At 56.8% G+C, this 57671-nt stretch carries 46 protein-coding genes, 1 tRNA gene and 1 riboswitch (2 of these 48 running past the window's edge); of the genes, 34 read left to right on the top strand and 13 right to left on the bottom strand.

Translation table 11 applies throughout. The features are described 5' to 3' along the window. Positions 1-466 carry the 5' end (the start) of a GNAT family N-acetyltransferase/peptidase C39 family protein gene (locus tag ABIE60_RS08760; RefSeq protein WP_354469055.1) on the bottom strand. 653 nt of this gene lie to the left of the window's left edge, so 466 of the gene's 1119 nt are visible here — the first part of the coding sequence; its start codon is at positions 464-466; the stop codon falls past the left edge of the window. Positions 467-612: 146 nt separating this feature from the next. Between ABIE60_RS08760 and ABIE60_RS08755 the strand changes: the two genes are divergently transcribed. The 4 genes from ABIE60_RS08755 to ABIE60_RS08740 are packed head-to-tail and all read left to right on the top strand — an operon-like array spanning position 613 to position 3848. Beyond that, positions 613-2112 carry a RimK family ATP-grasp domain-containing protein gene (locus tag ABIE60_RS08755; protein ID WP_354469054.1) on the top strand — a complete coding sequence of 500 codons (1500 nt, stop codon included), beginning with the start codon at positions 613-615 and terminating at the stop codon, positions 2110-2112. A 19-nt stretch (positions 2113-2131) separates the two neighbouring features. Then, positions 2132-2545 carry a hemerythrin domain-containing protein gene (locus ABIE60_RS08750; RefSeq protein WP_354469053.1) on the top strand — a complete coding sequence of 138 codons (414 nt, stop codon included), beginning with the start codon at positions 2132-2134 and terminating at the stop codon, positions 2543-2545. A 60-nt stretch (positions 2546-2605) separates the two neighbouring features. Then, on the top strand, positions 2606-3244 hold the full coding sequence (locus tag ABIE60_RS08745; protein ID WP_354469052.1) for a DUF2238 domain-containing protein: 639 nt from the start codon (positions 2606-2608) through the stop codon (positions 3242-3244). A 58-nt stretch (positions 3245-3302) separates the two neighbouring features. Next, entirely contained in the window at positions 3303-3848 is a 546-nt protein-coding gene (locus tag ABIE60_RS08740; protein WP_354469051.1) for a hypothetical protein, read from the top strand. Between the two features lie 49 nt (positions 3849-3897). Here the strand turns inward: ABIE60_RS08740 and ABIE60_RS08735 are convergent, their stop codons facing one another. Further along, positions 3898-5388, bottom strand: coding sequence for an aldehyde dehydrogenase family protein (locus ABIE60_RS08735; RefSeq protein WP_354469050.1), 1491 nt, complete (start codon positions 5386-5388; stop codon positions 3898-3900). 423 nt (positions 5389-5811) lie between these two features. On the opposite strand from ABIE60_RS08735, the gene peaA reads away from it, so the two are divergent. The 5 genes from peaA to ABIE60_RS08710 all read left to right on the top strand — a co-directional run bounded on the left by peaA (position 5812) and on the right by ABIE60_RS08710 (position 11818). Next, positions 5812-7401 carry a quinohemoprotein amine dehydrogenase subunit alpha gene (gene peaA, locus ABIE60_RS08730; RefSeq protein WP_354469049.1) on the top strand — a complete coding sequence of 530 codons (1590 nt, stop codon included), beginning with the start codon at positions 5812-5814 and terminating at the stop codon, positions 7399-7401. 72 nt (positions 7402-7473) lie between these two features. Beyond that, complete coding sequence (gene peaB, locus ABIE60_RS08725) at positions 7474-8904, top strand: quinohemoprotein amine dehydrogenase maturation protein (protein WP_354469047.1); 1431 nt, start codon at positions 7474-7476, stop codon at positions 8902-8904. A 1-nt stretch (position 8905) separates the two neighbouring features. Then, positions 8906-9232 (top strand): quinohemoprotein amine dehydrogenase subunit gamma, encoded by a 327-nt coding sequence (qhpC, locus tag ABIE60_RS08720; protein WP_010323735.1) that lies wholly within the window; start codon positions 8906-8908, stop codon positions 9230-9232. Between the two features lie 18 nt (positions 9233-9250). Further along, positions 9251-10375 (top strand): quinohemoprotein amine dehydrogenase subunit beta, encoded by a 1125-nt coding sequence (gene peaD, locus ABIE60_RS08715; protein WP_354469046.1) that lies wholly within the window; start codon positions 9251-9253, stop codon positions 10373-10375. A 108-nt stretch (positions 10376-10483) separates the two neighbouring features. Next, the gene (locus tag ABIE60_RS08710; protein ID WP_354469045.1) at positions 10484-11818 is read left to right on the top strand and encodes an alginate export family protein; all 1335 of its coding nucleotides are present in this window, start codon (positions 10484-10486) and stop codon (positions 11816-11818) included. A gap of 55 nt (positions 11819-11873) precedes the next feature. Here the strand turns inward: ABIE60_RS08710 and ABIE60_RS08705 are convergent, their stop codons facing one another. Next, positions 11874-12386: a Slp family lipoprotein gene (locus ABIE60_RS08705; RefSeq protein ID WP_354469044.1), complete on the bottom strand. Its 513-nt coding sequence runs from the start codon at positions 12384-12386 to the stop codon at positions 11874-11876. A 149-nt stretch (positions 12387-12535) separates the two neighbouring features. Here ABIE60_RS08705 and ABIE60_RS08700 point away from each other — a divergent pair, with 149 nt between their 5' ends. From ABIE60_RS08700 to ABIE60_RS08690, 3 genes are all read left to right on the top strand, one after another. Then, complete coding sequence (locus ABIE60_RS08700; protein WP_354469043.1) at positions 12536-14455, top strand: sigma-54-dependent Fis family transcriptional regulator; 1920 nt, start codon at positions 12536-12538, stop codon at positions 14453-14455. 157 nt (positions 14456-14612) lie between these two features. After that, positions 14613-15926, top strand: coding sequence for an alginate export family protein (locus ABIE60_RS08695; RefSeq protein WP_354469042.1), 1314 nt, complete (start codon positions 14613-14615; stop codon positions 15924-15926). A gap of 74 nt (positions 15927-16000) precedes the next feature. Further along, positions 16001-17416: an aldehyde dehydrogenase family protein gene (locus tag ABIE60_RS08690; protein ID WP_354469040.1), complete on the top strand. Its 1416-nt coding sequence runs from the start codon at positions 16001-16003 to the stop codon at positions 17414-17416. Between the two features lie 94 nt (positions 17417-17510). Here the strand turns inward: ABIE60_RS08690 and ABIE60_RS08685 are convergent, their stop codons facing one another. From ABIE60_RS08685 to ABIE60_RS08670, 4 genes are all read right to left on the bottom strand, one after another. Continuing rightward, positions 17511-18902 carry an MFS transporter gene (locus ABIE60_RS08685; protein ID WP_354469039.1) on the bottom strand — a complete coding sequence of 464 codons (1392 nt, stop codon included), beginning with the start codon at positions 18900-18902 and terminating at the stop codon, positions 17511-17513. A 139-nt stretch (positions 18903-19041) separates the two neighbouring features. Next, the gene (locus ABIE60_RS08680; RefSeq protein ID WP_354469038.1) at positions 19042-20427 is read right to left on the bottom strand and encodes a sodium-dependent transporter; all 1386 of its coding nucleotides are present in this window, start codon (positions 20425-20427) and stop codon (positions 19042-19044) included. 96 nt (positions 20428-20523) lie between these two features. Then, positions 20524-21732 carry an amino acid aminotransferase gene (locus ABIE60_RS08675; RefSeq protein WP_354469037.1) on the bottom strand — a complete coding sequence of 403 codons (1209 nt, stop codon included), beginning with the start codon at positions 21730-21732 and terminating at the stop codon, positions 20524-20526. Beyond that, positions 21725-25243, bottom strand: a complete 3519-nt coding sequence (locus ABIE60_RS08670) for an indolepyruvate ferredoxin oxidoreductase family protein (protein WP_354469036.1) — start codon at positions 25241-25243, stop codon at positions 21725-21727. Before ABIE60_RS08670 ends, ABIE60_RS08675 begins: the two co-directional genes overlap by 8 nt. Positions 25244-25454: 211 nt before the next feature. On the opposite strand from ABIE60_RS08670, the gene ABIE60_RS08665 reads away from it, so the two are divergent. Both ABIE60_RS08665 and ABIE60_RS08660 read left to right on the top strand, forming a co-directional pair. Next, positions 25455-25922: an Lrp/AsnC family transcriptional regulator gene (locus tag ABIE60_RS08665; protein WP_354409908.1), complete on the top strand. Its 468-nt coding sequence runs from the start codon at positions 25455-25457 to the stop codon at positions 25920-25922. 129 nt (positions 25923-26051) lie between these two features. Next, positions 26052-28907 (top strand): bifunctional diguanylate cyclase/phosphodiesterase, encoded by a 2856-nt coding sequence (locus tag ABIE60_RS08660; protein ID WP_354469034.1) that lies wholly within the window; start codon positions 26052-26054, stop codon positions 28905-28907. Positions 28908-28932: 25 nt separating this feature from the next. Here the strand turns inward: ABIE60_RS08660 and corA are convergent, their stop codons facing one another. Continuing rightward, positions 28933-29877, bottom strand: coding sequence for a magnesium/cobalt transporter CorA (gene corA / locus ABIE60_RS08655; RefSeq protein WP_354469033.1), 945 nt, complete (start codon positions 29875-29877; stop codon positions 28933-28935). Between the two features lie 13 nt (positions 29878-29890). Further along, complete coding sequence (locus ABIE60_RS08650) at positions 29891-30871, bottom strand: calcium/sodium antiporter (RefSeq protein WP_354469032.1); 981 nt, start codon at positions 30869-30871, stop codon at positions 29891-29893. 207 nt (positions 30872-31078) lie between these two features. Here ABIE60_RS08650 and ABIE60_RS08645 point away from each other — a divergent pair. Further along, positions 31079-31166: transfer RNA gene (locus ABIE60_RS08645), tRNA-Ser, on the top strand. 206 nt (positions 31167-31372) lie between these two features. Here ABIE60_RS08645 and bfr (ABIE60_RS08640) read toward each other — a convergent pair. Further along, the gene (bfr, locus tag ABIE60_RS08640; RefSeq protein ID WP_091826643.1) at positions 31373-31840 is read right to left on the bottom strand and encodes a bacterioferritin; all 468 of its coding nucleotides are present in this window, start codon (positions 31838-31840) and stop codon (positions 31373-31375) included. Positions 31841-31842: 2 nt separating this feature from the next. After that, positions 31843-32316, bottom strand: coding sequence for a bacterioferritin (gene bfr, locus ABIE60_RS08635; RefSeq protein ID WP_206834902.1), 474 nt, complete (start codon positions 32314-32316; stop codon positions 31843-31845). A gap of 214 nt (positions 32317-32530) precedes the next feature. Here bfr (ABIE60_RS08635) and ABIE60_RS08630 point away from each other — a divergent pair, with 214 nt between their 5' ends. Next, positions 32531-32704, top strand: a complete 174-nt coding sequence (locus ABIE60_RS08630) for a hypothetical protein (protein ID WP_175527641.1) — start codon at positions 32531-32533, stop codon at positions 32702-32704. Positions 32705-32994: 290 nt separating this feature from the next. On the opposite strand, the gene ABIE60_RS08625 is transcribed toward ABIE60_RS08630, so the two are convergent. Beyond that, on the bottom strand, positions 32995-33609 hold the full coding sequence (locus tag ABIE60_RS08625; protein WP_354409919.1) for a response regulator transcription factor: 615 nt from the start codon (positions 33607-33609) through the stop codon (positions 32995-32997). Between the two features lie 11 nt (positions 33610-33620). After that, positions 33621-36542, bottom strand: a complete 2922-nt coding sequence (locus tag ABIE60_RS08620) for an ATP-binding protein (RefSeq protein WP_354469031.1) — start codon at positions 36540-36542, stop codon at positions 33621-33623. Positions 36543-36800: 258 nt separating this feature from the next. Between ABIE60_RS08620 and ABIE60_RS08615 the strand changes: the two genes are divergently transcribed. The 18 genes from ABIE60_RS08615 to ABIE60_RS08530 all read left to right on the top strand — a co-directional run. Further along, positions 36801-38177: an OmpP1/FadL family transporter gene (locus tag ABIE60_RS08615; RefSeq protein ID WP_354469030.1), complete on the top strand. Its 1377-nt coding sequence runs from the start codon at positions 36801-36803 to the stop codon at positions 38175-38177. A 26-nt stretch (positions 38178-38203) separates the two neighbouring features. Continuing rightward, positions 38204-39706, top strand: a complete 1503-nt coding sequence (gene tmoA, locus ABIE60_RS08610; RefSeq protein WP_354409926.1) for a toluene-4-monooxygenase system hydroxylase subunit alpha TmoA — start codon at positions 38204-38206, stop codon at positions 39704-39706. A 20-nt stretch (positions 39707-39726) separates the two neighbouring features. Then, positions 39727-39981 (top strand): toluene-4-monooxygenase system hydroxylase subunit gamma TmoB, encoded by a 255-nt coding sequence (gene tmoB / locus ABIE60_RS08605; protein WP_354409927.1) that lies wholly within the window; start codon positions 39727-39729, stop codon positions 39979-39981. Between the two features lie 5 nt (positions 39982-39986). After that, positions 39987-40325 (top strand): toluene-4-monooxygenase system ferredoxin TmoC, encoded by a 339-nt coding sequence (tmoC, locus tag ABIE60_RS08600; protein WP_354409929.1) that lies wholly within the window; start codon positions 39987-39989, stop codon positions 40323-40325. 61 nt (positions 40326-40386) lie between these two features. Continuing rightward, a complete protein-coding gene (gene tmoD / locus ABIE60_RS08595; RefSeq protein ID WP_354410008.1) occupies positions 40387-40698 on the top strand; it encodes a toluene-4-monooxygenase system effector TmoD in 312 nt (103 codons plus the stop codon). A 10-nt stretch (positions 40699-40708) separates the two neighbouring features. Further along, the gene (gene tmoE / locus ABIE60_RS08590) at positions 40709-41692 is read left to right on the top strand and encodes a toluene-4-monooxygenase system hydroxylase subunit beta TmoE (protein WP_354409931.1); all 984 of its coding nucleotides are present in this window, start codon (positions 40709-40711) and stop codon (positions 41690-41692) included. Between the two features lie 75 nt (positions 41693-41767). Beyond that, positions 41768-42748, top strand: a complete 981-nt coding sequence (locus ABIE60_RS08585; protein ID WP_354409933.1) for a 2Fe-2S iron-sulfur cluster-binding protein — start codon at positions 41768-41770, stop codon at positions 42746-42748. A 304-nt stretch (positions 42749-43052) separates the two neighbouring features. Then, positions 43053-43478 (top strand): YccF domain-containing protein, encoded by a 426-nt coding sequence (locus ABIE60_RS08580; protein WP_242529982.1) that lies wholly within the window; start codon positions 43053-43055, stop codon positions 43476-43478. 96 nt (positions 43479-43574) lie between these two features. Beyond that, positions 43575-44618 carry an efflux RND transporter periplasmic adaptor subunit gene (locus ABIE60_RS08575; RefSeq protein ID WP_354469028.1) on the top strand — a complete coding sequence of 348 codons (1044 nt, stop codon included), beginning with the start codon at positions 43575-43577 and terminating at the stop codon, positions 44616-44618. Beyond that, positions 44615-47650 carry an efflux RND transporter permease subunit gene (locus tag ABIE60_RS08570; protein WP_354469027.1) on the top strand — a complete coding sequence of 1012 codons (3036 nt, stop codon included), beginning with the start codon at positions 44615-44617 and terminating at the stop codon, positions 47648-47650. Before ABIE60_RS08575 ends, ABIE60_RS08570 begins: the two co-directional genes overlap by 4 nt. A gap of 170 nt (positions 47651-47820) precedes the next feature. After that, positions 47821-47923: riboswitch (guanidine-I (ykkC/yxkD leader) on the top strand. Positions 47924-47985: 62 nt separating this feature from the next. Next, entirely contained in the window at positions 47986-49026 is a 1041-nt protein-coding gene (locus tag ABIE60_RS08565; RefSeq protein WP_354469026.1) for a putative urea ABC transporter substrate-binding protein, read from the top strand. A 46-nt stretch (positions 49027-49072) separates the two neighbouring features. Next, a complete protein-coding gene (locus tag ABIE60_RS08560; RefSeq protein WP_354469025.1) occupies positions 49073-49891 on the top strand; it encodes an ABC transporter permease in 819 nt (272 codons plus the stop codon). Continuing rightward, complete coding sequence (locus tag ABIE60_RS08555; protein WP_354469024.1) at positions 49891-50676, top strand: ABC transporter ATP-binding protein; 786 nt, start codon at positions 49891-49893, stop codon at positions 50674-50676. The genes ABIE60_RS08560 and ABIE60_RS08555 overlap by 1 nt, the downstream gene beginning before the upstream one ends. After that, on the top strand, positions 50673-51389 hold the full coding sequence (locus tag ABIE60_RS08550; protein ID WP_354469023.1) for an urea amidolyase associated protein UAAP1: 717 nt from the start codon (positions 50673-50675) through the stop codon (positions 51387-51389). Before ABIE60_RS08555 ends, ABIE60_RS08550 begins: the two co-directional genes overlap by 4 nt. A 10-nt stretch (positions 51390-51399) precedes the next feature. Beyond that, positions 51400-52041, top strand: a complete 642-nt coding sequence (locus ABIE60_RS08545; RefSeq protein ID WP_354469022.1) for an urea amidolyase associated protein UAAP2 — start codon at positions 51400-51402, stop codon at positions 52039-52041. 67 nt (positions 52042-52108) lie between these two features. Beyond that, positions 52109-55735 (top strand): urea carboxylase, encoded by a 3627-nt coding sequence (gene uca / locus ABIE60_RS08540; RefSeq protein WP_354469021.1) that lies wholly within the window; start codon positions 52109-52111, stop codon positions 55733-55735. Further along, positions 55732-57537 (top strand): allophanate hydrolase, encoded by a 1806-nt coding sequence (atzF, locus tag ABIE60_RS08535; protein ID WP_354469020.1) that lies wholly within the window; start codon positions 55732-55734, stop codon positions 57535-57537. Before uca ends, atzF begins: the two co-directional genes overlap by 4 nt. 60 nt (positions 57538-57597) lie before the next feature. Further along, on the top strand, positions 57598-57671 hold the start of the coding sequence (locus tag ABIE60_RS08530; RefSeq protein WP_354469019.1) for a LysR family transcriptional regulator. 850 nt of this gene lie beyond the right edge of the window; only the first 74 of its 924 coding nucleotides appear in the window; it begins with the start codon at positions 57598-57600; the stop codon falls past the right edge of the window.

Raw genomic sequence — 57671 nt, 5'->3', positions numbered from 1 at the left:
TAGTCAGGGCCAGAAGGCGCTTCTGGAAGCGCAACGCCGGAGCGTGATCCTCGTAGTAGTCTTCATACAATCCAAACTGGCGGTAGCCCAGCTTTTCATACAACTGGATGGCACTGGCATTGTCGGTGCGCACCTCCAACCGCAAGGCAAGGCAGTCATGCTCCAATGCGGCCTGCTCCGCCGCCTGCATCAGCTGACGGGCGATACCCTGTCCACGCATGCGATCGTCAACAGCCAGTGAATAGATGCGCCCGAGCGAGGTGCCGCGATGGAACAGCACCAGTACATATCCCACAAGGCCAACGGTTTCACTGCTGGCGGTGAGCAGGGCGCAGTGGCCGCGCTTGAGCATCCAGCGAAACTGGCGCCGGCTGATACGGTCTTCACTGAAGGTCTGGTTTTCCAGCGCAACCAGAGCCGGTAGATCCTGCAGGCTGGCCGGACGTAACTGAACACTGTCGGTCATGACGATCACCACTGAAAAGAATAGCTCTAGCCTACTGCCGGAACGGCCTGCAGAGCCAGTGGAGGGCAGAAATATTGTTTGCCCCCGATTGCGCAACCGGGCAATGCATTCCATAGTGACACTCAGGCATCACAACAGGTTGAACCATGACAAAACTGAAAATCGTCGTTGATAAAAAAGAGGACTGGCAGGCGTTTTATCCGGCTGACCAGCTGATGAGCGCTCACGAATATCTGGCGCAGGGCAGTCACAAGGATCGTACCCCGGTACAGATCATCAACCTGTGTCGCAACTACCGCTATCTGAGTTACGGCTACTACACCTCGCTGCTGGCTGAAGCGCGCGGCCACAAAGTGATTCCATCGATTCAGACCATTAATGACTTGGGGCGCAAGTCTGTCTACGGCCTGAACATGAAAAATCTGAACGAGCTGCTGGGCAAGCTGGTCAGCAAGGATGCCCGGCTGCGTGAACAACTTGAGGCGGATCGGCAGCTGGAAGTGACCCTCTGTTTCGGGCAAACCCTGTTTGCCCCGTTACAGGATCTGGCACGGCAGATTTTCGAGCATTTTCCCTGCCCTATCCTGCACCTCACCTTCCGCAAGGGTGAAAGCTGGCAGATCGAAACACTTAAAGCGGGTAGCCTGAAACAGCTGGACAGCGCTGAAGAGGATCTGTTTGCCACTGCCATTGATGCCTTCAGCCGCAAGCTGTGGCGCAAGCCCACGGCGCGTCGCAAGTACCGATATGACCTGGCGATTCTGGTGGATCGTGAAGAGGTGCTGCCGCCCTCTGATGCGCTGGCGATCAAACGCTTCATCCGCGCAGGGCGCCAGTTGGGCATCGATGTCAGCCTGATTGGCAAAAAGGATTTCAGCCATTTGGCTGAATATGATGGCCTGTTCATCCGTGAAACCACCTCAATCAGCAACCACACCTATCGCTTTGCCAAAAAGGCGGAGCATGAAGGGCTGGTGGTGTTTGACGACGCCACTTCGATTCTGCGCTGCTGTAACAAGGTGTATCTGTCAGACCTGCTGGCCACTAATGGCGTTGCGATGCCGGAGACCCATTTCCTGTTCAAGGACAACAAAAAGGAGCTGCAGCTGCTGGCCGAGTCTCTGAGCTACCCGCGGGTGCTGAAGATCCCCGATGGGGCTTTTTCAAAGGGGGTGGTCAAGGTCAGCTCGCCCGAGGAACTGCTGCGTCAGGCCGATGAATATTTCAAGCAGTCGGCCATCGTGCTGGTGCAGGAGTACATGTACACCGAATATGATTGGCGCATCGGCATTCTCAACAACAAGCCACTCTATGCCTGCAAATATTTGATGACCCGTGGCCATTGGCAGATCTACAACCACAGCAGCGGTCAGGCGGAGTCGGGTGGCTTTGAGACCCTGCCGGTGCATGAGGCGCCAGCGAAGGTGGTCAAGGCCGCGCTCAAGGCAACCAGACTGATAGGCGATGGCCTGTACGGGGTGGACCTGAAACAGTCCGGTGATAAGGTGGTGGTGATCGAAGTGAACGATAACCCCAGTATCGATTCCGGGGTAGAGGACCTCTATCTCAAGGACAGCCTCTATCGCATGATCATGGAAGAGTTTTTGCGCCGAATGGAACGGCGCCGACTTGGAATCGGACACTGATACAGACAGCAGGTGTGCTATGAAACGAGTCCAGGCGTTGAAAGCCCTTTCCAATGATCATCACCAGGGGCTGGTGCTCGCCAAGCGTGCCATGCAGGCTGCGGACGAGTACAAGCCGGCGAAAATGGTATGGGCTGAAATGACCATGCATTTCAGTGATGTGCTGGAGCCGCACTTTCAAATAGAGGAGGCGACGCTGGCTGAACCTCTCAGAGCCGCAGGAGAAACGGAGCTGGTGGAACGTCTGGAGCGCGAACACGCACAGTTGAGGGCCTTCTTTCAGCCGGGGCAGGCGCGAGGCTATGAAGAGCTGAAGGCTTTTGGCGAGCTGCTGAAGGCGCATATTCGCTTTGAAGAGCGCGAGCTGTTTGAGGCTGCACAGGAAAAGCTCAGTGAGCATCAACTGCAACAGGTGGAGGCTGCCTGCCGCTGATTTCGGCGCAGGCAATGAAAAGCAAGGCCGAAAGCGTGCTGTCGTACAAAGGATTGCAACATGTCACAAGATTGCCCCGCATTGAGTTCAGCAGCCCCTGTCGCCTGGGGTGTTGTATTTGTACCGGTATTACTGTGGTCAGCCTGGCAACCGGAAGACCGAATGACCTGGCTGCTTGAGGCTGCACCAGCCGTGATTGGAGCAGTTGTACTGCTGGCGACACGCCGTTTTTTTCCATTGACGCCGTTACTGTACGTGGTGATTCTGATTCATTGCATCATCCTGATGGTGGGAGCGCACTACACCTATGCCAAGGTGCCGCTTTTTGACCTGTTCAAAGACTGGTTCGAATGGCAGCGCAACAACTATGACAAGCTTGGTCATTTGGCGCAGGGCTTTGTGCCTGCGATGATCGCGCGCGAGCTGTTGATCCGGCTGCAGGTGATTCCGTCTGCAGCCTGGCGCAACTTTTTCATTATCTGCTTTTGCCTTGCATTCAGTGCATTTTACGAACTGATTGAGTGGTGGGTAGCCCTGATATCAGAAGAAGACGCCGAGGCGTTTCTGGGTACTCAGGGCTATGTCTGGGACACTCAGTCCGATATGGCATGGGCGCTTGGAGGCGCGATTCTGGCATTGTTTACGCTGAACAGACTGCATGACCGACAGTTGAATGACATGGACACCGCCCGGCCGTAATGTGAGATTTTGATCCGTTACCGGTAGACTGAAACCTGGTTTATTGATGGAGCGGATGATGAAACGGAAACAACCGGGGCGGATATTGTGTCTGGGTGTATTGTTGGCCTGTTTCCAGGGGCAGGCACTGGCTGAATATCAGGTAGAAAGAAACAGTGAATTACTGCTGCAAACCTCCCTCTGGACCAAGCACTACAGCAGTGACCCTGAGCATACGGAAGATCAGAAACTGATCAATGCCGAGTGGACCTTCTCAGGCTCCGGTATTACTGCAGAGCGTACCGGCCAATGGTATGACGATGTGCGTGTCGTGGCGGGCGGTGCCAGATTCAAGAACTCGTTCGACCAGCCTACCGTCTATCTTTACGCCGGTGGTCGCTATGACTATTACGAAACACCGTCCGTACGTGCCTATGCCAAGGTGACAGCAGGGTTGCTGCACGGCTACAGGGGGGAATACAGGGACAAGATTCCGCTGAACCACTTCGGTGTTGCGCCGGCGATACTGCCCGCTTTCGGGGTAGAGGTGAAGCGTATCAATCTGGAGATGATTCCGTTTGGAACAGCGGGGGTAATGTTTAATATCGGTTACGTATTTCGCTGATACCCGGTGTTAACCCCAGACACCGGTTGGCTGGTGTCTGGGGGGGCACTTACACCTTCATCAGCACCGACTTGAGCTCAGTGTAGTGCTCGATACAGGCCGCGCCCATTTCCCGTCCGAGACCGGATTGCTTGAAACCGCCAAACGGCAGGGATGGGTCCAGTGCAGTGTGACAGTTGACCCACACGCTGCCGGACTTAATACGGGGAATCATGCGATGGACCGCCGACAGATTATTCGACCAGATACTGGCACCGAGGCCATACTGGCTGTCATTGGCAATTCTGACCGCCTCGTCGATGTCATCAAACGGCATGGCCACCAGTACCGGGCCGAAGATCTCCTCCTGTACCAGTGTTGAACGCTGATCCACATCCACCACCACCGTGGGCTGGATGAAGAAGCCGGGCCCCTGACGGTCACCACCGGTGGTGATTCTGGCACCCTCGGCCAGCCCTTTCTCGATAAAGCCGTGTACTCGCTGCTGCTGCACGGCGGAGACCAGCGGCCCCATCTCGGTGTTCGGGTCCAGTCCGTTACCCAGACGAATCCGGCCCGCGATATTGGTGATATCCGCTACCAGATTGTCAAACAGCTTGCGCTGCACATACAGGCGCGAACCGGCACAGCACACCTGCCCCTGATTAAAGAAGATTGCATTGGCGGCCCCTGCGGCGGCCTCCTGCGGATCGGCGTCTTCCAGCACGATGGTGGGTGACTTGCCGCCCAGCTCAAGTGTCACCCGCGTCATGTGGTCCATGGCGGCCTTGCCGATCAGCTTGCCGACACCGGTTGAGCCGGTGAAAGTGAGCTTGTCGACGTCAGGGTGTGAAGACAGGGCTGCACCGGCATCCTGCCCCAGTCCCGGGACAACGTTCAACACTCCGGGCGGATAGCCTGCTTCCAGCGCCAGTTCACCCAGGCGCAAGGCGGTCAGGGGGGTATCTTCAGCCGGCTTCAGTACGACCGTACACCCAGTCGCCAGTGCCGGGCCGAGCTTCCAGCAGGCCAGCAGCAACGGGAAGTTCCAGGCCACAATGGCACCCACCACACCGACCGGCTCACGCCGCGTGTAACCGTGGAACTGCGCGCCCGGCATGAAGGGCACCGAAGGCTGTACACAACTGCCCTCGATTTTGGTCGCCCAGCCGGCCATGTAGCGCAGAAAGTTGACGGCCAGCTGAATGTCCACCCCCTTGGCGATGGCGACGCTCTTGCCGTTATCCAGACACTCGATCTCGGCCAGTGAGTCGGCGTTGGCGTCGATCAGGTCGGCAAAACGCCATAACAGACGCTCGCGCTCGACCGGTATCATGCGGCTCCAGCTGGAGTCCTCGAACGTTTGGCGTGCTGTTGCGACGGCCTGATCAATATCAGCGGCGGTGCCGCAGGCGACTTTGGTGAAGCACTCGCCGGTGGCGGGGTTGATCACATCAATCTCCCTGACTTCGGAACCTGCAGGGCGTTGATCGCCAATCAGCAAAGCGTGGCGGCGATTGATGAAAGCCTGAGTATCAGAGTGAAGGGCAAACTCCGTCATGGTGAACCTCTTATCGTTGTCGTTGAGTCTGTCTCCCCTGTATCGCAATGGCTGTGCCAGTTTTGATTAAATCCTAACTCAATGAAATTGAATGGGTTTGTCTTTATATGCCCTGGTTTTGGCTGTTATGGCCTGTCGCAGAATGAGACAGCTGTCTGAATCTGATTCAGCCCGCTACTCCGGCTTCAGGCCCCGAAAATGGGCGTCTGTCTCAGGATGAAACAGGTGTCGCGATATTAAACAGATTCCGCGGCCTGGCTGACGGGGTCGAAAGTCGTAATATTTCACTCAAGTGACTGTTTTGTTTTGGAAAGATGAACTTGGCACAGGCTGTGCTACCTCCTTTGTGACTCAACATTGACCTGGATCTCGACGGGCGTCTCGAAAGATGCTCTTGCAATGACCACAGAAGGAGGTCGGACCTTGAATACAACAACTCTGAAACCGCTGGGCGGGGGGCTGCTGGCATTGGCGCTGGCGGTGAGTGCTCAGGCGGCCATGGCCAACGACAGTGCCGAACAGATCATCAGCAGCAAGTGTCTGGCGTGCCACACCCAGGAGGCTGATCAACAGTGGAGCCGTATCAGCCATCAGCGCAAATCGCCGGAAGGCTGGCTGATGACGATTGCCCGCATGCAGATCATGCATGGCCTGCAGATCAGCGATGAAGACCGGCGTACGCTGGTGAAATATCTGGCGGACCGGCAGGGGCTGGCACCGGAAGAAACCGAAGGGGCACGCTATGCACTGGAGCGTCGTCTGAATACGTCCGAAGCGTTCGATTCGCAGGAATTTACCGAGATGTGTGCCCGCTGTCATTCGGGGGCACGTGTGCTGCTGCAGCGTCGGCCCGCCGAAGAGTGGGAGCACCTGGTTCACTTCCATCTGGGCCAGTGGCCCACCACCGAATTTCAGGCGCTGGCGCGCGATCGGGACTGGTTCGAGCTGGCGCTGAATCAGATGGTGCCGCAACTGACAGACACCCTGCCCATGAAGTCCGCAGCCTGGGATCAGTGGCAGCAGCAGCCGGCAGCGCCGGTCAGCGGTGGCTGGACAATGGTCGGCCATATGCCGGGTCGCGGCGCCTTCCATGCCGAGATGCAGGTCACGCCTGCAGAGGGTCAGGATCAGTATCAGGTCAGCCTCAGTGGTCAGTATGACGACGGCACCCCCATCAAAGGGCAGGGTATGGCTGTGGTGTATACCGGCTATGAATGGCGAGCGGATCTTGAGATCGATGGACGCGCCATGCGACAGGTGTTTGCGCTGCGCAATGGGCAGCTGGAAGGTCGCATGTTCCTGCGTGACCACGATGAAGTGGGGGCTGATGTGGTAGCGGCGCGTGCCGATGGCAACAGCCGGGTCCTGGCACTGCAACCGGCTTACATCAAGGCGGGTAACGAAGCCGAAGTCAGCATTATCGGTACAGCTCTTAAGGGTATGCCGGTATTGGGCCAGGGCATTGACGTTATCGAGGTGATCAGTGAAAGCGACAGCCTGATCAAGGTGCGTGCCAGAGCATCCGAAGCCGCCTCGGGCATTCATGAGGTCAGTGTGGGGGCCGCTCAGGGCGGGCGCTTTGCCGTCTATGATCGCATCGCTCAGGTGAAAGTGGTGCCGGAGTTTGCCGTAGCCCGCGTGGGTGGCAATGGCAGTTCAACACCGAAAGTCGAAGCGCGCTTTGAGGCTGAAGCCTGGGCCGTTGGGCCGGACGGCAAGCCCGGTACCGACGACGACTACCGCATCGGCATGATGCCGGCCCAGTGGGCAGTGGCACCCTTTGATGAAGTGGCCGAGGCCGATGGGGATGTTCGCTTTACCGGCCAGATGAACCCGGATACCGGTGTATTCACGCCGGCCGCTGCGGGCCCCAACCCTGAACGACGCATGATGACCAACAACGCCGGTAACCTGAAAGTACAGGCAAGGGTGATGGATGGCGATGACACGCACGATGCCGAAGGGCAGATGATCGTGACGGTGCAGCGCTGGAACAACCCTCCGATCCCCTGACCGATGCCCGATGGCAGAGAAGGGGGGATGCCTGCAGGCATCCGGATGGCAACCTAACAGGGGAGAACAGACATGGGCGCTGTACTCAATCTGGTGGAGCACAACCTGCATGAAGTGCAGGTCGGGGATACCCGCATGTTGTTTCACATACCGTCCAGCTCGCTGTTTGCGCTGGACAGCCTGACATCAGGCATCCTGGACCGGCTGCGCAGTGGCGCCGAGTCGGCCGAGGCGCTGGTCAGCGGCTTGAGCAATCGCTTCTCGGAGCAGGAGATTACCGAAACGGTGCGCGAGCTGCTGGCACTGGAGCTGGTCAATGATGGCCGGCCATTGACCGACGAGATCGGGACCCGCCGGGTAGACCAGTTTCCGCTGACCACCGTGGTGCTGAACGTCAACACCGGCTGCAACCTCAGCTGTACCTACTGCTACAAGGAAGACCTGGATATCCCGTCCGCCGGTCGCAAGATGGAGCTGCAAACCGCGATCGACTCGGTGGAGATGCTGTTGCGCGAATCACCCGACGAGGATCGTTACACGGTGGTGTTCTTTGGTGGTGAGCCGCTAAGCAACCGACCCTTGATTAAAGCGATGGTGGACTATTGTGAGCGCCGCTTTGCCGAACTGGGCAAACAGCTCGATTTCGTCATGACCACCAATGCCACACTGCTGACCGATGAGATCATCGACTGGCTCAATGCCCATCGTTTCGGTCTGTCGGTCAGCATGGACGGCCCCAAGGCGATACATGACAAGAACCGTATCACCGTGGGAGGCCAGGGTACTTACGATGTTGTGCGTCGCAAGGCCTTGAGGCTGCTGGAGCGGTACGATTCACGTCCCATCGGCGCGCGTGTCACGCTGACCCGCGGCACCACGGAGGTGGAACAGATCTGGGACCACCTCTTCAACGACATGGGCTTTTCGGAGGTGGGCTTTGCACCGGTTACCTCCGGCGATATCAGCAGCTACAACCTCAGTTCAGAAGAGCTGATCGAAGTCTTTGCCGGCATGAAACGCCTCGGTCAGCGCTATCTCGATGCGGCACTGGAGCACCGCAATATCGGCTTCTCCAACATGCATCAGCTGATCACCGATCTGCACGAAGGCCATAAAAAGGCACTGCCCTGCGGCGCCGGTCTGAAAATGCTGGCGGTCGATCATGAAGGCGAACTCAACCTGTGCCACCGGTTTACCGGGTCCGACATGCCGACGTTCGGCAATGTGAAAACCGGTGTCCAGCAGGTGGAGCTGGGGGACTTTCTCTCCAAACGGCTGGATAGAACCGATACCGGCTGTGCCAGCTGCCGTATCCGCAATCTGTGCTCAGGCGGCTGTTACCACGAAAGCTATGCCCGCTACGGCGACCCCACTCATCCAACCTACCACTACTGCGACCTGATGCGAGACTGGGTCGACTTCGGCATCGAAGTCTACAGCCGCATCATGGCGGCCAACCCCGCCTTCATAGACCAGTTCATCTCGCCGCGGAGGGCGCACTGATATGAAACATCTCAAAGCGATCAACAACAAGGCGCAGCTGCTCAGTCAGGCCGTGGCCGACGACAGTGTGGAAGAAGTCGTGGCCATGAGCTCGCTGGCAGGTTGTACCGCCACCACCGACCCGGGCTGGGAGATCGATGCCTTTGGCGGCGTGACCTCCCTGTGTCAGCCGATGGAAGCCGATTTGTATGGCTGTGCCGACCCTTGCTGGTGGCCTGCACAGGTGCCGGACATGATGAATACCTACCCGGACTGGAACAAGGACGCCATGAACTCGAAAGATGACTGGCGCAACCTGGGTACCGTATTCCCGAAAGACAAGAACTAAGCCGAGGGTGATCTGACAATGGACAACAAGCGACTTATATCTATGATCCCGGCGGCGGCACTGGTGTTGGGCACCACGCTGTCCGGTGCTGTGCTGGCCAAGGGGCCGGCACTCAAGGAAGGCAACGAGTACATGATCGTGGCCAACTATCCCAACAACATGCATGTGATCGACCTGCAGGCCGATAGCCTCTACAAAAGCTGTGACCTGCCGGATGCATTTGGCCCTGGCGTGACTCAGATGGCCCCGGATGGCAAGACAGCCTATATCCTCAATAACCGCTATGAGGATATCTATGGCGTTAATCTGGACAACTGTGACATTACCTTCCATGCCAAAATGTCACTGCAGAAGAACGAACGCACCAAGTCGATCTTCTCGTTTGCATTGAGCCCGGATGGTTCGGAGCTGTATGCAGTACAGAACCCCACCATGTTGAACCGGGACCACTATCGAGTACAGCCGGCTCGCCTGGCGGTGTACGACACAGGTTCGGGGCTTGATGCCAAACCGATTCGTACCTTCCCGTCACCACGTCAGGTGACCGTGATGCAGACCGGTGCCGATGGCACGCTCTACATGGCCGGTGCCGACATCTACAAGGTGGACGTGAATACCGGTGAGGTCGGAGTTGCCATTCCCAGCCGCAACTGGGAACGCCCCCTGTATGCACCACCGGATGTCTTGAACGCCTGGCCAATACAGGCCCCATCAAAGGATTTCACCATTCTCTACACCACGGCGAAGTTTCAGGATGAAAGCTACAACCTTGACACCGCTGACTGGATCTACGGTTTCATGAACATCAACCTTGAAACCGGTGAGACCGAGACCACGGATTTTGGTCCGATCACCGAGATCTATTTCAGTGGCGTGCGCTCGCCCAAGGACCCGAACCTGGTGTTTGGCGTACTCAACCGGCTGGCCAAGTACGACATCGAGAAAAAGGAGCTGATCGCCGCGGCCGAACTGGATCATTCCTACTACTGTGTTGCCATCAACCACGATGGCTCCAAGATCTATCTGGGCGGCACGTTCAATGACGTAGCAATCTACGATGCCGACAGCATGGAAAAGCTGGGCAACATCCAGCTGCCGGGTGGCGACATGGCGATCTCTACCTCACAGGTCTTTATACGCTGATTTCATCACTCCCCTGTCTGTACTCATGGCTTGACCGGGTTTGCCCGGACGTACGTCCGGGCCCTTTTTGACAGGGTTATGAATAAGGGTTTTCAGGAGCAAAACACGATGACGAAAACGATTCTCGCTGCAACCATCGCGACACTGATGTCGGCTCAGGTTTCAGCCTACACGCTTCACAGTGAAGGTGGCACCGAACTGAACCTTGATATCGAAGCGGTGTTCGGGGTTTTTACCAGCAAAGAAAATTATGGTCTGGGTGCCAAGACTGAAGGGGGAGGCTCCGATTGGCAGGAAGGTTACATCAAGTACGGCTTCTCCGGCAGCCATGCTTACCCGTCAGGAGCCAGTGTTTACGGTGGCCTCAATCTGGTGAGTTCAGGTACCTGGGGCGATGGTGATGCCGGTGGCTTTACCTCCGGGGACGAGAGCGATACCGATCTCGAAGACGCCTATGTGGGCTGGCGCTCCGGCAGCCTGATGTCTGCGCTGGGGGATGATGGTCTGGAGTTCTCTTTCGGGCGCCAGAATTTTTCCATCGGTGACGGCTTCCTGATCAATGGCGATGCACTCAATCTGGGTGACGCGCTCAATGGGGGTGGCTACGATTTTGACCGTGGTGGCGCGTACTGGCTGGCAGCGCGCAAGGCGTTTGACCGCACCGCTATCGTGCGTATCGGCGGTGCCGAAGGCTTGCGGGCCGACCTGTTTTGGATCGAATCCGACAACCCGGCACAGGCGATGACCGAGCTGGCGGGTATCAACGCCGAGTATGTGATGCCTGAAGGTACTTTCGGTGTTGCTTACATCGAAGGTCTTGATGTAAATGAAAAATACGCAGACCCGAATGTAATGGCGTTAACCCACCGTGACGGTCAGCAAACCTTGAGCCTGCGCTATCAGGGCAACGCGGGTGTCGAGAACCTGTTTCTGTCCGGTGAATTCGTGACTCAGGATCAGGGCGACAATACGCGCAAGGATGGCGATGCCTGGTATATGGAAGCGGGCTGGACCTTTGCCGACATGCCTTGGTCACCGAGTGTGAACTACCGTTACGCCACTTTCGACGAAGGCTTTGATCCGCTGTTCTTCGGTTTCAACCGGGGTTACGGCACCTGGTTCCAGGGTGAGGTAGCCGCCAATTACGCGGGCCCGTTCAATTCGGATACCGATGTCCATCACATCGGGGTGAAAGCCAACCCGACCGAAATGCTGACAATCGGTGCCCTGTTCTTTGATTTCAATGATACGGCAGGTGGCTCCGGAGCCCTGGACGGTCAGGAACTGGATCTCTATGCCGAATGGGTAGTCACGCCCAACCTGATCATCAGCCCGCTGATCGGTTTCTATACGCCTGATAACAGCAGCGTCAATGGCGGCAGCCAGATCGGTACAGACGACACCAATGTCTACGGCCAGGTGATAGCTATCGTACCGTTCTGATCGAGGTCGGAACGGATGCAGCTGAAGGGCAGGGCGGGAAACCGCCCTGCCTGAGCTACTTTGCAGGCACGACAATAATGGGGCGCATCATGAAGGGGCTGTTGAAAAACGGGTCACAGTCACAGTGCACCGGGGGATCCTTGATTTCGGGCCAAAGGTGTATCTGCTCTGATTCAAGTGTCGGGAACGCGTAGTCCTGCTCGCCGACCTTGCCCTGCTTGATGCCGCTAAAAGTGCCCAGTGCGGTTACCAGTCGACCGGGTGCATAAATGGCCGGGTCGATGAAGCCGGGTACGAGAATTCTGAAGCGGCCACCGCTTTTATCCGTTTTCAGCGGACGACCGCTGGCATTGAGTGAAAACTGAACCACTTCCAGTTGGCTGCCCTGCTGCAGGTTGCTGACATGGGCAATCTCGCCACCCCAGCGAGCACTCTGGCCTTCAAGTGTGGCTGTTCTGGCGTCTGCAAACGACAGCAAAGCCTGATCTGACTCCGTGCGCAAATCGGATGGGACCGTCGCGCAGCCGTTGATGAAAAGGACGATAAAGACAAGCATTAAACGGTTCATGGGGGCTCCTGTGAACACTGGCCTGCATATTGCTTTGTGACAGTAAGAGAGCGGCGAGAGGTTTGCGCCTCGACTGTCTTTGGCGTATACAGGAGTGACAATTTATGTCGATAGTATATCCGGAAAATAACAATAAAGAGGCCGGAAACATGGCACCCCGTTTACGTCAGGATCTGATAAGCGATCCCGTTCATGCCGCCCGTGTCGCCCGTGAGAGGCTGCAGCTGGAAGGCGAACTCCCCTGCGGCTATCTGCGTGATGAAATAGAAGCATCATGGCGCCGCAGCCTTGAGGCAGGGCTGACCAACTCCAGTCAGTCGCAGCAGTTGATCGATGAGGTCAACGACCTGAAGGGTTTTCGTCAGCAGCACGAGCTGCTTATTCATGCGGCCATGCCCGAAATAGAGCAGCTGGCGCACCAGTTTGGTGATCAGGGGCTGATCATGCTGGCCAATTCGGATGCTCGCATTCTGGCGCTTGAAGGCAGTGATGACATCATCACACCCTCAAGGCAGTTGGCGTTGCGTCAGGGTGTTTCCTGGAGTGAAACACACCGGGGTACCAACGCCATCGGTACCGCCGTGATAGAACGTCGTCCCATTCTGATCAACGAGGAAGAACACTTTCTCGATACCGTATCCCATTTTTCCTGCACCTCTTCCCCCTTGATTGATGCCAGCGGTCAGCTGATAGGTGTGTTGGACCTGACGCGCATCGGTCGCAACAGCCAGCCTCAGGATACACTGGGTGTTGTCCAGCTGGCTGCCCGCAGCATCGAGGGGCGTTTGTTTGCGGGGCAGTACCAGAATCAGATCGTACTGGCTTTTCATACCCGTCAGCAGTATTTGCGCTCGGCCTGGCAGGGTCTGGTGGCACTGGATGAAGAAGGCCGCCTGCTGGCGATCAACGAGCAGGGCTGTCAGCTATTGGGTCGCAGCCGTGAACAGATCGTCAATCGGACATTGAATGAGCTGGTGGGAGAAAAGATCGGCGTTCTGCTCAACACCTGTATGCGCCAGCGTATCGCTTCCGTACAGACCCGGGCCGGTGAGCTGTTCTGTGAACTGCTGCAATTTCCCAAGCGTCTGGGTGGGCTGTCACCGAATCCAAAATCAATCGCTTCTGCACCCGTAACAGATCGGAAACCTCATCCACTGGAGAGTTTTGTGGCCGGTGAACCCAGGCTGCAGCGTTCCATGACCATGGCGGTAAAGGCGCTGGACCAAGATATCCCAGTGCTGCTCAGTGGCGAGACCGGCAGCGGCAAGGAGGTGGCAGCACAGGCCCTGCACCGTAGCAGCTCCCGCGCAGGCGAGCCTTTTGTTGCAGTTAACTGTGCCGCGATTCCTGAAGGGCTGATTGAGTCCGAGCTTTTCGGCTATCGTGAAGGGGCGTTTACCGGTTCCCGCAAGGGCGGCATGGTTGGGCGTTTCCAGCAGGCCAACGGTGGAACCCTGTTTCTGGACGAAATTGGCGATATGCCACTGTCGTTGCAGGCGCGATTGCTGAGGGTGCTGCAGGATCGCAAGGTGGCTCCGCTGGGTGGCGGCGAAGAGGTGGCGCTGGATATTGCACTGATCGGCGCAACACACCGCAATCTGAAACAGATGGTGGCGGAAGGCAGTTTCCGTGAGGATCTGTACTACCGTTTAAACGGTGTCTGTGTTCGCCTGCCGGCCCTGCGTGAGCGTAACGATTTCAACGGTCTGTGTGAACGCTTGCTGAGTCAGTTGCGCCGATCCGACGTTGGCATTGAGCCGCAGCTGCTGCAGCAACTGTCCGAATATCATTGGCCGGGTAACGTGCGCCAGCTGGAAATGGTACTGAAGGTAGCACTGGCCTTTATGGAACCTGAAGAAACCCGCCTCAGTGAAGATCATTTGAGTGACGAGTTTCTGGATGAACTGGTGGAGGCGCCTGCCCCCTGTGGCACGCTGCAGGAAACGCAGGAGGCGCTGATTCGTCAGGCACTGGAACAGCAGCAGGGCAACGTCACGGCGGCCGCCGCTGAGCTAGGGATCAGCCGCGCTACGCTGTATCGGCGAATGAAATCCCTTGGTTTGGTCTGATATTTACAATCTGTTACAAAAGGGTACAAGTTCACACAATAAAAGCGAAACTGGTTTACAGCAGCGTTCTACGCTTAGTGTCGTTAACAATAATGCACAGCGTAGACTCGGTAGCCGGACGTCCGGCTACCGGACATGTTCCTGAGGAATCACGCCCATGAAAAATCAGATCTTCCGTCGCACTTCCGGATACCTTTTGACGGCTGCCGTTGCGGCAGGACTGTCAGCTTCTGCTTCTGCCTATACCCTTCACAGTGACAACGGTACCGAACTGAACCTCGATATCGAGGCGGTGTTCGGGGTGTTTACCAGCAAAGAAACTTATGGTTTGGGCGCTAAAAGCGATCCGGGCCGTTCCAGCTGGCAGGAAGGCTACATCAAGTATGGCCTCTCCGGCAGCCATGCCTACAGCTCCGGTGCCAGTGTGTTTGGTGGTTTGAACCTGGTCAGCTCTGCAACCTGGGGTGATGGCGATGCCGGCGGTTTCACCTCGGGTGATGAAAGTGAAACGGATCTCGAAGATGCATACGTGGGTTGGCGCTCCGGCAGCCTGATCCCGGCGCTGGGTGAAGATGGTCTGGAGCTCTCCTTCGGTCGTCAGAACTTTTCCATTGGTGATGGCTTCCTGATCAATGGTGATGCACTTAACTTCGGTGATGCGCTTGGTCCAGAACTGGATCGTGGTGGTGCCTACTGGCTGGCCGCACGCAAGGCGTTTGACCGTACTGCCATTGTGCGTGTCGGTGGTGCAGAAGGTATGCGTGCCGACCTGTTCTGGCTTGAGTCCGATAACGTTGCGCAGTCCAAAATGGAACTGGCCGGTGTGAACGCCGAGTATGTGATGCCGGAAGGTACTTTTGGTGTGGCTTACATTGAGGGTCTGGACGTCATGAACGGTGGAGCGACACATCGTGATGGCCAGCAGACACTCAGCCTGCGCTATCAGGGTAACGCCGGTGTTGAAAACCTGTTCCTCTCCGGTGAGTTCGTGACTCAGGATCAGGGCGATAGCTCTCAGGCAGATGGTGATGCCTGGTATGTAGAAGCGGGCTGGACCTTTGCCGATGTGGCCTGGTCTCCGAGCGTGAACTACCGCTATTCAAGCTTCGACGAAGGCTTTGATCCGCTGTTCTTCGGCTTCAACCGTGGTTACGGCACCTGGTTCCAGGGTGAAGTGGCGGCCAACTATGCCGGTCCGTTCAACTCAGGTACTGATGTTCACCATGTGGGTGTGAAAGCCAACCCCACAGAGATGCTGAGTGTCGGTGCCCTGTACTTCAACTTCAGTGATACCGATGCAGGTTTCATGGATGGTCAGGAGCTGGATCTGTACGCCGAATGGGTGGTGACACCTAACCTGATCGTGAGTCCGCTGATTGGCTTCTACAAGCCTGACAGCAGCGCCGGCTCACAGCTGGGTGGTAACGATACCAACGTCTACGGCCAGGTAATTGCGATCGTACCGTTCTGATCCATGCCGGGCATTTGAACAACACACAGCCGGTGCCTGCATCGGCTGTGTCATCTGTAGACAAAGGATTTTATATGCAGACTACATTTTCACTCTTCATCAACGGTCAGGCGGTTGACGGCGAGCGCGATGTCTTTCCGGTGATCAACCCGGCGACCGAAGAGGCTTTCGCACATTGCCCGGCCGCTTCACCGGAACAGGTGGACCAGGCGGTGGCCGCCGCTGCAGAAGCATTCAAGACCTTTCAGCATACGCCGGATGCCGAGCGTAAGGCGATGCTGCACAAAATCGCTGATCTGATCGAAGCGAATGCAGATGAGTTGGCCCGGCTTGTAACGCTTGAGCAGGGCAAACCACTGGCACTGGCACAGATGGAAGTGGGCGGCGCCATCGGCTGGACGCGCTACACGGCCGATCTGGATATTCCGGTCAAACTGATCGAAGACAGCCCTGAGCGTTTGGTTGAGCTGCACCGCAAGCCGTTGGGTGTGGTGGGGTCGATTACCCCCTGGAACTGGCCGCTGATGATTGCGGTTTGGCACCTGATGCCGGCGATTCGTACCGGTAACACCTTTGTGTCCAAGCCGTCCTCGTTTACGCCGTTCAGCACGCTGAAGCTGGTTGAGCTGATCAATCAGGTCGTGCCCGCAGGCGTGGCCAACATTGTTACGGGCGAAGGCGGTATTGGCCGCGCCATGACCTCACACCCGAATATTCAGAAGATCGTCTTTACCGGCTCCACACCGACCGGTCAGGACATCATGCGTAAGGCGGCCGATAACCTGAAGCGCCTGACGCTTGAACTGGGTGGCAATGATGCCGGTATCGTTTTGCCGGATGCCGACCTGGACAAGGTGGCGCCCGCCATCTTCCAGACCGCCTTCCTCAACATGGGGCAGACCTGTGCCGCACTCAAGCGTCTGTATGTGCATGACTCTCAGTATGACGACCTGTGTCAGCGGTTGGCCAAAATTGCATCCGAGCAGAAGGTGGGCCCGGGGCTGGACGAGGGTGTGACCTTCGGTCCGGTGCAAAACAAGGCACAGTTCGATCTGGTATCTGAGCTGGTTGAAGATGCCAAGGCGCAGGGTGGACAGATTCTGTCCGGCGGAGCACCGCTGGCCGGTGCAGGCTACTTCTACCCACCGACCATCGTTGCAGGCCTGAGTGATGGCGTGCGCCTGGTCGATGAAGAACAGTTTGGCCCGGTACTGCCCGTGGTTCGCTACAGCGATATCGACGATGCAGTGGCCCGTGCCAACAATAACGTCAACGGTTTGGGTGGCTCTGTTTGGGGCACCGATATCGAGGCGGCACGCAAGGTGGCATCACGGCTTGAATGTGGTACTGCCTGGATCAACAACCATGCTGAAGTCTTGCCCCACTGCCCCTTCGGTGGCTGCAAGATGTCCGGTTTTGGTCTGGAGTTTGGCGAAGAAGGACTTTTGGAATACACGGCTCCGCAACTGCTCAACATCAGCCGCGGCTGATTTTTTCATCATCTCACTTCAGAGTTCAACGCTACGGAAGTGCTTCCGGGGGCTCTTGGCCCCCGGCTTTTTACCCCTTGATTGATCCCCGCCTCTACCTTACCTTGCCGCGTGACCAGGACCGCCATCCGGCCATCAGGGCGTAGCCACAGCACAGTATAAAAGCCAGCTTTAACAGATTCATCAACGCCGGGTACTGCTCCGGTGTAATCCTTTCGTTGCCGATCATGATATTGAACAGGAATACCACCACGGCCATCCCCAGCATGTTGCCCAGCGTGCGGGAAATGTTCAGCAGTGAAGATCCGATGCTGAGTTTTTCAGTGGGCACCGCGCTGAGGGCTCCGTTGTTATTGGGTGATGAAAACAGTCCAAAGCCGGTTCCCATGACCAGCAGCGCGATGGCGACATGCGTATTGCCACTGTCCTGATCCAGCATTGCCAATATAAGGAAGCCTGCTGCAAACATCAGGCAGCCCAGTGTTGCCGGTATACGAGGTTCAAAATGATCCGAAAGACGGCCGGCAAAAGGTGCCAGCAGTGCCATCATCATCGCCTGCAGCAGCATCAGCTGACCGGCCTCGGCCGGTGACAGCCCGCGGATATATTGCAGATACAGGCTGAGCAGAAACTGCAGTGGGTAGTTGGCGGCGTACATGAAGAAGCAGGCCTGAATGGAGCGGAAAAAAATCTTGTTCTGCACCATGCGCCGCAGGCGAATCAACGGGTGGGGTGAGTGCTCCTGCTGATACACAAAGCCTGCCAGCAGTAATAGACCGCAGAATGCCAGCAAACCGCCGTTGACGGTGGGCAGTTCGGCCAGACCGACAAAAAACAGGCTGGAGGCCGCGATAAACAGCAGGCTGCCGATCCAGTCCAACCGCTCATCCACCTGGCGCTCGGTTTCCTGTACATGGCGCCAGACCAAAAGGGCGCAGATCACAGCAAGCGGCAGCGGTGCCAGAAACACGGCATGCCAGTCCCACCACTCGGTCAGCCAGCCGCCGATGGGCGGGCCGCAGGTCAAACCCAAATAAACCGAGGTAGAGGTGAGCCCCAGCGCCATGCCGCGGCCGTGGTTGGCAAACACCTGTGACACGATCGCCATGCCGGTACCAAAGATCATGGCGCCAGCGATCCCCTGCAGCAGGCGTACCAGCAGCAGCCAGCCAATGCTGTCGATGATGATCACCGCCAGTGAGCTGAGCGTGAACAGCAGCAGTCCACTCAGGAACACGCGCTTGCGTCCGATCATATCAGCGATTCGGCCCGCGGGAAGCTGCAGAGCGATGGCGCCGAGCAGGTTCATGGTCGGAATCCAGCTCACCAGCACCGCATCAGCATTCAGGTCATCGGCAATGGCTGGCAGGGCCACGTTGACCGAAGACATGTTCAGCGGCATCAGAAAGGTCGCGACACAGATACTGATCAGCGTGAGCCAGCGAACCGAGGCTGACTGGTAGGGTGAGTCCTGAGCGGCGGTCATTTGAGAATTCCTGTTCCTGTGAACGACACCTCTTATTCTAATCCGCCACAGACACGGCTGTAACGGATGTTACATATTTGCACAAAGAAAAAGCCGGCGGATCAGGGACCGGCCGGCTTTTGCACTGAACAGAAAAACGTCAGAGCAGGTTATACAAGAACACCACCGCAATACCGGCCGGGGTCGCATAACGCAGCACAAACATGAAGCTGCGGTAAATTCCGCCGCTCAAGCCGATCTCCCTGTCCAGACCCTCACGCTTCATCGCCCAACCGGCAAACAGCGCAATCGCCAAACCGCCCAGCGGCATCATCAGGTTGGAGACCAGGAAGTCGAGCAGGTCAAAAATGGTTTTGCCTTCAAAGAAGGGGATAAATGCGAGCGGATGGAAATCAGCCCAGTTGTTGAATGACAGTACGGTACCGATACCGACCAGCCAGATCGCCAGACCACCGCCCAGGGCACTCTTGGCACGGCTGATCCCCTTGTGCTCTTCCAGCCATTCAACCACGGGTTCAAGCATGGAGATGGCAGAGGTCAGTGCGGCCACCAGCAGCAGGGCAAAGAACAGGGTGCCGAAAATCAACCCACCGGTCATCTGGCCAAAAGCCAGCGGCAGCGTAACGAAAATCAGACCGGGTCCTGCACCAGGTTCCAGTCCATTGGCAAATACAAGCGGGAAGATGGCCAGGCCGGCCATCAGGGCAACGCCTGTATCCAGTACCGCAATGGTCATGGCGGTACGCGCAATATTGACCTTCTGTGGCAGGTACGAACCATAGGCCATCATGACGCCAATACCGATACTCAGGGTAAAGGCAGCGTGCCCAAGCGCCGTCAGCACACCCTCGGTGGTGAGCTTGCTGAAGTCGGGCGAGAACATGAAGCTGACCGCTTCGCCGAATTTGCCGGTGGTCATGGCGTAGCCCACCATGATGAACAGCAGTACAAACAGCAGAGGCATCAGGGTGTTGATTGCTCTTTCCATGCCGGAGCGAATGCCGCGACCCACAATGAAAATCACGATCGCCATGAACACACTGTGCCAGAGCAGCAAATCAGTTGCGCTGGCGAGCATGCCACCAAACGCATTGCCGATGGTGTCGGCATCGGCACCGGTGAACATGCCGGATGCGGCCTTGAATACATAGACCAGCGCCCAGCCACCGATGACGGAGTAGAACGATAGTACAAGGAAGGAAGCGATGATGCCGTTCCAGCCGATCAACCGCCAGCCTTTCCGAGTGCCCTCGGTGGTGGTCAGCTCGCGCATGCTGGCAACCGGGCTCTGGCCACCGCGGCGGCCGATCATTACTTCGGCTATCAATACGGGAATACCCACAATGGCGATACAGGCCAGGTACACCAGTACAAAGGCACCGCCGCCGTTTTCACCGGTGATGTAGGGAAATTTCCAGATGTTGCCAAGGCCGACGGCCGAGCCGACGGCGGCCAGAATAAAGGCCATGCGGGACGACCAGAGGCTGCCCGCCTGCTGGTGTGCTTTGGGTGTTGATTGACTCATGGTGTGAGTTCTCCGGTTTCGTTATTGTTATCGGTCAGAGGCCGGTGCTGACTGAAAGGCCCCCGCTGTCATTGCAGCGGAGGCCCGGTTAAAACATTAGGCAGTGCGTCCGCTTTCCTCCCGGGAAAGCACTTCCCGAATCGCCTCGCTGACACGGGGCAGGGTGGTGGCGGACAGACCGGCGATATTGATCCGACTGGAATCCAGCATGTAAATGCCAAACTCCTCGCGCAGGATCTGAACCTGTTGCGGCGTAATCCCCAGGAAGGAGAACATGCCGCGCTGCCGTTCGATAAAGCTGAAGTCACCGGCCGGGGCCAGTGCCTTGCTGAAGGCGGCGCGCAGATCCAGAATGCGATCACACATCGCGCCCAGCTCTGTTTGCCACTGGTGTGCCAGCTCGGATGAGTCGAGGATCAGCTCGACCACCGCTGCGCCATGCGAAGGCGGCATGGAGTAGTGCGACCGGATCGCACTCAGCAGCTGACTGGCCGCCGCCTTGCCCTGTGTGGGCGTGGCGGCAATCAGCATCAGGGCACCGGTACGCTCCCGGTACAGGCCGAAGTTCTTGGAACAGGAGGAGGCAATGATCACCTCCGGCAGTCGCTCTGCCATCAGGCGTACGCCCTGTGCATCCTGCTCCAGCCCTTCACCCAGACCCTGATAGGCCATATCGATAAACGGCAGCAGTCCCTTGCGCTCGATCAGGTCCGTGATAGCGGCCCATTGATCGGCGTCCAGATCTGCGCCGGACGGATTATGACAGCAGCCGTGCAGGAGCACCACATCACCGGCGGCGGCCTGCTCCAGACAGGCCAGCATGGCATCGAAGTCGACACTCAGGCTGGTGCGATCCAGATAGGGATATTCGCGAATAGTCAGGCCAGCCCCGCCCAGCAGCGGTATATGGTTGGCCCAGGTTGGGGTGCTGACCCAGACAGTGGTGTCCGGTCGGCACAATTTGAGAAACTCGGCCGCCATCCGCAGGGCGCCACAGCCACCGGGTGTCTGTACCACGGTGGCGCGGCCATCACGCAGAGCGCTATGGCCAGCCCCCAGCATCAGCTGACCGATCAGCTGATTGAAGCCTTCGGAACCTGCCGGGCCGATGTAGGCCTTGGTGGTTTCCGTTCCGAGCAGACGCCGTTCGGCAGCCTGTACAGCAGTCATGATCGGTGTTTGACCGGCCTCGTCCCGGTACACGCCCACTCCAAGGTCTACCTTGTCGGTTCTCGGGTCTTCACGAAAGGCCTTCATCAGCCCCAGAATCGGGTCCTGTGGCAGGGTTTTCAGCTGTTCAAACATGGGCTTCCTCCTCGGTTTTGGCCAGCTTGATCAGCGTAGCCTGTCCGGTCTCGAATGCTTTCATCAGCAGTGTGTGCTTCTGGGCGACACCCTCGGCTGCCTGTTCACGCACAGGGCCGTAGCCGCGGATTTCGGACGGCAGCTCTGCCAGCTCAAGGGCAAAACTGTAGTTGGATGCATTCAGCTCCTTGGCAAAACGACCAAGCAGCTCTCTGTATTCCGCCAGCAGGGCACGATCCAGCTTGCGATCGGCGGAAAAACGGAAGGGGTCGAACGCTGTGTTACGAAGCCCCTTCAAAGGTGCGAGAACGTTCATGGCTCTCAGCATCCACGGACCGAACTGACGTTTTGCTGGACGACCACGAGCATCCTTCTTCCGGCTCAGCAGTGGGGGGGCCAGGTGGAAGTGGATACGGTAGTCGCCATCAAAGGTCTGCTCGATCTCTCGCAGGAAATCGGTTTGGGTGAACAGTCGTGCAACTTCATACTCGTCCTTGTACGACATCAGCCGGAACAGCTGCTGGGCCACGCTGCGGGTCAGGGGCAGATCTGTCTGTCCCAGCGCCGTTTCGGCCAGGCGGACCTGTTCAACCTGTACACGATACTGTTCGGCCCAGTCGGCGTTCTGGTACGCCGTCAGGTGTTTCATGCGACGCTCGATCAATTGCTCCAGCGTCTCTTTTTCAGGCGTGATCGTCTTTTCGCGGGCTTCTTCACTGAGCAGCGACATTACGTAGTCGCGATCAGTTACCGCCAGACGGCCCCAGCCAAATGCCTGTTTGTTGCGCTCGATCGCCACGCCATTGAGTTCGATGGCCCGCATCAGGGCGTCCAGTGATACAGGCACCAAGCCTTTTTGCCAGGCGAAGCCAAGCATCATCACGTTAGAGAACACGGTATCGCCCAGCAGTTTTTCGGCGATCAGGTTGGCATTCAGCTGATCGAAAGCGTCCTGACCCACGGCATCCTGCAGCAGCTTCAGGCGTTTATCGGCCTGCATGTCGGCATCGCGGTAGAGCACGTAGTCGGCCGTGGCCAGCTCGGCTTCATTGGCGACGATACGGGTGTGGTTCGGGCGCAGCACGTTCAGCGCTTTCTGCGAGGTGGCCACGACCATGTCGCAGGCGACCATGGCATCGGCCTGACCGTTCTCGATTCGCACCTGATGCAGGCTGTCCGGTGATGGTGCAAGGCGCACATAGCTCAGCACGGTGCCGCCTTTCTGGGCAAAGCCCATAAAGTCGAGTACCGAAGCGCCCTTGGATTCCAGATGGGCCGCCATGGTGATCAGCTGGCCCACAGTGACCACACCGGTGCCGCCGACGCCGCCGACCAGCAGGTCATAGCTGCCTTGCAGTGCGGGAACGGTGGGCTGAGAGATGTTATGCAGGCGCTGCTCCAGCTCGGCGCCCAGATCCAGTCCCTTGGACTTGCGCAGCTGGCCGCCTTCGATGGTCACGAAGCTTGGGCAAAAACCGGTGACGCAGGAGAAGTCCTTGTTGCAGGAGGACTGGTCGATCTTGCGCTTGCGGCCCAGCTCGGTCTCGCGCGGAATCACGGACAGGCAGTTGGACTGAGTGGAACAGTCGCCACAGCCTTCACAGACGTGATGGTTGATGACGGCACGCTTGGCCGGGTCCGGGAACTGGCCACGCTTGCGGCGACGGCGTTTCTCGGCGGCACAGGTTTGATCGTAGATCAGCACGGTACAGCCCGGAATCTCGCGCAGCTCGCGCTGTACGGCATCCAGCTCGGAACGGTCGTGGAAGGTCACGCCCTGCGGGAACAGGGACTCATGGCCCTTGTATTTTTCCGGCTCGTCGCTCAGGACGACCACGCGTTTGGCACCTTCGGCCGATACCTGCTTGGCGATGGCGTCCACAGTGATCTGGCCGTCTACCGGCTGACCGCCGGTCATGGCGACGGCGTCGTTGAACAGGATCTTGTAGGTGATGTTGATCCCGGCCGCAATCGCCTGACGGATCGCCATGGAGCCGGAATGGAAATAGGTGCCTTCCCCCAGGTTCTGGAACACGTGCGGGTTGCCGGTGTAACGGCTCTTGCCGATCCAGTTGACGCCTTCACCGCCCATCTGAATCAGGGATTCGGTATCACGGCTCATCCAGGAGGCCATAAAATGGCAACCGATACCGGCCAGCGCCTTGCTGCCTTCGGGGACCTTGGTAGAGGAGTTGTGCGGGCAGCCGGAGCAGAAGTACGGCATGCGACGCACTCCACCCGGGTCGGTAATGCCCAGCGAGCAATTGATCTGTTCAAGTCCGTTGGTAAATGTAGCCCCGAAAAAGCGATCCAGACGGGCAGCCAGATAGCCGGCCAATAGTTTCGGGCTCAGTTCGCCCACATAGGGAATCAGCGGCTCGCCGTTCTGATCCTGCTTGCCGGTGATCAGAACTTCACCCGGGCGGTCGGGCTCGGACATGTACTCCTTGATCTGGCTTTCGATGATGCCGCGCTTCTCTTCGATCACCAGCACCTCTTCCTTGCCGTGAACGAAATCGAGAATGCCCTTGCGCTCCAGCGGCCAGACCATACCGACCTTATAAATATCGAGACCGAGCGTTTTGGCACGTGCTGCATCGATACCCAGCAGCTGCAGCGCTTCCATCAGGTCCAGATAGCCCTTGCCGGTGGTCACGATACCGAAGCGCGCATTGTCGGTGTTGAAGATACGGCGGTCGATGGGATTGGCGCGGGCAAAGGCCTGAACCGCTGCCATCTTGTGCTCGATGCGGGTTTCCAGCTGAGGCCCGGGCAGGTCCGGCCAACGGTAGTGCAGACCATCCGCCGGCGGTGTGAAGTCGGTTGGCGTTACAAAGGTTGGCAGCGGCTTGAGTTCGACAGAGGCCGCACTTTCGACGGTTTCGGAGATCGCCTTGAAACCCACCCAGCAGCCGCTGAAGCGCGACAGGGCGTAGCCCCAGAGACCAAACTCCATATATTCGGAAAGGTTGGCCGGATTGATAGTCGGCATGAACCAGGCCATGAATGCTACATCGGACTGGTGCGGCATGGAGGAGGATACACAGCCGTGGTCATCACCGGCGACGACCAGTACGCCGCCATGGGGCGAGCTGCCGTAGGTGGTGCCGTGCTTGAGTGCATCCCCGGCGCGATCGACGCCCGGACCCTTGCCGTACCAAAGACCGAACACGCCTTCGACCTGCTTGTCGGCATCAGTCTCGACCTGCTGGCTGCCGAGAATAATGGTGGTCGCCAGATCTTCGTTGATCGCGGGTACGAAATCGATGCGGTGTTCATCCAACAGCTTTTTGGTCTGCCAGAGTGCCTGGTCGTAGGCGCCCAGCGGTGAGCCACGATAGCCGCTGATCAGGCCAGCGGTGTTGAGGCCGTTCTGCCTGTCGAGGCGTGCCTGCATCAATGGAATGCGAACCAGCGCCTGAGTGCCGGTGAGAAACACGCGACCGGTGTCGCGCAGATAGCGATCCTCGAGACGATAGTCATCGAGCGTGGGGGCATCATTGACAGACATACCCGGTACCTCTCTGTGTTGGATCTTGTTGTTATCCGGGGACGCCGCCGGATGGCAGAGCGGACGAGCCCGTATTCATGGCTGTAAATTGTAGGGACAAGGCGGGTAAAGGTGCTTGCTATTTGAACAACGGTTTCACTGGATTTGGAAAAATTATTTCTTTATTTGGCTATATGAGAAATAATCTTTGAAAAAAATAGAGTGTTACCAAATGAAACAGGTTGAATTGGACAGTTTTGATCGCCGGATACTCGATCATCTGCAACAGGATGGGCGCATCAGTAACCAGCAATTGGCTGAACAGGTAGGGTTATCACCAGCGGCCTGCTGGCGCCGGGTGAGAGCTCTGGAAGAGAAGGGCGCCATTGAAGGCTATGCGGCGAGACTTAATCCACAGGTCTTGGGGCAGGCGCTGAGTGTGTTTGCACTGGTTTCGCTGCAGCGACACAACATCGACAGTACGGCTGAATTTGAGCAACAGGTGATGACCTATCCCGAGGTACTGCAGTGCTTTGCCGTAACCGGTAATGCTGATTTTGTGCTGCGAGTAGTGGTACCGGACATGCCTTCGTATGATCGTTTTCTGAATGAAAAGATCTTTACACTTCAAGGCATTGCCCAGGTGCACTCCAATTTTGCCTTGCGTGAGATCAAGAACACTCAGAATCTTCCGCTTTAGCCATGTTGCGGGTTTGCTACTGTGTAGACTCAATGTTATAAAACATGAAATTTCAATAACTTCTCAGCAGGCGGCAGGGAGCTGAATCTGTACTGAGTTTGCCCAGATGTAGATGGGCCAGATGAAACCATGCCCCTGACGATTGATTCAAAAACGCTTCCGCGCTATCAGACCCGTGCCTTCATCGGTACCGTACTTGTACTCATGCTGCTGGTGTCGGCCTTCTTTGTGGTGACGGCTTGGCAGAATGGCCATGAACGGCTGCGCCAGCAACGCCTTTGGCTGCAGCAAAGTAGTCAGGAAAAGCTGCGTCAGGAAGTGGATGCCACTCTCGATTACATCAATTTTACTCGCCAGCAAACCGAAGCTGTTCTGCGTGACAATATCCAGGCTCAGGTGCGTCAGGCGATGCAGTTGGCCCAGTCGATCTATGACATGGAAATTCAGCTGCATGGCGATGGTGCAAAGGAGCAGGTTGGCGAACTGATCCGTGAAGCACTGCGCGATCTGCGCTTCTTCGATGGGCGAGGCTATATTTTCATCGACACGCTTGAAGGTGAATGCATACTGCTGCCGATCAGTCCTGACATTGAAGGTAAATCCCTGCTCGATAACCAGGATGACACTGGTCACTACATCATGCGTGGGTTGATTGAGGCGGTACAGAACCCGAATCAGGCCGGTTTTTCGCGCTACCGCTGGTATGCACCGGATTACCCGGATGAAATGCGGGAAAAAATCGCTTATGTGGAACTGTTTGAGCCGCTTGATTGGATTATCGGCACCGGCGATTACCTTTACCAGGTCGAGAACGATCTCAAACAGCAGGCACTGAATCGACTTGAAGCGCTGACGTTTGGAGATGAGGGTTATATCGCAGTATTGCATAAAAGTGGACAGGTGCTGCTTTCGCCAACGCGCCCCGGCTCATCCGGAAAGCTGGTGAGTCAACTCGACTCTGAACACCGCAAGATGGTCAACTGGCTGCTTGAACAGGCAACGCCCGAGGGTCGTTTTGTTGAGTATGACTGGTACAAACCGGGTGCTGAAGGAATTCACCATAAACTGTCGCTGGTGCAGGAAGTCCCCGAATGGGACTGGGTGCTCATTGCCGGGATTTATCAGGAAAGCATGGACGAAGTGCTGGCAATGCAAAAAACCAAGCTGGAGCAGGAACTGCAGAATGACCTGCAGTGGCTGATTCTGGTGTTGCTGTTTGCCATGGCGGCCGCCATTCTGGTGGCCTGGATTATTTCACGCTGGCTGCGCACATTGATGCGCCGTTACCAGCAGGAGATCGACCAGCGCCAGGTTGAACTTGAGCGTACGGCGGATGAATTGAAACTGTCGGCACAGGTGTTTGAGTCAGCCAGTGAGGGCGCAATGATCAGTGATGCCGACAACCGCATCATGGCGGTCAATCCTGCGTTCACCCGTATCACAGGCTACCCGGAAGCAGAGGTACTGGGTAAAACGCCGGCGTTATTGGCCTCGGGACGTCACAGTCCGGCTTTCTTCGAGCGGATGTGGCAGACCTTGCAGGAACAGGGTACCTGGCAAGGTGAAGTATGGAACCGGCGACGCAGTGGCGAGATATACCCACAGTGGCTGTCGATCAGCCTGGTTCGGGGTGAGGCGGGTGTGGTGCGCAATCACGTCGCCATGCTGACCGACATGACCGAGCGCAAAGAGGCTGAAGACCAACTGCGTTACCTCTCTGACTTCGACCCGCTCACGGACCTGCCCAACCGTCGCCTGTTGCGTGATCGAACCATTCAGGCTATTGCTCGTGCACGCAGACGCCATGAGCAGGCAGCACTGTTGATTATTGACCTGGATCGGTTCAAGAATATCAATGATTCGCTGGGTCACGGTAGTGGTGACACAGTACTCAAGATTATTGCGAGCCGGCTTTCCGAGCAGGCGCGTGACAGTGACACTATCAGCCGCTTGGGTGGGGATGAATTCGTAATCCTGCTGCCGGATCTGGATGAACAGGCTGACCTGTCAGGCTTGGCTTCACGCTACCTGCAGCTGATCGCGGAGCCTTTACAGGTTGAAGATCATACGATGGTCACCACAGCCAGTATCGGTTTGGCACTTTATCCCGGTGATGGTGAAGACTTTGATACGTTGCTCAAGAATGCTGATACGGCGCTGTATCACGCTAAAGGGCAGGGGCGTAACAACTTCCAGTTCTTCACTGAGGCGATGAACCAGCAGGTCTCCGAACGTCTGTTGATGGAAACGCGATTACGAGATGCGCTGGGCCGTGATGAGCTTGAACTCTACTATCAGCCGCAATATGACTTTTCCAGTAACCGACTCACTGGCTGTGAAGCCCTGCTGCGGTGGAACAGTAGCCAGGGTCTGGTGATGCCGGATCGTTTTATTCCACTGGCGGAAGAGACTGGTCTGATCATTCCAATTGGTGCCTGGGTACTGCAGCAAGCCTGTAACCAGGCAGTTGAATGGGATCGTATCCATGGCAAGCCGCTGACTATGGCGGTAAATGTGTCAGCGGTACAGTTCCGGCCTGAGCTGGTTGATGAGGTGAAGGCTGCGTTGTCAGAAAGCGGCTTCCCGGCCGATCAATTGGTGCTTGAGGTCACCGAAAGTGTGCTGATGAGTGATGTTGAAGGTTCAATCAGTCTTCTGCATCAGTTGCGTGAACTGGGCGTTCGTATCGCGCTGGATGATTTTGGTACCGGTTACGCAAGTCTGGCCTACCTGAAACGGTTTGCGCTGGACAAGCTCAAGATCGGTCGAACCTTCATTATGGGCATCCCGGACGATGAGGATGATGTGGCGATCACCTCATCCATTATCGACATTGCGCGACATCTGCGGCTGAAAACAGTAGCGGAGGGTGTCGAGACCGAAGCGCATTGTGAGTTCCTGCGTCGAGCAGGCTGCCATATTGCACAAGGCTACTTTTACGCCCGCCCGTTGCCCGCCAGTGAGTTTGAGCTGAAGCTGAAATGAAGGGAGGAGGCTGAAAGCGGTGGCTTCAGAGCCACCCCTTGTGCTTGAAAAACAGGTAGGGTGAGATGGCTGAAATGATCATCAGCCCCAACGCCATCGGATAGCCGAAAATCCACTCCAGCTCTGGCATCATCTCAAAGTTCATGCCGTAAACAGTGCCTACCAGTGTGGGGGGCAGAAACACCACCGCCGCAATGGAAAAGATCTTGATGATTTGGTTCTGGCGGATGTTGATAAAACCCTGGGCGGCATTCATCAGGAAGTTTATTTTCTCGAACACGAAGGTGGCATGTGCCATTAGCGTGTCCAGGTCTCGCAGAATCTCGCGGAAGGTCTTGACCTCACGTTTCTGGTCGCGGATGTGTCGCAGCAGAAACGAGGTCGAGCGTTGCGTGTCCATCAGACAAAGACGAATCTGGCCGTTGCTGTCCTCCAGCTTGGCCAGTCGGTCCAGCTGCTCACCCAGATCGGCTTCGCGATTTTCCAGTACCTCATTACTGATCTGCTCCAGGTTGCGGTGCAGGTCCTCCAACTGGTCCGCCAGGTTGTCCACCTTCTGCTCAAACAGTGCGGTCAGGATCTGCAGTGGGGACGTGGCTTCAACCCATCCGCGCCGTGCTCGCAGGCGGGTCAGACGAAAGTCAGGCAGCTCAACGTCACGGGTGCTGATCAACCGCTCCGGTTGCAGGGTGAATGCCACCGTTGCCGTTTTGAAGCGCCCCTCGCTCTGGTACAGAAAAAGGGAATGGACATGCAGATCATTGCCCTCGACAAAGTAGCGTGCGCTGGACTCTATCTCTTCGACTTCATCCGCATCCGGCAAACTTTCCGGAAACAATTGCTCCACATTGGCGCGCTCGACTTCATCCGCATCTTGCAGGTCAATCCAGCTGGCAGTGGTCAATCCATCACTGGCCAGCTGTTCCTGCTCACGCAGCTTGCCGTGTTCTAGCGTGAATGTGCGGATCATCTGTGTCTCCCTGTCAGGCCTGTGTGGCGATTACACCGAAGATCAGCCATGTGGTATAGCCAGCAAAGACCGCTACCAGCAAGCCACCTTCAATGCGATTGATTCGGCCCTTGCCTCTGAAACCATAGCCCAGAATAAACAACGACAGTGTCAGGCCCGCCATTACGACCCAGTCTCGGGTAAGGACTTCAGGGCTGAATGACATCGGGTGAATGGCGCCGGCGATACCGACAACCGCCAAGGTGTTGAACATGTTCGAGCCGATCACATTGCCCAAAGCCAGGTCATGTTCGTTCTTGCGTACAGCGATAATAGAGGACGCCAGCTCCGGCAGGGAGGTGCCGATTGCCACTACAGTCAAACCAATAATCAGATCACTGACGCCAAGCGCACTGGCAATGTCTACAGCGCCCCACACCAGGACTCTTGAACTCACGATCAGCAATACCAGCCCCAGCAGCAGCCAGAAGATGGCTTTGCCCAGTGTCATGGCTGGCTCGCTTTCCAGTTCATGTTCCATATCGTTGCCGAGGGTGTCGCCTCGCTGGTGTATGCCTTGCATGACTGACCAGCCCATCATGGCAAAGAACACAATCAGCAGTACCACTGCTTCAGCGCGCGTAATCTGTCCATCGAGCAACTGGTAACCCGCGAGAAAAGTGAACACGGTCAGCAGCGGCAGCTCTTTGCGCAAAATCTGGGAATGAACCGCAATAGGGCTGAGCAGGGCGGTCAGGCCCAGAATAAGTGCGATATTGGCAATATTGGAGCCATAGCCGTTCCCCAGTGCCAGGTTAGGGTTGCCCTGGACCGAAGCAAAAGCCGAAACGACCATTTCGGGAGCAGAGGTACCAAAACCTATGATTACCATGCCGATGAGTAAAGGTGGCATCCCGGCAAAACGCGCGGTTGCTGCCGCTCCGTCAATAAAACGGTCAGCACTCCACACCAGTAGAGCCAGACCTCCAACCACGGCCAAAATTGGCATTAACATCTGTAACAGAACTCCCTGAATAGTCGAACGGTTTGTGCAATAGCGGCATGATACCCCGCCAAATGGCCCACGTCTTGGTCTGGATACAGGCACCGACAAAAAAAGTAGGGCCAGATGTTGTGCTTTGAAATCAGTCTGCTAGAATGCGCACCTCAATTGATGAGGCGGTCGCCATGACAGCCAAAAACAGCATCAATTGCACAATGCGGTCAGGTGTCCGAGTGGCTGAAGGAGCACGCCTGGAAAGTGTGTATACGGCAACGTATCGAGGGTTCGAATCCCTCCCTGACCGCCATTTCCCGTGTTTAAACTCAAGCAGATCAGCATCGTTGAATCAATACTGGGTCTCTTGTTGATTGGCAGTGCCTGTTGGACGGTTCTGAAGAGCCTCGGTGGATTCACCGAGACTTATAATGCTAGCTCCCTCTTCGATCACACACTGTGGGCCGGATGTTAAAACAGAGGGGATGACCGACCGCGCTTGGAGGTCGGTCCCCAAAATTACATCTGTGACTGCAGGTAGTTCTGCAGGCCAACACGGTTGATTAGCCCCAGCTGCTTTTCTAGCCAGTAGGCATGATCTTCCTCGGTATCGGCCAGTTGCTGACGCAGCATTTCTCGGGTCTGGTAATCCTGTTCCTGTTCACACAGTGCAATGACCTGTTTAAGGTTATGCACGACCTGATATTCGGTGTTCAGGTCATTCTGCAGCATTTCCGGGACGGTTTTGCCGACATGAATGGGCTCGCGTGTTACCAGGTCCGGTGTGCCACCCAGGAACAGAATGCGCTCAATCATCAATTTGGCGTGACCCTTTTCATCATCAAACTCGTGCGCGATGCGCTCATAGAGCTTGTTGAACCCCCAGTCGGCATACATTTCCGAATGGATAAAATACTGATCCATGGCGGCCAGTTCGCCGGCCAGTAGCTTGTTCAGTGCGTCAATGACATTTTGCTTGCCTTGCATAATCAATCCTCCTCAATGGCCGATTGCAGGTAGTTCTGAATACCTACTTCGCGGATCAGATGCTGCTGGGTTTCAATCCAGTCCAGGTGTTCCTCTTCTTCTTCCAGAATGTCGACCAGCATCTTGCGGCTGACATAATCACCACCGGCTTCGCACTGGGCGATCACATCACGCAGCAGCGCAATCTGGTCAGTCTCAAGGCTCAGGTCCCCCTGCAGCATCTCTTCGGTATCTTCACCGATGCGTAAGCGCTCCAGGTGCTGCAGGTTGGGTAGCCCTTCCAGAAACAGAATGCGCTCAATCAACCGGTCGGCCTGCTTCATGTCAAGAATCGATTTCTTGTAGGCCTTGTGGTTCAGTCGTTCCAGCCCCCAGTTCCTGAAAATGCGAGCATGCAGGAAATACTGGTTGATGGATGTAAGCTCAAGCGTCAGTACCCTGTTCAGTTGCTGCACCAGCGTATCGTCATGCTTCATCATTGTCCCCCTGAGATCGGATGCCTTTGCTGGCCCCGATGATTTGAATGCGGTTGCACGTTTAAGCTGGTCACCAGTTTAGCAAAGATGTGAATAGGTCTGCCTCTGGTTAAGGCAGTTTGACCCTGTCGCTGTTAGCTGCTATGGTTTGCTTTGTATATACATATGATTGTCAGTCGATAGTCGCTGCAAACGGCGTTTTTGGAGGCTTTTAATGAGCGGTAAAAAGAAAAGCAGACCCAAAAACAGCCAGCTGGTTATACGGATCAATAATGAAGATCGCGATCAGTTTGTCGCGCTTTGTGATGAACTGGATACCAGTGCAGCACGTGAAATTCGACGTTTTATTCGCAGCTTCGTAGCCGAACATGCTTCGCTACAGAAATAGTCTGCTCATTAGATGGAGAGAACGACCATGGCGAACAAAGTAAAGACCAAAGCCGTCAAGAAAGAGATCAAGGCACGCAAGGCCAAAATTGCCAAGCACGAAGGCAAGCTGAAAGGTCTGAAAAAACTGCTCAAGAAAGCCAAGTAATCTCTGGCTTACCAGTAAAAAGCCGGGCTCCGTGAGGGGCTCGGTTTTTTTGTATGTATGAAGGGGCAGGAATATCCCTGTGTTGCTTATGGCTCTATTTGCATTACAAGTTGAGTTTCCCGGTGGTAACTCCTCTCCTTACGTTAGAGGCTCTTGAGCTTTTCTATAAAGCGAACCAGCTCTTGGACAGAGTCAGCCTTCATTTTCTTCATAAGGTTGTGGCGGTGGACTTTGACGGTCGCTTCGGAGATTCCAAGTTCGTGTGCGGTCTGTTTGTTGAGGCTGCCCTGAAGCACGAATTTTAGAACTTGCTGCTCGCGTTTGCTCAGGCCTTCGTAACGGGTTTTCAGTTCGCTGATCAGGACTGTATTGGCTTTCTGGCGAGGGGCTAGCTGCAGGGCGATACGGATGGCGCTGAGCAGATCCTCTTCTCGGAACGGTTTGGTAAGGAAGTCTACGGCGCCGGCTTTTATCGCTTTGACTGCCATCGGTATGTCGCCGTGGCCGCTGATGAAGATAATGGGGATCTGCTCGCCAAGTTCGGCCAGTCTGTGCTGCACATCCAATCCGCTCATCTCTGGCATGCGGACATCTAGAATCAGGCAGCCATGACTTATCTGATCCATGCTGTTCAAAAATTCGGTAGCGGATGAGAAGCAGGCGACCTCCAGGCCGATGGAGCGTACCAGGCTGCTCATTGCTTCCAGTACAGCGTTGTCATCGTCAACGACATAGATAATTGATGATTGATCGTTCATCTGCAGTGGTCCTAACTGGCGGGAAGGGTAACGACGAAGCTGGCGCCGCCAACCGATGTGTGCTCCACCCGGATTTTACCGTTGTGTGCCTCCGTAATGGTAAAGCAGATTGCCAGGCCCATGCCGAGCCCCTCTTTTTTTGTTGTGTAGAACGCATTGAATAGCTGCCCCATCTGACTCGGCGGAATACCCGGGCCTGTGTCGGTGACTCGGATCACCAGTGCATCATGGGTGCGATCTGTCGAGAACGACAGAGTCAGGGCGCGTGTTTTACAGTCGCTCTGACACATCGCTTCGATGGCGTTCATGGCGAGGTTGATGAGCAGTTGTTGTATCTGCACCGCATCCCCCAGAATCCTGGGAAGAGGATCCTCCGCAACTATCTTCAGGCTTATACCGTTGTTTTGCGTGGGCGCCTTTAGTATCAGAGCGGTGTCGTTTATCAGTGCTCTGAAGTTGACCGATTGCTGTACCGGCTCTTGACGCCTTAAGAAGGAACGGACCATGCGGATAATCTCGGCAGCGCGATCGGAATCGCGGACGATGCGGGCCAATACCTCTCTGGTTTCCTTTATATTGGGAGGCTGATTGCCTATCCAGCGTGTGCCCGCGTTGGCGTTGGTCATGATCGCCGAGAGAGGCTGATTCAACTCGTGTGCGATATAAGCCGCCAGTTCGCCCATCGTAGCGGAGCGGGATACATGGACGAGCTCCTGTTGCAACTGATTCAGTGTTTCCTGCGCTTGTTTGCGTTCGGTGATATCGTCGATGATCTGAAGCACAACCTGGGGCTCATCTGCGCGAGGGGGCATCAATGAGACGCTGGCGTTACCCCAGACCGTGGAGCCATCCTTACACAGGTAGGGGCGCTCGACATTGTAATCCGAGACGCCGCTTTCGAGCAGTCGGGAGAGGCGCTGTTTCATCTGTGGACGCGCCTCCGGCGGGGTCAGCTGCTCGATAGAACGTTGCTTCAGCTCCTTTTCCGTATAGCCTGTAATGCGCTGAAATGCGGGATTGGCGTTGAGAATACGGCTGTCGGGGTCGGTCAGTGCAATCCCAGCGGCGGAGTTTTCATAAACCGCTTTCCAGCGCGCTTCCGACGCATGTAGCGCATCGTGACTTTCCTGCAGACGGTGGCGGCTTTTGATCAGGCGGTGGGTGAGCAGGGTGATATCGTTGCTCTGGTCGGATAGCTCCTGCCTCAAGGCGTCTCCGGCTACCTTCATCGATATCAGGTTGCTGACCCGTGCTCGTAGTTCCTGAGCGGAGAAGGGTTTTAACAGATAGTCCTGCACCGATTCAGAGAGCAGTTTTACCCGCAGTCGTTCGTCTGATTTGGCGGATAACACCATGATCGGGATGTGTGCAAACCCCTCTTGGTTACGAATTTCATGGACCAGCGTATCGCCGCTCATTACCGGCATCATCAGGTCGGTGATCAGCAGGTCAGGCGGCGCGGTGCGCATCAGCTCCAACGCTTGTGCGCCGTCCGGAGCAAGGTACACCTGATAATCGGTGTTGAGGCAATCCCTGATAAAACAGCGCATATCCGCGTTGTCTTCCACGATCAGGACCTGGGGTCGATCGTACTCCATCTGAACAGGTGTGGAGGTGCTTTCTGCGGAGGGTGTTGGTGTCATGTATTCATCGGGGTTGACCGTTTGCAGCGGTTCGCTACGTGCCAGGGTGTCGCTGGCTACGTAAGCACCCTCCGGCGCTTTCAGTGGTAGCTCCACCTGGAACAGTGCTCCTCCCCCCGGTGCATCGCTGACGGAGATCGTGCCGTGGTGCAGCTCAACGAACTCTTTCACGATGGAGAGTCCCAAACCGGTACCTTGCTGGGCCTGAGGGCTTTCCGGTTGCAGTTGATGGAAGCGTTCGAATATCTCGCTTCGGAGCTGATAGGGGATGCCCGGCCCGCTATCGGAGACGGTGATCAGTGCATGGCCTGGACGGCTCAGGCTGACGGTACAGCGGATAAGGCCACCGTATGGCGTGAACTTGAATGCGTTGGAAAGCAGGTTAAGAATAATGCGTTCGTACTTCTCGGCATCCACCTCGGCGATCATCTGCAGTGGGAACTGAGAGTTTAAGCTGATCGACTGTTGCTGAGCGACGCCTTCAAAGTGTGAGCAAATCGCACGGGTTAGCAGGGTAAGGTCGGTGCGGCGATAGGTGAGCCTCATCTGCTGGGCATCCATCTTCGCCAGATCTAGCAAAGCGTTGACCTGCTTTAACAAGGTGGTGGCGTTGCGTTGTATCACCTCAAACTGGTTCCAGTGAGGCGAGCCGCGCTCTTTTTCCGCCTCCATTATCGCTTCCAGCGGCCCTAGGATTAATGAGAGTGGCGTGCGTAGCTCATGACTAACCTTGGCAAAAAAATCGCTTTTGGCATTATCCAATTTTCTAATTCTTTCAACCAGTTGTTCAAGTTCGCGATTTTTTAACGCCAGCTGTGCTTCGGCTTTTTTCTTATCCGTTATATTGCGCCCTTCGGCAAGAAGGAAAACGATATTGTTTTGTTCATCTCGGATAGGGAGTAATGAGAAATCGACGGCAATAATCTCTTGTCCACCCGCTTTTCCTAACACTTCAATATCACAACGGACAAACTCTCCCGCGGAAGCAGCTTCTACCAGCCGTTTCTGGGCAGCGACCGACTCTTGCGAAATTTGCCACCAGCGAGCTTGCCAGAACGGCTTGCCCTGAATCTCCTCCAGTGTGATGCCGGCACCGTTCAGGGCCGCCCGGTTTACCTCAAGCACGTTACCCTGCGCATCGAGCAGGCCAACGAACTCGTAGAGGCCGTCGAAGATGATACGGGCAAGTTTCTCTCGCTGAAGCTGCCCGGATCCGTTTGTTTCGAGGTAGGTGCTGTGAACGGTAAGTGCGGAGCCAGGTTGAAACTGCTTTTTATCCACCGAACTCATATTCAAGACTCTGACAATTGATTTTTGTTGTTATGGGTAATGAGTATAGCCTTTTTTTGATGCTCTTTTGTTAGCCCAGATGAATTAATTTTTAGCCAAAGTTAACCCATCGTTTAGTTTTGATAAACCTTGGTTTAGATAATTACATTTTTAAAATAAACCCATAATCCAAAAAATAATTTCTTTTTATCCCCGGGCTGCAAGAATTCTAATCACTATCAAACGGCGTTTTGCCTGAGAAAGTATATAAAAATAAAAATGGGTGAACAGATGATAAAAATAAAAAGTGCCAGTGCACTGTTATTGGGTTCATGTGCTTTTAGCGTACATGCAACGCAGGTGTTCGACCTTGAAGGATTTGGTGCAACCTCTCGTGCGATGGGTGGAACCAGCTCCTCTTACTATACCGGAAACGCGGCGTTGATCAGCAACCCCGCTACCTTAGGGCTGGCGCCGGATGGTAGTCAGCTCGAAGTTGGACTGGATATTGTCACCACCGATATCAAAGCGCGAAACAGCAGCGGAGAGGTAGCCAATAGCAGCACAGAATCCAATAACCGTGGACCCTACTTCGCACCGCAATTGAGTTATGTCACCGAACTGGACAGATGGCACCTGGGTGTAGGGCTGTTCGCTAACGGTGGCCTGGGCACCGAGTTCGGTAACGACAGTTTCCTGTCACGGACCGAAAACGGGACCCAAACCAGCTTCGAAAACTCCAGCCGTCTGCTGGTGCTGCGTGCACCCGTCGGCTTCAGCTATGAGGTGACACCGGACCTGACCGTCGGCGGCAGCCTCGATCTGGTCTGGACTGCACTTAATCTCGAACTTCTTCTTCCTGCCTCCCAAGTTGGTGCACTCGCTGCCGGAGGTAATCTCTCAGGTGGCCTGGTGGCCCCGCTGGCCGGATTCGTCGGTCCTGGAGGTGCCGCTCACTTCAGCTTAACCCGTAACACTCCGACTGGCGGCGGTGTAGACGCGATCGGTTTGGGTGGGCGTTTGGGCCTGACCTATAAGCTGGGCGACAGCACCGTACTGGGCGCGATGTACAACTTCGAGACCTCGGTGGGGGACCTGGAGGGGAGGGCAACGCTTACAGGTGTCGCTAGTGACGGTTCTGTGTTGCCGCTACGTGGTGATATCCGCATTAAAGACTTCGAGATGCCCGCCAGTCTGACTTTGGGGATTGCGCATCAGATCAACGACCGTTGGCTGGTGACCGGCGATATCAAGCGCACCTACTGGAGTGATGTGATGGAGAACATCAATGTGGGTTTCAGCTCCCCGGCTGGTGGAATCGATATCGTACTCCCGCATCAGTATCAGGATATTACGGTGGCCTCTATCGGCACCGCTTACCGCTACAACGACAAGCTGACACTTCGCGCAGGCTACAGCTATGCGCAGCAGGCACAGGACAACAACCTGATACTGCCTGTGATCCCAGCTTATCTGAAAGAACATATCTCTCTTGGTGGTGAGTACCGCTTCGACAGCGGGTCGAGGCTGGGTATGGCGCTTTCGTTCGGCTTGAAAGAGAGCCTGGATACGCCGTCTTACCTTGCAGGCACCGAGACGTTGAACCAAAGCCACAGCCAGATCAACGCCGTGGTCTCCTATAGCAAGAACTTTTAAACCCAACCCGCACGGAGAATAACAAGATGGCGATGCATCCCCGTAAAGACTGGTATGAACTGACCAGGGCGACTAACTGGACCCCCAGTTTTGTCACCGAAGAGCAGTTGTTCCCTGAGCAGATGTCCGGCCATATGGGCATCCCGCTGGAAAAATGGGAAAGCTACGATGAGCCTTATAAAACCTCTTACCCGGAATATGTCAGTATTCAGCGTGAAAAAGATGCCGGTGCTTATTCCGTAAAGGCCGCACTTGAGCGTGCACAGATCTATGAAAATTCCGATCCGGGTTGGATCAGCATCCTGAAAGCGCATTACGGTGCCATAGCCGTTGGCGAGTATGCAGCTGTAACGGGTGAAGGGCGCATGGCGAGATTCTCAAAGGCTCCTGGTAACCGCAACATGGCCGCGTTCGGCATGATGGACGAGCTGCGTCACGGCCAGATCCAACTGTTTTTCCCGCATGAGTACTGCAAGAAGGACCGTCAGTTTGACTGGGCCTGGCGCGCTTACCAGAGTAATGAATGGGCCGCGATCGCTGCCAAGCACTTCTTCGACGACATCATCACCGGACGCGATGCGATCAGCGTCGCGATCATGCTGACTTTCTCGTTCGAAACCGGTTTCACCAACATGCAGTTCCTCGGTCTGGCGGCCGATGCGGCCGATGCCGGTGACTACACCTTTGCCAACCTGATCTCCAGCATACAGACCGATGAGTCCCGCCACGCGCAGCAGGGTGGTCCGGCTCTGCAGGTGCTGATCGAGAACGGCAAGAAGGAGGAAGCGCAGAAGAAGGTCGACATGGCGATCTGGCGTGCCTGGCGTCTGTTCGCGGTGCTGACCGGTCCGATCATGGATTACTACACGCCGCTGGAGCACCGCCACCAGTCGTTCAAGGAGTTCATGTACGAGTGGATCATTGGTCAGTTCGAACGTGCACTGCTTGATCTTGGTCTGGATAAGCCCTGGTACTGGGATCTGTTCCTCAAGGATATCGATGAGCTGCCCCACAGCTATCACATGGGTGTCTGGTACTGGCGTACAACCGCCTGGTGGAACCCGGCGGCAGGGGTGACACCGGAGGAGCGTGACTGGCTGGAGGAGAAGTATCCGGGCTGGAACAAGCGCTGGGGCCGTTGCTGGGATGTGATCACCGACAACGTGATTAACGATCGCATGGAACTGGTTTCCCCGGAAACCCTGCCTACCGTGTGCAACATGAGCCAGATTCCGTTGGTCGGTATTCCCGGCGATGACTGGGACGTAAAGGTGTTCAGCCTTGAGCACAACGGTCGCCTGTACCACTTCGGTTCGGAAGTGGATCGCTGGATCTTCCAGCAAGATCCGGAGCAGTACCAGAACCACCTGAGCATTGTCGACCGCTTCCTGGCCGGGCAGATCCAGCCGATGACTCTGGAGGGTGCGCTGCAGTACATGGGGTTCCAGTGTGTTGAGGAGATGGGTAAAGACGCCCATGACTTCGCCTGGGCCGAGAAGTGTAAACCCGAAATGAAAAAGTCGGCTTGAACCGGTTTAAGGAGTAGATGATGTCAGCATTTCCAATTCATGCCGCGTTTGAACGTGACTTCTTGGTGCAACTGATCGTCGTGGATCTGAATGATTCCATGGACCAGGTGGCGGAGAAGGTCGCTTACCACTGTGTTAACCGCCGCGTTGCGCCTCGTGCCGGGGTGATGCGTGTTCGCAAACATCAATCAAGCGAACTGTTCCCGCGGGAGATGACGGTCGCCGAGAGCGGCCTGAAACCGACCGAAGTGATCGACGTGGTATTTGAGGACTAGCCGTAATGAGCTTTGAAAAAGTCTGTTCCCTTGACGACATCTGGGCAGGCGAGATGGAGACCTTCGAGACCTCGGACGGTACCGAAATCCTGATCGTCAACAGCGAGGAGCATGGGGTGAAAGCCTACCAGGCGATGTGTCCCCATCAAGAGATTCTGTTGTCTGAGGGGAGTTACGAGGGTGGTGTGATCACCTGTCGTGCCCACCTGTGGACCTTTAATGATGAAAGCGGACAGGGCATCAACCCGGAAGATTGCTGCCTTGCTGAGTACCCAGTAGAGGTGAAGGGCGATGATATTTACGTCAATACAGAAGGCGTTTCGCCGAATATGGCACACACCTGAAGCAGCGCCAGTTGTTGCACCAATCATTAGCGAAACAGCTGAGCAAAAGAGGGATTACATGATGAGTACGATGGGTGATCAGGCCTTAAACAACAATAACGTTGGACCGATTATCCGCGCTGGTGAACTTGTGGAGCCAGTGATCGAAACGGCGGAGATCGATAATCCGGGCAAGGAGATCCGGGTGGAAGACAAGCGGGCATATGTGCGTATCGAGACCGATGGAGAACTGATCCTGACCCGCAAAACGCTGGAGGAGCAGTTAGGCCGTCCGTTCAACATGCAGGAGTTGGAGATCAATCTGGCTTCCTTCGCTGGACAGATTCGGGCTGACCAAGACCAGATACGTTTTTACTTTGATAAATCTCTTTGAGGAGGTACCCATGAGCTTTGAATCCAAAAAACCTATGCGCACATGGAGCCACCTGGCAGAGATGAGAAAAAAGCCAAGTGAATACGACATCGTGTCGCGCAAACTGCACTACAGCACCAATAATCCGGATGCGCCTTGGGAGCTGAGTCCGGACAGTCCAATGAACCTCTGGTACAAGCAGTACCGCAACGCATCACCGCTTAAACATGATGATTGGGATGCGTTCACCGATCCCGACCAGTTGGTCTACCGCACCTACAACATGATGCAGGATGGCCAGGAGGCGTATGTGCAGGGCCTGTTCGACCAGTTCAACGAACGTGAACACGACAGGATGATCCAGGATGGCTGGCAGCATACGCTGGCTCGCTGTTTCGCTCCGCTGCGCTACTTATTCCACTGCCTGCAGATGTCATCAGCCTATGTTCAGCAGATGGCCCCGGCTAGCACGATCTCCAATTGCTGTATTCTGCAAACTGCGGATTCTCTACGTTGGCTGACCCATACTGCGTATCGCACGCATGAACTCGGCCTTACCTATGGCGATGTCGGTTTTGGCGAGCGTGAGCGGGAGCTGTGGGAGAATGAGCCGGGCTGGCAGGGATTGCGTGAGCTGATGGAGAAGCAACTGATCGCGTTTGACTGGGCCGAGGCTTTTCTCAGCCTCAATCTGGTGATCAAGCCGATGCTTGTTGAAAGTGTGTTCAAGCCACTGCAGCAGCAAGCATGGGAGAACAACGATACCTTACTGCCGCTGCTAATTGATAGCCAGTTGAAAGATGCTGAGCGCCATAACCGCTGGGCGAAGGCGCTGGTCAAGCACGCGTTGGAAAACCCGGACAATCAGGCAGTTATTGATGGTTGGATCGAGAAGTGGCAACCGCTGGCAGATAGGGCTGCCGAGGCATATCTAAAAATGCTCTCCGAGGACTTGGTCCCGGAGCAATATATCGAACGCAGTGCCTCGTTGAGGAGTTCGATGCTGGCGGTCTGATGATGTTCCCCTTCTAAACTATCAGCATGCTTCCCCTTCGGCGTCGTCGAAGGGGCTTTTTCAGAGACCTTGTCTATGTTCGAAATTCAATCAGATGATCAGATGATCAAATTCCAGTCAGCAAGTGACGACACGATACTCAGTGCTGCTTTGCGAGCTGAACTGGCATTTCCTTACGAGTGCAACTCCGGTGGGTGCGGTGCCTGCAAGATTGAACTACTCGAGGGTGAGGTGAATAACCTTTGGCCTGATGCGCCGGGGTTGTCTGACCGCGAGCGCCGAAAAGGGCGGCTGTTGGCGTGCCAATGCAGTGCTAAATCCGACCTCAAGATTAAGGTGGTCAATCGTGCTGAGGGGCGTGCACTTTATCCGCCTAGCCGTTTCTCGGCCCACGTGGTGAGTAAACGTTTTCTTTCTGAGGAGATGTTTAAGCTGCAGCTGGAGGCTGAGCGGGAGGTGATATTTTCTCCCGGCCAATACTTTATGCTTGAGTTGCCGGAGCTAGGTGCCCGTGCTTACTCAGCAGCTAATACGGTTGATGGTAACAAGCTGACCCTAATTATCAAGGCGGTGCCGGGTGGGAAGGTATCCCGCGCACTGGCAAAGGGCTCGATTGAAACGCTACAGCTGGACGGGCCCTACGGGGTATCAGTACTGAGCACGACAGATGAGCAACGGTCGGTGTTTATCGCAGGGGGATCTGGTATCGCGCCGATGGTATCGATGGTAAATACACTGATTACCCAAGGCTACGAGAAGCCAATAACAGTTTTTTACGGTTCACGGCTAGAGGCAGAACTGAACGCCGCTCAAACGCTGTTTAGCTCTGCCGAAAACTTCAAGCTGGTGAATGTACTGTCTAACCAAACTGATGACTCTGGGTGGAGTGGGGCAACCGGCTTTGTCCATGAGGTCATTCCCACGTATCTGGAGAGTTTTCAGGGAGCTGAGTTTTATCTGTGCGGTCCGCCGCCCATGATTAGCGCCGTACAAAAGCTGCTGATGCTAGAAAATAGGGTGCCTTTTGAAGCTATCCATTTTGATCGTTTTTTTTAAGGAAATAGGGGACGTTTTTAAGGTCCTCACACTCACCCTGTAATGCTTGCCTTCAGGTCGGTTGTGTAGTTTTTATGCTGCTTCAAGTGTCGAATATCACTCGGCTGCAGAGTAACCATGTTTCAGGATCTACGTGAGCGCTCTAGCTCAGTGGCCACGAGACTGCTCTGGATTCGAAAGTGGTGGACAGGTCAGATCGTCATCAAAGATGACGAGCATTGGGTCTGGGAGGCGCGGTAGTGCCATGGCATGGAAATAGTGAAACAATACCCCGATATTTCTGAGCTGTTGAAGGATCATTCAAATGCTGCGTGTACTGGGTAATATTCTCTGGTTCGTGTTGGGTGGTGTGCTGATGGGGTTGGCCTGGTGGCTGGCCGGCTTGCTGGCGTTAATCACCATTGTGGGTATCCCTTGGGCGCGTTCATGCTTCGTAATCGGCAGTTTTGCCTTTTTCCCGTTCGGCAAGGAACCGGTCAACCGTCGCGACTTGACGGGTCGTGACGATATTGGCACTGGGGTTTTGGGGCTGATTGGCAACATCATCTGGTTCATTTTCGCCGGTATATGGCTGGCAATTGGTCATTTAATGTCGGCACTGGCCTGCTTTATCACCATCATTGGCATTCCTTTCGGCATTCAGCACCTCAAACTGGCGATGATTGCGCTTGCTCCGGTGGGTCAGACAGTGGTCCGCAGTGATACTCGTTTCAACACCCCGCTTGAGTAACCAGCCAGTATTCAATACGTTGCGAATATATATTTGTTGTCTCTAATATTTTACGATTGGGTCAACTGAATCGACACGACCATCGGGTATATTGCCATGCGACTGACACTTCCTCTGATTCTGCTTTCTCTGCTGCTGGTCGGGTGCAGCGGTGACAAATCCGCTTCGCCAGAGACAACACCGGCTCCCTGGGTCAGAACAGTGGCAGTGCAGAGTCATGACAGTGCGTGGGTGAAATTGTCGGGTACGGTCAAGGGACGTCACGAAATCCCTGTCTCGTTCCAGGTCCCCGGTCGCATTCTGGAACGCCATGTCGATGCAGGGCAGCGGGTGGCGGCTGGTCAGTTGCTGTTTCAGCTGGATACCCGTGATCTGCTTGCCAATGTGCGCGTAGCCGAAGCGGAGCTGGCAACGGCAGAGGCCGCTCTTGCAATTGCCAATAGCGAACTCAAGCGCCAGCAACAACTGGTTGAACGGGATTTTGTAAGCCGACAGACACTGGAGCGTTTTGAGCTGGCGTTGCGTGAAGCGGCCAGCCATCGTGATGCCGCACTGGCGGTGCTGGCACAGGCGCGCAACGGGCTGGGTTACGCCAAACTTTCAGCTGACAGGGCGGGCGTGCTGACTGAGGTCAGTGCAGAGCCGGGGCAGGTGGTGGCCGTGGGACAGCCATTGGCGGTGTTGGTTGAAGAGGGGCCGCTGGAGGTTGAGGTATATCTTGCCGAGGGTGTGCGCCCCCCTGAAGGCGGCAAGCTGCAACTGGAAGACAGGATGCTGCCGCTGAGCTTGCGTGAGGTTGCCGGTGCGGCGGACCCGCAAAGTCGCAGCTGGCGTGCGCGCTATCGCATTGAGCAGCCTTCTGACGCCCTGAGCCTGGGTATGGTGGTGCAGGTACTGCTGGACCGGGATCAGCAGGGTGTCACGCTGAGCGTACCGCTGGGGGCGCTGGATGAGCGCAGCGACGGCCCGCAGGTGTGGCAGGTGTTGGAGGGCAAGGCACAGCCTGTTCCGGTTGAGGTACTGTCGCTGGAAAGCGAGCAGGCCAGAATTCGTGCCTCACTGGCCGAGGGCAGCCGCATTATTGCGTTGGGCACCCATCTGTTGACGCCGGGAATGGATGTGAGGGAGCAGGCGCGATGAGCTTTCCTAACCTCTCGGCGCTTGCGGTGCGTGAACGCTCCGCCACGCTGTTTTTCATCATTCTGTCCGTGTGTGCCGGTGTGTATGCATTCCTGTCACTGGGGCGGGCCGAAGACCCTGCCTTCACCGTTCGCGTGATGGTGGTGTCGGTGGTTTGGCCCGGGGCAACCCCGCAAGAGCTGCAGAATCAGGTCGTTGATCGACTGGAGAAGCGCATCCAGGAAGTGGAATATCTGAACAAGGTTGAAACCACTGTACGCCCGGGGCGTGCGGACCTGCAGGTGGAGTTTGAAGATTTCTCGCCCAGCGAGGTGGTACCCGATCTGTTTTATGAAGTGCGCAAGCGGATGCAGGATGAGGCCGCCAGCCTGCCCGCCGGTGTGATTGGCCCCATTGTGAATGATGATTTTTCGGATGTGTACTTCTCCCTGATCGCCCTGACGGCCCCGGGCATGCCGATGCGCGAACTGACGCGCGAAGCCGAGTCGATCCGTGACCGGCTGCAGCGCCTGCCGGGTCTGCAAAAGGCATTGGTGCTGGGTGAGCGCCCGGAGCGTGTGTATATCGAATTTGACATGAATCGGCTCAACAATCTCGGCCTGACGCCAGAGCAGATTTTTGCTGCCATCGAAGCCAGCAACAGGATGGTGGCCTCCGGGTTTGTGGATCTTGATGGTCCGCGTGCCTATCTGCGCATTGAGGCGGATCTGGCCGATCCGAAACAGTTGGCGGCGGTGCCGCTGAGAGTAGGAGGGCAGCTCATCAAGCTGTCTGACCTGGCTGAAGTGCGACGGGGGTATGAAGATCCACCGAGCTATCTGGTACGTGCCAATGGTGAGGACGCCATCCTGCTGGGTGTCGTGATGCAGTCCGGTCAGAACGGGCTCGAATTTGGTGAGCGCCTTGAAGCCTTCATCGCTGAGGAGCAGTCGCGCCTGCCTCTGGGCATGTCGTTGCAGACGCTGACCAACCAGACCGAGGCGATAAGCCAGGCAGTCAATCTGTTTCAGGTTAAGTTTCTGGTCGCGGTTCTGGTGGTGATGGCGGTGAGCATTCTGGCGATCGGTTTTCGTGCCGGCCTTGTGGTCGGGATCGCGATTCCGGTCACCATCGGCTTGACATTCCTGCTGATGAAAATGGCCGGCATCAATCTTGACCGCATCACACTGGGGGCGTTGATCATCGCACTGGGGCTGCTGGTGGATGATGCGATCATCGCGATCGAAATGATGATCGTGAAGATGGAGGAAGGCTGGGACCGCGTGCAGGCAGCCAGCCATGCCTGGAATGTCACGGCGGCCCCGATGCTGTTTGGCACCCTGGTCACGGTGGTGGGGTTTGTGCCGATCGGGTTTGCCCAGTCCGGCGTGGGCGAGTATGCGGGCAATATTTTCTGGGTGCTGGCATTTGCGCTGTTGATCTCCTGGCTGGTTGCGGTGACCTTTACCCCCTATCTGGGTATCAAACTGCTGCCGAACTATGATCGGCACACGCCCGGTGATCTGTATCAAACGGCACTGTACCGTCGTCTGCGTGCCTTGATTGGGGCCTGTGTGCGCTTTCGCAAGTCGGTGGTGGCCGCAACGATAGGCGTGCTGGTACTGAGTGTGATCGGCATGGCTACACAGGTACAGAAGCAGTTCTTCCCCAGTTCGGACCGCCCGGAAGTACTGGTATCGGTCTACCTGCCACAGGGCAGTGCCATCGGCACAACGGATGCGACCGTGCGTAAGCTGGAAGCGATTCTGTCACAGATGGAAGAGGTCAAAAGCCTCTCGGCCTATGTGGGTGCCGGTGCTCCCCGGTTCTTTATTTCGGCCAATCCCGAACAGCCTGATCCTGCCTTCGCCAAAATCATTGCCATTGGAGAGGATGCCGCGGCCCGTGATCGCATTATGGCTGAGCTGGATCGGCATATTGCCGCAGGCGAGTTTTCCGAGGCGAGGGTGCGCGTGACACGGCTGCTGTTTGGACCGCCCGTGGTCTGGCCTGTCAGCTTCCGCGTTATGGGGCCCGATGCCGATGAGCTGCGACGTATTGCGCATCAGATACGTGAACGGATGGAGGCACATCCCAATACCGTGATCCCGCATCTGGAGTGGGATGAGCGGGCACCGAGTTACCATCTGAATATGGACGCTGAACGCCTGCGCCTGATGGGGCTGACGCCGAACGAGGTGGCGAGGCAGCTTCAGTTGCAGCTGAACGGACTTGCTGTCACCGAGCTGCGGCAGGATATCCGCAGTGTGCAGGTGGTGGCGCGCAGTGCGCGTGACGGTGTTCTGCTGCCGGAGACGCTCGAAATCAAAACCGCAGAAGGCCGCAAGTTGTCGCTGCATCAGTTGGGTGAGCTTGAAATCCGTTATGAAGATCCGGTGATCAAACGCTACAACCGTGAGCCTTTCCTGGCGGTGCAGGCGGATGTGCATGGGGCACAGGCACCGGATGTGACCCAGGCCATCTGGCAGCAGATGGCACAACTGCGGGCCGATCTGCCACCGGGCTATCACATCGAGATCGGAGGTTCTGTTGAGCAGTCCGGCAAGGCGGATGCTTCCATTCAGAAGCTGCAGCCGGTGATGCTGGCGCTGATGCTGATCTTCATCATGCTGCAGATGCGCTCATTCTCGGGCACTTTCATGGTGGTGGCTACGGCCCCGCTTGGGCTGGTGGGTGCCGTGGCAGCATTGATCCTGTTCCAGCAGCCGTTTGGCTTTACGGCGCTGCTGGGTCTGATCGGCCTTGGGGGGATTCTGATGCGCAACACCATGATTCTGACCCAGCAGGTGCAGGACAATTTCGACACCGGCATGGCGGTGCGTGACGCCGTCATTGAAGCAGCGGTGCAGCGGGCACGCCCCGTGATTCTGACAGCAATGGCCGCGATGCTGGCCTTCATCCCGCTGACGCTGGATCTGTTCTGGGGGCCTCTGGCCTATGTACTGATCGGTGGCGTGGCGGTGGGTACGCTGATTACTTTGCTGTTTGTACCCGCGTTGTACGCGCTCTGGTTCAAGGTCAGCAAGACCTGAGACTGCTGCACCATTCAGGCCCATGCTGTGCACTTCTGGTGCACTTGGCGGCCTGATCCTGTTAAGCCACCGCTCACAGCGCCCCGTTTCAGGGGCGTTTCATATTCTGGCACGGCTTGTGCTTTATCCCTTGTGTCCGTACTCCTGACATTACGCGACAGACAATTTGACCAATAGAGCGCTAGGGTTCCGGCTGCACAGTTGCAGTGACTGGTCCGAGAGCACTCGACCTTTCAGTGAAGGGTTACACGGCGGGACAAAAGCCCGGGAGACTGAAGGCGTAATGCCGGGGGTACTCCGTGAGCAACCGACCGAACCGAACTGAGAGGTGCGCTATGAAGCGACTATCCATTCTCCTGCTCTGCCTGACGCTGTCCACGACAGCCTCCGCCCGTGACAGTTTCAAAGTGTGCTGGTCGATCTATGTGGGCTGGATGCCCTGGGCCTATGGTGCCGAACAGGGCATCGTTAAAAAGTGGGCCGACAAATACGACATTGATATCGAAGTGGTCCAGATCAACGACTATATCGAGTCGATCAACCAGTACAGCGCAGGCGAGTTTGATGCCTGCACCATGACCAACATGGATGCCCTGACCATTCCGGCGGCCGGCGGTATCGACAGCACTGCCCTGGTGGTGGGGGACTTCTCCAACGGCAACGATGGCATCGTGCTCAAGGGCAAGGAGTCTCTGGCCGAGATCAAGGGCCAGAGCGTTAACCTGGTCGAACTCAGTGTCTCCCACTATCTGCTGGCGCGAGGGCTGGAAAGTGTGGGACTGAGCGAGCGCGATATTCAGGTCGTCAATACCTCTGATGCCGATATGGTGGCCGTGTACGGCACGCCGGATGTAACGGCGGTCGCCACCTGGAACCCGCTGCTGGGTGAAATCATGTCAATGCCGGACTCGCACAAGGTGTTCGACTCTTCTCTGATTCCGGGTGAAATCATCGATCTTCTGGTGGTGAATACCGAAACCCTTGAGCAGAATCCTGCTCTGGGCAAGGCGCTGACCGGTGCCTGGTATGAAATCATGGCCACCATGAGCGGTGATGATGAGGCAGCCGAGGCAGCCAAAACCTACATGGCTCAGGCTTCAGGGACAGATCTGTCAGGATATGAAGCCCAGTTGGCCAGCACCGAGATGTTCTATACCCCATCCGCCGCACTGAGCCTCACCAACAGCCCCACGCTGGTAACTACCATGCAACATGTGGCCGAATTCTCATTCGAGCACGGCCTGCTGGGTGAAGGCGCTCCGGACGCGACCTTTATCGGCATTGAAACCCCGGCCGGGGTTTACGGCGACAGCAACAACATCAAATTGCGCTTCAACCCGGCATACATGCAGATGGCGCTGGACGGCTCCCTCTGACTTCAAGCCCGGCAACGGGAGCCGTGGGCTCCCGTAAGGACTGACCATGAAACGACTGATCAACCAGACGCCCGCACCGGCAACACGCATGCTGTTTGGCCTGCTGCCATTTATTCTGCTGGTGATCGTCTACATCCTCGCATCGGATGCGCGCCTGGCTGAAAACCCGGGTGACAAGCTGCTGCCGAGTTTTGGCCAGATCGGTGATGCCATTCAGCGCATGGCGTTTGAGCCAAGCAAACGCAGTGGCGAATACCTGCTCTGGGTCGATACGGCCAGCAGCCTTTCGCGTCTGGCCCTGGGTGTACTGATTGCAGCAACCCTTGGCCTGACTCTGGGGCTGTTGACCGGTGCCTTGCCGCTGGTGTCCGCCGCTGCCAGCCCCTTGCTGACCGTTGTATCACTGATTCCGCCACTGGCGATCCTGCCGGTGCTGTTCATTGTGTTCGGGCTGGGTGAGCTGTCCAAGGTGGCGCTGATCGCCATCGGGATTACCCCCTTTATCGCCCGGGATATTCAACGCAGGACGCTGGAAATTCCGCCTGAGCAGCTGGTCAAGGCACAAACCCTGGGGGCCAATACCAGTCAGATCATTTGCCGTGTACTGCTGCCCCAGCTGATGCCTCGCCTGATCGATGCAGTGCGCCTGTCACTGGGTGCCGGTTGGCTGTTCCTGATTGCAGCCGAAGCGATTGCCGCGACCGATGGCCTGGGCTATCGCATTTTTCTGGTACGCCGCTATATGGCGATGGATGTGATCCTGCCCTATGTGGCCTGGATTACGCTGCTGGCCTTCCTGATTGATTTGACCCTTGCATGGCTCAGTCGTCGCCTGTTCCCGTGGCAAGGCAAGGGAGCAATGTGATGATTGAAGCACGCAACCTGTGGAAGCGATATGGCAACAAGGTGGTACTGGAGCGGATCAACCTGAGTGTCGAAGAGGGTGAGTTTGTCACCCTGGTCGGAGCTTCGGGCTGTGGCAAAAGTACCTTTCTGAAAATGCTGCTTGGCACTGAGGCGCTTACCAGCGGCGAGCTGACGCTGGATGGCAAACCGATACCGGCTGAACCCGGCCCCGACCGTGGCATCGTGTTTCAGCAGTATTCGGTGTTCCCGCACATGACCGTGCTGGAGAACGTGATGGCCACCCGTGGCTTTGAACGTCGCAGCCTGACGGGCCTGCTGTTCGGTGCCGCCCGGCGACAGGCGCGTGACGAGGCACTGGCAATGCTGAAGGAGGTGGGTTTGGAGCATGCCCAATCGCTCTATCCGGCAGAACTGTCCGGTGGCATGCGCCAGCGTCTGGCCATCGCTCAGGCCCTGCTGGGCAAGCCGCGTATTCTGCTGCTGGACGAGCCGTTTGGTGCACTGGATCCGGGCATTCGGGCCGACATGCATGAGCTGGTACTGCGCCTTTGGCGCGAGTACAGGTTGACCGTGTTCATGGTGACCCATGATCTGAAAGAGGGGTTTTATCTGGGCACGCGTCTGTGGGTGTTCGACAAGACCCGGCATGACCCGCAGGCACCGGATGCCTACGGCGCCACCATCACCTATGACCTGCCGGTCGGGCAGATGGATAAAGGCACATTGAACGAGATCGACCGCGATCTGACCCTCACTGCAAAGGAAACGGAAAAGTATTTATGAAAGCCATTGAATACACCACCGAGATCCCGGCGGGTGGCCACTGGTCACTGCGCCTGCGCAAGGGCACGCTGATGCGCCTGACCGATGTCGAAGGCGGTGCCAATGTCGGCATGCTGTTCTACAACCCGGAGAACCTGCTGGAACGCTACAACGCCCCCGATACACTCAAGTGCCAGCACACGTTCAAGCTGACGCACGGCAACTGCCTGTACTCCGATATGGGGCGTATTTTTGCCTCCATTGTCGATGACAGCCTGGGCTGGCATGAAACGGTGTGCGGCAACAGTCATGCCGAACAGATCAGTGCCCGCTGGGGCCGGCGAGATTACCAGCATGATCGCAATGACTGGCACCAGAACGGCTATGACGCCTTTCTGGTCGAGCTGGCCAAATATGGGCTGGGACGGGCTGACATTGCCTCCAATATCAACTGGTTCAGCAAGGTGGCCACTGACACACACGGGCAGATGATGCTTGCCGAGGGGCACAGTACCCCGGGCAGTCACGTCACGCTGCGCTTTGAGATGGACACACTGGTGCTGCTGCACACCTGCCCGCACCCACTGAATACCGCCGCCGAATATCCGAAAAAACCGATTCGGATTCAGCTGGGAGAGGCCGATCCGGTCTGGGACGACGATTACTGTCTCAACTTCCGCCCGGAGAATCGCCGCGGTTTCCAGAACAACGCCCTGTACCACCTTGGCAAATGAGGAGACAACCATGCTGACCGAAAGTACACGCCAGCCGGAACAGGCGGTTGCCCGTACCACCATCGATGCCGGGGATTACTACATCGGCTGCGTCAAGGCGGGCCAGACGCTGAGAATTCTCGATCTGGAGGGTAATCAGGCCGCTGACACGCTGTTCTACAAGGCGGCTGACCCGTCCGAGCGTTACAGCGCCATGGATACCATTCGTGAGCAGGGCAATGTCTACCTGACGACAGGCTCGGTACTGCGCTCCAACGAGAATCGCCCGATGCTGGAGATTGTGGCGGATACCTGTGGTCGCCACGATACCCTGGGCGGTGCCTGTGCCACCGAGAGCAACACCGTTCGTTACGATCTGGAAAAGCGCTGTATGCATGCCTGTCGCGACAGCTGGATGCTGGCCATTGCCGAACACCCGGAATATGGCATCAGCAAGCGCGATATCAGCCATAACATCAACTTCTTCATGAATGTGCCGGTGACAGAAGAGGGAGGCCTGACATTTGCCGATGGCATCTCGGCGCCGGGCAAATATGTGGAGCTGACCGCATTGATGGACGTGGTGGTGCTGATCTCCAACTGCCCGCAGCTGAACAACCCCTGTAATGGCTATAACCCGACACCGGTCGAACTGCTGGTGTGGGATAACTGATTCACGCTTCAGCGGACGACCGCTGTCGTACGGAACACCACGGGACGGCCCGTGCCAGGATTTTGCCATGTTCAAAAAAGTTCTCATTGCCAACCGCGGCGCCATCGCGACCCGCATTATTCGTACCCTCAAACATATGGGCATTGGTTCGGTAGCCGTCTATGCCGACTGTGATGCCGATAGCCTGCATGTGCGCCATGCCGATGAAGCCTGGTGCCTGGGCGATGGCGGGGCGGCTGATACCTATCTGAATATGGATCGCCTGCTTGAAATTGCGGCCGAAAGCGGTGCCGAAGCGATCCATCCCGGATACGGTTTTCTGAGTGAAAATGCCGCGTTTGTCGCCCGCTGTGAAGCGGCAGGTGTTGCCTTTATCGGCCCGACGGGCGAACAGATGCAGGCCTTTGGTCTCAAGCATCGGGCGCGCGCGCTGGCTCAGGCTGCCAATGTGCCGTTGCTGCCCGGTTCTGATCTGCTGAGCGATCTTGATGCAGCCCTGACCGAAGCTGGCCGCATCGGTTACCCCGTGATGCTGAAAACCACGGCTGGTGGTGGCGGCATCGGCATGCAGCTGTGCCACAGCGAAGCGGAACTGTCGGGGGCGTTTGAGTCGGTCAAGCGTCTTGGTGCCAACAACTTCGCCGACGATGGCGTGTTTCTGGAAAAATTCATCGCCCGCGCCCGCCATATTGAGGTGCAGGTGGTGGGGGATGGCAACGGCACTGCGCTGGCACTGGGTGAGCGCGACTGCTCCAGCCAGCGTCGCAACCAGAAAGTGGTCGAGGAATGCCCGGCGCCCAACCTGCCGGAGGCACAGCGCTTGGCACTGCATCGCACCGCCGAGCAGTTGCTCGCCAGTGTGGGCTATCGCAACGCCGGCACCGTTGAATTCATTTACGATGCCGATACCTCGGCCTTCTATTTCCTTGAAGTGAATACTCGCCTGCAGGTTGAGCATGGCGTCACCGAAGAGGTGTATGGCATCGATCTGGTCGAGTGGATGCTGCAGATCGCGGCCGGACAGGCGCCTGATCTGGAAGCCGAACGTCAACGGCTGAAACCGTCCGGACATGCGATTCAGGTACGACTTTACGCGGAAGATCCCTGGCGTGATTTCCAGCCCTGTGCGGGGCTGCTCAGTCATGTTGAGTTTCCGCAGGGCGAGGGCGTACGGATTGATCACTGGATTGAGTCCGGCATTGAAGTGCCACCGTTTTTTGATCCCATGCTGGCCAAGGTGATTGTACATGCCGAGGATCGCGATGCGGCGCTGGCCAGGCTCCAGCAGACCCTGGATGCCACCGAGCTGTACGGCAGCGAGACCAACCTGGAATACCTGCGGGCACTGAGTCGTGATGAACAGCTGCTCAGGGGTGAGGTGACGACCCGCTATCTGAACAGCTTTGCCTTCAAGCCTGCCCGCGTGGACGTGATTCAGGGCGGGACCCAAACCACGCTGCAGGATTTCCCCGGTCGTCAGGGGCACTGGGATGTGGGGGTCCCGCCATCCGGTCCGTTTGACAGCCAATCGTTCCGTTTGGGCAACCGTTTGCTGAACAACCCCACCGATGCCGCGGCACTGGAAATAACCCTGCAGGGCCCCACGCTCAGATTCGCCTCGGCGACCCAGATCGTGATCACCGGTGCCGCCATCGAGGCCAGACTGGACGACCAGCCAGTTGCGCTCTGGCAGGTGGTCGATGTCAGTGCCGGCCAAACCCTGCAGCTGGGGCGTATCCGCGATACCGGTGCCCGTGCCTACCTGGCGGTACGCGGCGGGTTCCAGTGCCCGGCGTATCTGGGCTCCCGATCGACCTTCACTCTGGGGCAGTTTGGCGGTCACAATGGCCGTGCACTGCGCGCCGGGGATGTACTCAGACTGGATGCTGAAGCACGGCCTGCAGGCCCGCGGGAGTTGTCCGAAAGCCTGCGCCCCGACGTGACCAACCAGTGGCAGCTGCGGGTGATCTATGGCCCGCACGGCGCGCCGGACTTCTTCACCGATGAGGATATCCGCACCTTCTTCGATACCGACTGGGAGATCCATTACAACTCCAGCCGCACCGGTGTACGTCTGATTGGTCCCAAGCCGCAATGGGCCCGCCGTGATGGCGGTGAGGCGGGTCTGCACCCGTCCAACATCCACGACAACGCCTATGCCTTTGGCAGTGTTGATTTCACCGGCGACATGCCGGTCATTCTGGGGCCGGACGGTCCTTCGCTGGGTGGTTTTGTCTGTCCCGCCACCGTCATCACGGCCGATTTGTGGAAGCTGGGCCAACTGCGTGCAGGTGATCGGGTGCGTTTTGTCCCGGTCAGTCTGGAGCAGGCGGTTGCGCTGGAGGCGGCGCAAACCGCATCGGTCGATACGCTTGAAGAGGTCGCCTGTGACTGGCAGCCGGTAACGCCGCAAAGCCCGATACTGGCACGTCTGGATGCCGATACCTTTGGCGACGAGATTGTGTGTCGTGCTGCGGGCGATCACTTCCTGCTGGTGGAGTATGGCGAGCTGGAGCTGGACATTCGCCTGCGTTTTCGTGCCCATGCGCTGATGCAGTGGCTGCAGCAACACCCCGTTGCCGGGCTGCGAGAGCTGACGCCGGGCATTCGCTCGCTGCAGATCCATTTCGACTCACAGCAGCTGAGCCATGCCGAATTGCTGGCGCATATCGAGCGCGGCGAGCGAGCACTGGCCGAGCAGCTGGCTGAGTTGAGTGTGCCGTCACGCATCGTCCATATCCCGCTCTCCTGGGATGACGTGGCCTGCCGGCTGGCGATCGAGAAATATGACCAGTCGGTTCGCAAGAACGCACCCTGGTGCCCCAGCAACCTGGAGTTCATTCGCCGCATCAACGGGCTGGACAGCATCGACGAAGTAAAACGCGTACTGTTCGATGCCTCCTATCTTGTGATGGGGCTGGGCGATGTCTATCTGGGGGCGCCGGTCGCGACCCCGGTCGATCCGCGCCACCGCCTTGTGACCACCAAATACAACCCTGCGCGTACCTGGACGGCGGAAAATTCGGTGGGTATCGGCGGTTCCTACCTCTGCGTCTACGGCATGGAGGGCCCGGGCGGGTATCAGTTTGTTGGCCGTACGTTGCAGATGTGGAATCGCTACCGCCGTACCGCCGAGTTTGAGCAGCCCTGGCTGCTGCGCTTCTTTGACCAGATTTGCTTCTATGAAGTCAGCCATGAGGAGCTGCAGCAGATTCGGCGTGACTTCCCGCAGGGGCGTTACCCGCTGAAGATCGAGCAGAGCCGCTTCTCGCTGGCTGAATATGAACAGTTCATGGCGGATCACGCCGCTGAAATTGAGCAGTTCAAGCAACAGCGCAACCGGGCCTTTGAGCAGGAACTGGAGCGCTGGCATGCCGATGGTCAGTTCAATTTTGATTCAGAAGAGGTGGCAGCGGATGTCGCGGAACATGACTGGCCAGAGGATGCCACCGTGGTCGACAGCCCGGTGTCCGGCAGTGTGTGGCAGACCGAGGTGCAGCCGGGGGACACGGTGAAGGCGGGGCAGGTGCTGATGATTCTGGAGTCGATGAAGATGGAAATCCCGATCCACGCACCCGCAGATGGCGTTGTCAGCCAGCTGTTGCTGGCCGCCGGCGGCCGGGTGGGTGCCGGGCAGGCACTGGTGGTGCTGGAAGATGAGGCGGCATTGGCAGCAATGGGAGAACAGGCATGAAAACCAATATGACTATTCGGTCGCTGCAGGCGGCCTATGCTGAGGGCAGTAGCACACCGGCACAAGTGATGGAGAATATCCGCCAGCGTGCAACCGAGTACGAGGATCGCAATATCTGGGTCCATCTGCTCAGTGCCGAAGAGCAACAGCCCTGGCTGGACGCACTGGCCGATAAGGATCCGGCAATCTGTCCACTCTGGGGTATCCCTTTTGTCATCAAGGACAACATCGATCTGGCCGTTATTCCGACCACGGCGGGGTGCCCCGAGTTTGCCTATACTCCCGAAGCATCGGCACAGGTCGTCCAACAGTTGATCGATGCCGGTGCCATCCCGGTCGGAAAGGCCAACCTTGACCAGTTTGCCACTGGCCTTAACGGCACCCGTTCACCCTATGGTCCCTGTCATAACGCTTTTGATCCGGACTACATATCGGGTGGTTCCAGTTCCGGCTCGGCGGTGGCGGTGGCACTGGGGCTGGCCAGCTTCAGTCTCGGCACCGATACGGCAGGCTCGGGACGCGTTCCGGCCTGCTTCAATAATCTGGTGGGTCTCAAGCCGACCAAGGGGTTGCTGTCATCGACCGGGCTGGTACCGGCCTGCCGCTCGCTAGACTGCATCAGCATTTTTACGCTGGATACCGATGATGCCAACACGGTGCTTGCCTGTGCCGAGGGGTTTGATGCCCGTGACGGCTTCAGCCGGCATAACGGTTTTGCCAACAGCACTCGCCAGTATGGCCTCTGCAATGGCCCGTTGCGGATCGGCATACTGCCGCAAAAGCAGCTGAAATTTTTCGGCGATACCTGCTATGAGCAGGCGTATGCGGCAACGTTGGCCGCACTGGAAGATGCCGGCATCGAGCTGGTGACCATCGATTACACACCCTTTGATGAAGCCGCTCGGCTGCTGTACGAAGGCCCCTGGGTTGCCGAACGTTACATCGCCTGCGAGCCGCTGCTCAAATCACGGCCCGAAGCGATTCACCCGGTTGTACGTGCCATTGTCGAGCCGGGCAACGAGCCGCGAGCCACGGAGCTGTTTCGCGCTCAGTATCGTCTGCAGGCGCTGCGTCTGGCCTGCCTTGAGCAGATGCAGGGGCTGGACTGCCTGCTGACGCCAACTGCCGGGCGTCTGTTTCGCATTGACGAAATGCTGGCTGAGCCGATTCTGTACAACTCTCAGCTGGGGTATTACACCAATTTCATGAACCTGCTGGATATGACCTCGGTAGCGGTCCCCACGGCGTTTACGACTCAGGGGCTACCGTTCGGGGTAACGCTGGTGGGCGATCATTTCAGTGATCGCCGTTTACTGTCGATCGCCAATCGGATGACTCGGATCTTGCCGCTGCCCTTGGGCGCACTGGGGGTTGAGCCGTTGCCAACCGGTGCTCAGGCCTGTGAATCGAGTGACTATACCGATCTGGTTGTGTGCGGCGCCCATCTTGAAGGGTTGCCACTCAACTGGCAGCTTACCGAGCGCGGCGCAAGGCTGAAACAGCGTACCGAAAGCGCCGCGGCTTACCGCCTGTTTGCCCTTGCCGGAGGCCCTGTGCAGCGGCCAGGCATGGTGCGTGATGAACTCAATGGCCGCGCCATTGAAGTCGAAGTCTGGTCCGTGCCGACGGCAGAGCTGGGCAGCTTTGTGGCCGCGATTCCGGCGCCGCTGGGCATTGGCAAGGTTGAGCTGGCCGATGGCCGTTGGCTCAGTGGCTTTATCTGCGAGGCATCCGGTTTGGCCGGTGCTGAAGAGATCACCGAATACGGCAGCTGGAGACGCTGGCTTCAACAGAGGCAGTAGTGGTCACTGCAGCCATCTGCGGTAGACTCGAGTTTACCGCAGACAACAACCGGGGCTGCCATGCTGAAACGCCTGAACTTCAGACATCTGTATCACTTCTGGATCGTCGCCCGCGAGGGCAGTATGGCCGCCGC

This window comes from Marinobacterium sp. MBR-109, from assembly GCF_040547565.1.
Classification (GTDB): domain Bacteria; phylum Pseudomonadota; class Gammaproteobacteria; order Pseudomonadales; family Balneatricaceae; genus Marinobacterium.
This window is presented reverse-complemented; position numbering and strand designations above follow the sequence as displayed.

What these genes read in the sequence shown, in the direction of transcription:
- ABIE60_RS08690 (WP_354469040.1), top strand. Translation starts at nt 16,001, where the DNA reads ATGCAGACTACATTTTCACTCTTCATCAACGGTCAGGCGGTTGACGGC.
- peaB (WP_354469047.1), top strand. Translation starts at nt 7,474, where the DNA reads ATGGGCGCTGTACTCAATCTGGTGGAGCACAACCTGCATGAAGTGCAG.
- bfr (WP_206834902.1), bottom strand. Translation starts at nt 32,316, where the DNA reads ATGAAGCATGACGATACGCTGGTGCAGCAACTGAACAGGGTACTGACG.
- peaD (WP_354469046.1), top strand. Translation starts at nt 9,251, where the DNA reads ATGGACAACAAGCGACTTATATCTATGATCCCGGCGGCGGCACTGGTG.
- ABIE60_RS08650 (WP_354469032.1), bottom strand. Translation starts at nt 30,871, where the DNA reads ATGTTAATGCCAATTTTGGCCGTGGTTGGAGGTCTGGCTCTACTGGTG.
- ABIE60_RS08625 (WP_354409919.1), bottom strand. Translation starts at nt 33,609, where the DNA reads ATGAACGATCAATCATCAATTATCTATGTCGTTGACGATGACAACGCT.
- ABIE60_RS08580 (WP_242529982.1), top strand. Translation starts at nt 43,053, where the DNA reads ATGCTGCGTGTACTGGGTAATATTCTCTGGTTCGTGTTGGGTGGTGTG.
- ABIE60_RS08680 (WP_354469038.1), bottom strand. Translation starts at nt 20,427, where the DNA reads ATGAGTCAATCAACACCCAAAGCACACCAGCAGGCGGGCAGCCTCTGG.
- ABIE60_RS08740 (WP_354469051.1), top strand. Translation starts at nt 3,303, where the DNA reads ATGAAACGGAAACAACCGGGGCGGATATTGTGTCTGGGTGTATTGTTG.
- corA (WP_354469033.1), bottom strand. Translation starts at nt 29,877, where the DNA reads ATGATCCGCACATTCACGCTAGAACACGGCAAGCTGCGTGAGCAGGAA.
- bfr (WP_091826643.1), bottom strand. Translation starts at nt 31,840, where the DNA reads ATGCAAGGCAAGCAAAATGTCATTGACGCACTGAACAAGCTACTGGCC.
- tmoA (WP_354409926.1), top strand. Translation starts at nt 38,204, where the DNA reads ATGGCGATGCATCCCCGTAAAGACTGGTATGAACTGACCAGGGCGACT.
- uca (WP_354469021.1), top strand. Translation starts at nt 52,109, where the DNA reads ATGTTCAAAAAAGTTCTCATTGCCAACCGCGGCGCCATCGCGACCCGC.
- tmoB (WP_354409927.1), top strand. Translation starts at nt 39,727, where the DNA reads ATGTCAGCATTTCCAATTCATGCCGCGTTTGAACGTGACTTCTTGGTG.
- ABIE60_RS08630 (WP_175527641.1), top strand. Translation starts at nt 32,531, where the DNA reads ATGAGCGGTAAAAAGAAAAGCAGACCCAAAAACAGCCAGCTGGTTATA.
- ABIE60_RS08755 (WP_354469054.1), top strand. Translation starts at nt 613, where the DNA reads ATGACAAAACTGAAAATCGTCGTTGATAAAAAAGAGGACTGGCAGGCG.
- ABIE60_RS08620 (WP_354469031.1), bottom strand. Translation starts at nt 36,542, where the DNA reads ATGAGTTCGGTGGATAAAAAGCAGTTTCAACCTGGCTCCGCACTTACC.
- ABIE60_RS08745 (WP_354469052.1), top strand. Translation starts at nt 2,606, where the DNA reads ATGTCACAAGATTGCCCCGCATTGAGTTCAGCAGCCCCTGTCGCCTGG.
- ABIE60_RS08570 (WP_354469027.1), top strand. Translation starts at nt 44,615, where the DNA reads ATGAGCTTTCCTAACCTCTCGGCGCTTGCGGTGCGTGAACGCTCCGCC.
- ABIE60_RS08675 (WP_354469037.1), bottom strand. Translation starts at nt 21,732, where the DNA reads ATGTTTGAACAGCTGAAAACCCTGCCACAGGACCCGATTCTGGGGCTG.
- tmoC (WP_354409929.1), top strand. Translation starts at nt 39,987, where the DNA reads ATGAGCTTTGAAAAAGTCTGTTCCCTTGACGACATCTGGGCAGGCGAG.
- ABIE60_RS08670 (WP_354469036.1), bottom strand. Translation starts at nt 25,243, where the DNA reads ATGTCTGTCAATGATGCCCCCACGCTCGATGACTATCGTCTCGAGGAT.
- ABIE60_RS08550 (WP_354469023.1), top strand. Translation starts at nt 50,673, where the DNA reads ATGAAAGCCATTGAATACACCACCGAGATCCCGGCGGGTGGCCACTGG.
- ABIE60_RS08660 (WP_354469034.1), top strand. Translation starts at nt 26,052, where the DNA reads ATGCCCCTGACGATTGATTCAAAAACGCTTCCGCGCTATCAGACCCGT.
- atzF (WP_354469020.1), top strand. Translation starts at nt 55,732, where the DNA reads ATGAAAACCAATATGACTATTCGGTCGCTGCAGGCGGCCTATGCTGAG.
- ABIE60_RS08585 (WP_354409933.1), top strand. Translation starts at nt 41,768, where the DNA reads ATGTTCGAAATTCAATCAGATGATCAGATGATCAAATTCCAGTCAGCA.
- ABIE60_RS08710 (WP_354469045.1), top strand. Translation starts at nt 10,484, where the DNA reads ATGACGAAAACGATTCTCGCTGCAACCATCGCGACACTGATGTCGGCT.
- ABIE60_RS08695 (WP_354469042.1), top strand. Translation starts at nt 14,613, where the DNA reads ATGAAAAATCAGATCTTCCGTCGCACTTCCGGATACCTTTTGACGGCT.
- ABIE60_RS08545 (WP_354469022.1), top strand. Translation starts at nt 51,400, where the DNA reads ATGCTGACCGAAAGTACACGCCAGCCGGAACAGGCGGTTGCCCGTACC.
- ABIE60_RS08555 (WP_354469024.1), top strand. Translation starts at nt 49,891, where the DNA reads ATGATTGAAGCACGCAACCTGTGGAAGCGATATGGCAACAAGGTGGTA.
- ABIE60_RS08705 (WP_354469044.1), bottom strand. Translation starts at nt 12,386, where the DNA reads ATGAACCGTTTAATGCTTGTCTTTATCGTCCTTTTCATCAACGGCTGC.
- ABIE60_RS08615 (WP_354469030.1), top strand. Translation starts at nt 36,801, where the DNA reads ATGGGTGAACAGATGATAAAAATAAAAAGTGCCAGTGCACTGTTATTG.
- tmoD (WP_354410008.1), top strand. Translation starts at nt 40,387, where the DNA reads ATGAGTACGATGGGTGATCAGGCCTTAAACAACAATAACGTTGGACCG.
- ABIE60_RS08750 (WP_354469053.1), top strand. Translation starts at nt 2,132, where the DNA reads ATGAAACGAGTCCAGGCGTTGAAAGCCCTTTCCAATGATCATCACCAG.
- qhpC (WP_010323735.1), top strand. Translation starts at nt 8,906, where the DNA reads ATGAAACATCTCAAAGCGATCAACAACAAGGCGCAGCTGCTCAGTCAG.
- ABIE60_RS08565 (WP_354469026.1), top strand. Translation starts at nt 47,986, where the DNA reads ATGAAGCGACTATCCATTCTCCTGCTCTGCCTGACGCTGTCCACGACA.
- tmoE (WP_354409931.1), top strand. Translation starts at nt 40,709, where the DNA reads ATGAGCTTTGAATCCAAAAAACCTATGCGCACATGGAGCCACCTGGCA.
- ABIE60_RS08560 (WP_354469025.1), top strand. Translation starts at nt 49,073, where the DNA reads ATGAAACGACTGATCAACCAGACGCCCGCACCGGCAACACGCATGCTG.
- ABIE60_RS08575 (WP_354469028.1), top strand. Translation starts at nt 43,575, where the DNA reads ATGCGACTGACACTTCCTCTGATTCTGCTTTCTCTGCTGCTGGTCGGG.
- ABIE60_RS08700 (WP_354469043.1), top strand. Translation starts at nt 12,536, where the DNA reads ATGGCACCCCGTTTACGTCAGGATCTGATAAGCGATCCCGTTCATGCC.
- ABIE60_RS08735 (WP_354469050.1), bottom strand. Translation starts at nt 5,388, where the DNA reads ATGACGGAGTTTGCCCTTCACTCTGATACTCAGGCTTTCATCAATCGC.
- ABIE60_RS08685 (WP_354469039.1), bottom strand. Translation starts at nt 18,902, where the DNA reads ATGACCGCCGCTCAGGACTCACCCTACCAGTCAGCCTCGGTTCGCTGG.
- ABIE60_RS08665 (WP_354409908.1), top strand. Translation starts at nt 25,455, where the DNA reads ATGAAACAGGTTGAATTGGACAGTTTTGATCGCCGGATACTCGATCAT.